Genomic DNA, 57,671 nt, shown 5'->3' on the forward strand with positions numbered 1-57,671 from the left:
TTTATTGTAGCCAGTACGTAATTCATGAGGAAAACTCAAACCGTAGGTGTGTATAACACCAAATACAGCAATAGGTTGCAATCAAAGTTAATCTGAAAAAATAATAATCGAAAGGTTTAAAATTGCGAGGAGCTAAAACGAGAAAACCCACCTCTATGAGGTGGGTTTTGGAATTTGGTCGGCGAGAGAGGATTCGAACCTCCGACCCACTGGTCCCAAACCAGTTGCGCTACCAAGCTGCGCTACTCGCCGAAAACGGTGTGAATAATACTGCCAAGAATGGGGGTCGTCAACCCATTTTTATCGAATCTCGTTCATTTGCTGATAAAACCGCCAAAAATGTAAGGTTTCTTTGTTTTTTTACCAAACTCACTACAAAAATAAGCGCTAAATACAATTTAGCGCTTATTTATCAAACAGATTAACTTTTATAAAAAGACACTCAGTTGCACATTAAATGTGCAATTTGGCCTTATTGTAGTAACGAAATATCTGCCACCTTTAAAAATAGCTCACGTAACTGGCTTAAAAGTGTTAAACGGTTCACTCGAACAGCTTGATCTTCATCCATTACCATGACATTTTCAAAGAATTCATCAACGACATCACGTAAAGAAGCGAGCTCAGCAAGTGCATCTTGGTAGTTTCTTTCTGCAAACATTGGTGCCAGCTTATCTTGCAGAACAACAACGTGTGTCGCCAGTTTCACTTCTTCTGGCGTTTTCAGCACAGATGCTAAAACAGTATCAGATAATTTCTCATCTGATTTACTCAGAATATTTGAAACTCGCTTATTTGCCGCCGCAAGGGCCTGTGCTTCTTCCAATGTACGGAAATGCGTAACTGCTTTCACGCGTGCATCAAAGTCAGCAGGCTGCGTTGGACGACGCGCTAATACCGCTTGAATGGTATCAATGCTATAACCTAGCTCTTGATACCAAGAACGGAAACGGCCAAGCATAAATTCAACCACATCATTGACTACATCTTTGTTGGTTAATTTATCACCGTATAAACGTGCAGCCTCTTCAGTCATTTCCACTAAATCAAGCTGGTAACCTTTTTCAACGATAATACGCAGAACACCTAATGCAGCACGACGCAAAGCAAATGGGTCTTTATCCCCTTTAGGGTGCTGGCCGATTCCGAAGATACCCGCTAATGTGTCCATCTTCTCTGCAAGTGCTAATGCAGCAGAAACATCAGTAGAAGGCAGCTCATCACCAGCAAAACGTGGTTGATACTGCTCTTTAATTGCTAATGCAACGTCTTCTGATTCACCATCATGGCGTGCATAATGCATTCCCATGACACCTTGTGTATCAGTAAATTCGAAGACCATGTTGGTCATTAAATCACATTTCGCTAATAACCCTGCACGAGTTGCATGGTTAACATCCGCACCAATTTTACCTGCAATCCAACCCGCTAAAGCTTCTAAACGATCCGTTTTATCACGCAATGTCCCTAATTGTTTTTGGAACAAGACTGTTTCTAGGCGTGGTAAATTATCTTCTAAACGTTGCTTACGGTCAGTTTTAAAGAAAAACTCCGCATCGGCTAGACGAGGACGAACGACTTTTTCGTTACCAGAAATAATCTGCTGTGGATCGGAAGATTCAATATTCGCCACGAAAATGAAATTTGGCATTAAATTGCCAGCGTTATCATAAACAGGGAAATATTTTTGGTCGCCTTTCATAGTATAAACCAGCGCCTCTGAAGGAACTTCTAAGAATTTCTCTTCAAATTTAGCAGTTAATACCACTGGCCATTCAACCAATGAAGCAACTTCTTCTAATAAGCTTTCGGTTAAGTCTGCTTTTCCACCCAACGCTTGGGCCGCTTTTTCTGCGTCGGCTTTGATAACCGCTTTACGCTCTTCGTAATCCGCCATGACTTTACCGCGTTCGCGTAAAATAGCCGGATATTGCTCAGCATTATCAATCGTAAACTCAGGTTCGCCCATAAAGCGGTGACCACGAATCGTTCTCGCGCTCTTAATGCCTAAAATTTCACCGTCAATAACATCGCTACCCAGTAGCAGTGTAACAGTATGAACAGGACGCACAAATTGTGTGTCTTTATCTGCCCAACGCATCAATTTAGGGATAGGCAGTTTCGCTAATGAACGGCTGACCATATCCACCAGCAATTCGCTGACAGCTTGGCCTTTCATTTGCGCACGATACAGTAACCATTCGCCTTTATCTGTCGTCAAACGCTCTGCTTGATCAACAGTAATACCACAACCACGCGCCCAGCCTTCCGCCGCTTTAGTCGGCTGTCCGTCTGCACCAAATGCTTGGGCAATAGCAGGGCCACGTTTTTCAACTTCACGATCAGGTTGTGATGCCGCTAAATCGGCGATTTTAAGCGCTAAACGACGCGGAGCAGCAAACCAAGTTACTGCGCCGTGAGCAATGTCAGCTCCATCAAGCTCTGCGGTAAAGTTTACAGCGAATGATTCAGCTAATGAACGAAGAGCCTTCGGCGGTAACTCTTCGGTACCGATTTCCACAAGGAAAGTCTGTTGAGTCATGACAGCCTCTTAGTTCTTATGACACATAGGGAATCCAAGCGCTTCACGTGAAGCATAATACGCTTCTGCGACCCCTTTAGTGAGGGTACGAATTCGTAAAATATAGCGTTGGCGTTCAGTAACAGAAATGGCTTTACGCGCATCCAGTAAGTTGAAAGTATGAGCGGCTTTTAAGATGCGTTCATAAGCAGGCAATGGAAGAGGAGTTTCCAATGCTAACAAATGTTGTGCTTCTTTCTCATATTCTTCGAAGCATTTGAAGAGAAAATCAACATTTGCATATTCGAAGTTATAGGTGGATTGCTCAACTTCATTTTGGTGATAAATATCACCGTAAGTGGTTTTGCCTAACGGGCCATCACACCACACAAGGTCGTACACACTGTCGACACCTTGGATGTACATTGCCAAACGTTCTAAACCATAAGTGATTTCACCCGTTACAGGTTTACATTCAAGCCCACCAACTTGTTGGAAGTAGGTAAACTGAGTGACTTCCATCCCGTTTAACCACACTTCCCAACCCAGTCCCCAAGCACCTAGTGTTGGGTTTTCCCAGTTATCTTCAACAAAGCGGATATCATGAATAGTTGGGTCTACCCCTAGCTCTTTCAACGAGCCGAGGTACAGTTCTTGGATGTTGTCTGGTGATGGTTTGATGATCACCTGAAACTGATAATAATGTTGCAGACGGTTTGGGTTCTCACCATAGCGACCATCAGTTGGCCTACGAGAGGGTTGAACATAAGCCGCAGCAATAGGCTCAGGGCCTAATGCACGCAAACACGTCATTGGATGGGAGGTTCCTGCGCCGACTTCCATGTCCAGTGGTTGAACAATGGTACAGCCTTGACGCGCCCAATAATCCTGTAATGTCAGGATAAGACCTTGGAAGGTTTTGGTATCAAACTTTTGCATGTTAGATCCGCACGCGATACGTTAAATTTAATGAAAGTACGCCAGTATACCCTTTGACCGACAGATATACAGCATTGAATATGTCTGTATTTATTCTAAAAATAAAAAAATATCCTTTCATCCCTTTTAAACTGGTTATTTATACAGTATAAGTATTGTGTTTTTGAGGCAAGTTGATTGTGATTGGAAAAAGGATGAAAAATGGATACATCACCAACACGTTGTCATTGGGTCAATCAAGATCCTGAATATATTGCCTACCATGATGATGAATGGGGCAAACCAAACCATGATAATCAGCATTTATTTGAAATGCTTTGTTTAGAAGGGCAGCAAGCAGGGTTATCTTGGTACACAATTTTAAAAAAACGCAAAAACTATCGGGAATTGTTCCACCAATTTGATCCCCAACGTATTGCATTGATGAATGAAGACGATGTTGAGCGATTAATGCAAGACCCACGAATTATTCGTAACCGCTTAAAGATCAATGCGATAATTGCAAATGCAAACGCTTATTTAGCAATGCAAAAAAATGGAGAAGACTTCTCAACTTTTTTATGGGAATTTGTCGACGGACAGCCAATAATCAACCGCTGGGAAAGCTCGTCCCAAGTCCCCGCAGAAACAGAACTTTCCAAAAAACTCTCCAAAGCACTCAAAAAACGGGGATTTAAATTTGTTGGCTCAATCACCTGTTATGCCTTCATGCAAGCCACTGGCATGATAAATGACCACTTAATTAGCTGTTACCAATTTAAATGATTCAGAATTTATAGATGGACCACCCTGTTGGGAAAGAAAAATAAACTATCAAAACATCAACATCAAAAACTATATGTCTATTTATTTCTTTATTTGCAACATTTTAAATTGAAATTAAATAAAAATAAGCGGTTGAACTCTAGGATTGGGCAGAGTATGTTTTAAATTCCATTAACAACCTAATAGACATATGTGAATTAATGCAATGATATTTTCTAAATTTGGTAATAAGTTCGCTCAAAATTCAGGGATTTCATTATTAATGAAAGACTTGAATGAGGGCATCAGAACCCCTGGCTCCATCATGCTTGGTGGTGGTAATCCCGCCCATATCCCTGAGATGGATAAATACTTCCAAGAATTATTAACTGAAATGTGTGCAAATGGCCAATTGACGGACACTTTATGCAACTATGATGGTCCTCAAGGCAAAGATGCCATGTTGAAAGCGCTTGCAGCAACGCTAAAAGCAAAACTAGGCTGGAACATCAGTGCGAAAAATATCGCGCTAGCAAATGGCAGCCAAAGTGCTTTTTTCTACCTATTTAACCTGCTAGCCGGTCGCTTTGAAGATGGTATCACTCGTAAAGTCCTCTTTCCTCTTGCCCCAGAGTATGTCGGGTATGCGGACTCAGGCCTTGATGACGACCTGTTTGTTGCGAACAAACCACAAATTGAATATTTACCTAATGGCCAATTTAAATATCGTGTTGACTTTAATACTTTAGAAGTCACTGATGATATTGGTGTTATTTGTGTATCTCGCCCTACAAATCCAACAGGGAACGTGATCACAGATGAAGAAGTTGAGCACTTAGATCAATTAGCAAAACAACACAACATCCCATTGCTGATAGATAATGCTTATGGTGTACCTTTTCCAGGTATTATTTTTAGTGAAGCGACACCATTTTGGAATGAAAATGTCATTCTTTGTATGAGCTTATCTAAGCTTGGTTTACCAGGTACTCGCTGCGGTATCATAATTGCCAATGAAGAAATCATTGAAGCCGTTAGTAATATGAACGGTATTATTAGCCTCGCCCCTGGTGGTGTAGGCCCTGCATTAGCACTGGAAATGCTGAAAAGGGATGATTTAATCTCATTATCTAAGAATGTTATTGGCCCTTTCTACCAGCAACGTGTTGAAGAAGCTATTAAGATCATTCGCCGTTATATACCCGAAGATAAATGCCTCATTCACAAACCAGAAGGCGCTATTTTCTTATGGCTGTGGTTTAAAGACTTACCAATTAATAGCTTAGAGTTATACCAACGTTTGAAAAAGCGTGGTGTCCTGATGGTACCTGGGCACTATTTCTTCCCTGGTATTGAACAAGACTGGCCACATGCACACCAATGCATGCGAATGAATTACGTTCCTGAGCCAGAAAAAATAGAGCAAGGGATCAAAATATTAGCGGAAGAGTTAGAAAAAGCATATCAGGAAGTGACTTGCTAGACGAGATAGAAATCTTGTTTTAACTGCGTCTGACTCGCTAATTTTAAGAAAAAAAAGCCCTTTCAAATTGAGAGGGCGAAAAATTAGCGAGAACTCCGTAATTGAAATCAAATAACTTTTTCAATACGAATATCATTCAAATCTATTAGAACACCTTTTTTGTTTGGTTATAGCTTGAACAAAAGCACTTTTAGCTGCTATATGTTCGGATACCTCATTTCACTGTCGTGCTCCCTACCTTACATCAGATTAACTATCCAATTGAAATATTAAATATTTTTAACCTTTCAATTGAAAAAACTCCGCATATCATCGTAAACATTAAAGAGTCCAAAATAGAATCGCAATTAATTGTGGAGAAATAATCCGCAAAAACATCGCTAATGGATATACCGTGGCGTAAGACAGCGCAGGTGCACCACTCGTTGGGTGAATGTTATTAGCAAATGCAAGCGCCGGAGGATCAGTCATTGAGCCCGCTAATACACCACATAAGCTCAAATAGTTCATTTTACCAAACACTCTGGCAACAATACCGGTAATAAATAAGGGAACAAACGTAATGAGTAACCCATAACCAATCCAGGTTAATCCATCGCCTCTGATCAGCGTTTCAATAAAATCACCACCTGAATTTAGCCCAACAACAGCAAGGAACATCACAATGCCAAGCTCTCTTAATGCAAGATTAGCACTTGGAGGCATAAACCAATACAGGCGTCCAATAGTACCAATTCGACCTAGAATCAGTGCAACAACTAGCGGTCCACCAGCGAGCCCCAATTTTAATGCGGCGGGGAAACCAGGCACAAAAACAGGAATTGAACCAAGAACCACACCAAGTCCTATACCTAGAAAGACAGGTAACATTTGCACCTGCTGTAATTTTTGTTTGGCATTTCCTAGCAACGCTGTGACAGCTTCAATGGACTCTGGCCGCCCAACAATATTTAAAATGTCGCCGAATTGCAGTACTGAATTATTATTCGCAACTAAATCAATCCCTGTTCGGTTTAATCGTGTGACAACAACATCATATTTTTGTTTTAAGTTCAGGTCTTTAAGCCTTTTACTCAATACAGCATCATTAGTAATCACCACGCGAACAGAATGCAAAATGGAACTTGATGTAGATAAAGAGGCATCAACTTCCTCCCCTAATATTAAGCGTACTTTGTTTAGGTCATCTTTTTGCCCAACAACATGCAGTAAATCACCTAAATGAATTTCTGTTGTTGGCTGGGGAACAACCAGCATATCGCCACGTTTTAGCCTTGAACACACAATCGCTTCACTACCGAGCAATGGAATATCTTGCATCATTAAGCCATCAAGGTTGGCATTACGGATCGCAATATTCATGGTTTGCAATGTATCGCGCTGTTGGATATTGGTACTATTAAAGGCGGAGTCTTCTTTATCGATTGAAATTCTGAAAATAATCCGCACTAGCCACATCACCAATAATATTCCACAGATCCCCATGGGATAGGCCATTGCATAACCCATTCCCATTTGGCCTACAAGGTTTGGGTCTGATCCTAAATCTGTCAGAATTTGCTGGCCAGCCCCAAGAGATGGGGTGTTTGTCACTGCCCCTGAAAAAATACCCAGAATAATGGGGAGTGGAATATTGGCAACTTTGTAAATAATGGCTGTAACTATTGCGCCTAAAGCCACAATCATTAATGCAAAACCATTAAGCTTCAAACCTGAAACACGTAATGAAGAGAAAAAACCAGGGCCAACTTGAATACCAATAGTATAAACGAACAAGATTAAACCGAATTCTTGAATAAAGTGCAGCATGTCCTTATTAAGTTGTAGGCCATAGCTTTGGGCGAAGTGCCCGACAATGATCCCGCCAAAAAGGACACCACCAATTCCCAATCCAACATTACGGATTTTCCAGTTTCCTATCCATAACCCTAGAGCGGCAGCCAACGCCAACAAACTTACAGTAAGAGCTAGTTCACTCATAGACCGCATCCTTTTGACGACAAGTTACCCAGAAACCAAGCCTATATCGGCGATAAAACATACTACTGAATCGATTATGCCAAATAGAAAAAGAGTAAGATGTGTCATAGAGCACACTTTAGAATGAATTAAAATCTCTATGTCTTTGAATTTTCAGATTGATAACAAATATCAAAATAATCATTCTTTCTTTTTCTAAGTTCTTCACAATTCATAAAATAAATACAAAAAAGAAACAATCTTCATCAATAAGATATAATTAAATATTAATTAAGAAAATGTATGCCATTTAATTAAATAATAATACAACACTGCGATTGTGAATTTTTTGTTTTTCGATATGATGAATGAAAATCAGGAATAATCAGCAAAATATAGGTTAACCACCATATGCCGAGTTTACATGCAGCACGATTAATTGCTCTTATCACACCGCTGTTTTTAAGCGGCTGCTCAAGTATTATGACTCATGCAGGTCCCTCTGATGGTTACTACCCAGGCTCTAAAAATAGCATTAAAATGATGAACGATGATGAAACTGGCTGGGTAGTTAGGCCTCTACTTGCGATTGACCTCCCATTTTCTATTGTTATGGATACACTTCTAATCCCTTTAGACTATGCAAGATCAGGCGATGATGGAAAAGAGGACTCCCCTAAGAAGCGATTAGAAGGTCTGAATAATAAAGAAAATAAAGAATAATACTCATTCAGGTTGGAAATCTATCTTAATCCCTAATTAAAAATGGGATATATAGTGCGTTATTTTCTATTTATTAGTGACACCAATTTTTCTTGTTATATTTTCGAAAATGCAATATTTAACGACACTTATCTGAAATATTTTCGTGTTGAATATCCAACTTAAAAAATTACCTTATTAAAATATAAAATAATTAGAGCATAATTCAGAATAAAATAAAGTCATTTATGAATAAAAGAGCTTACTACTTCTCTTTTATTCATAATTATAGTGACCTACTGATATTATTCTAACAATGTAAACCCGTTTCTACGATATAAAGTTGTCTAAAACCTTCTATGTCTCGCATGAATGCGATAAGTTTATCATTCGGAGAAAAAACGACCGCATCAGCGCTAGGCGCTTGTTCAGTACGCTCAGTTAATCTAATTAACGTTTGTGTCGCAACATGGCAAATGGTCACACTGTTGTCGTACACGAAGCAAATATGCTCACCTTTACTATCCCAATTAAATGCAGATTGTATTGAAGAATCACCATGAGTGATTTGATTTAGCTCCCCCGTTACACTATTAACTAACCATAACTGCACGTTGCCAAAATCATCATGCATCAAACAAGCTATTGATTTACCATCTGGTGAAGTACGAAGCCAATGCCTCGGCTGTTTTGCTAAACCTGGATACTTACGCTGATGCGTATAAGTAAGCCGCTTTTGATGTACACCTTTTGGTGGTGCAGGCAGACTCAACTCCGTCCCCTGAAGTGGTTTTTCACCTGCAACCATACAACATTGAGGCTGTGAAGGTAAATCCACAATGAAAATTTCAGGAATGACCTCACCATCCTGAGTATGTGTATCCCCAATAAAAACAAGTGCCCTTTCTTGCCATTGACCATCTTGTTTTTGGTAACCTCGTTGCCCAACCCAACCTTCTTCATAGGCACGGCTAATTTCATCACTATCAGGCTTAGGTTCTGCAATCGTCTGGCTCACAACACAACAAAAGTAGTCCCCATTATACTCACGTTTATGTTTTTTCGGCTCAACATTAACAGCCCCTGCGGGTACAGCAATAGCCACATTCCGTTGATCCAACGTCACATCTAACTCATGCATCACATGGTCGTTATACGTAAAACTTAACCATTTACCATCAGGACTATACACATGGACATGAGTCCCCCCTCTCAGTGCACCTGCAATATAAGGCGGTGAAATACACATCGCATCTATAGGACAAGCCACATTCAGTTGAATGTCATGGACATATACACCACGGCGATGATGAAAGTCATAATACCATTGCTCATCAGGGTATTCTGGGCCATGAATGAATGCATATTGAGGGGGGTGTTGTGAACTTACTGTCACGACACCAACATGCGCCCCATAGTTAGCTCGATAAATTTCGACTTCTTCCAATGTATTTACATGAATTTTTTCTATCGATAAACCCGTAAATGAACTGCCATTTGGTCGAATGTCATAAGCTATCCACAAGCTATCAGGTGTCCATACATTAATGTTCGTAAGTTGGTGGCTCCGATTATCGTTTGTTAAACGTGTTTCTTTATAAGGCAATTTACTATTCAATCTGTTATCCTTTCACATCATTTAATATAGCTATCGGATTACTTTAACTAATCTAATTTGCATGGTACTAGAAAATCTCAGTCGAGAAATTTCAAAAGTAATATTACCCTTTAGCAATAACTTTAATATTGAATAAAACCATTATGTTATTAAGTGTGCTTTATATTATAGGTATCACCGCTGAAGCAATGACAGGCGCTCTGGCAGCTGGTAGACGTAAAATGGATGTCTTCGGTGTCATTATTATTGCCTCTGCAACCGCTATAGGCGGTGGTTCTGTGCGTGATATCTTACTTGGACACTACCCATTAGGCTGGGTCGCACACCCAGAATATATCCTAACTGTTGCTGGCGCAGCTGTTGTCACCATTTGGATAGCGCCAATGATGAAACACTTGCGCCGCCTATTTCTTATTTTGGATGCCATTGGGCTAATCGTTTTCTCTATTCTTGGTGCTCAAATTGCGCTCGATATGAATTATAGCCCTATTATTGCCGCAATTGCTGCCGTTATCACTGGTGTATTTGGTGGCGTTCTCAGGGATATGCTGTGTAATACCATTCCTTTGGTTTTCCAAAAAGAAGTCTATGCTGGGGTCTCTTTCGCAGCCGCATGGATTTATATCGGTTTGTTACAAACCCCACTCCCCCAAGATATCGTCGTTATTATTACCCTTGTTGTCGGGTTAAGTGCACGCTTAATCGCAATTCGCTACCGACTTGGATTACCGATATTTAACTACGAAAACCAAGATTAACCTCTATTCTATTGAGCCATTAATTTATTCAGTTAATGGCTCATTTGCTTTAAATTTCTGTATGGCTTGTAACGCAGATTGAACTTCAGGCTCAGCTAACCATTTTTCTAACTTTTCCTTTTGCTTTTGGGTTAGCTTTAAGCGTTCAATTTCAGAACTGTTATAAAGGCCTTCTAGCGCTATAATTTGCTCAATTTTCATTTTCGGTAAGGGGATACCTAAACCTTTTAGCCATAATGGGATTGATTGAAATTTAACTGATTGAAACTGTTCGATTGAAGAGGTATTTTTTTTGTTTTTCGGTAGCCCGTTTTGCCAATCTTGTCGTAGCCATGTCGTTAACTCAGTTAGCTGATGATTTTCAACCCAGTCACGCCATGTGGCCTCATTCACCCCTTTAATTTTTAAGCTTTTACCTAACCAAATTAAACGAGCAACAAACTGTTGTAAGCAAGCATTTGTATATGCTAAGCAACTAAGTGAATTAAAACTATCAAAAGTAGAAAGATCTGGATATGTACGCTTTTCAAGCCGCCAAATAACGTCTTCTATTTTAGGTGTTCCAAGACCCGAAAGAGTAACCAAGACTTTATCTCCTTCAAGTAAATCTTTTTTTCTCCAAGATGCCAATGAGCCAATACTGACTCTAGAGATAGTTTTTCCTTCAAGATTGATGGGGTTAATCGTCGCAACAACGCTCACTCGTCCTGTTCGGCCAACTTTGAATTGTAAATACTTGACCACTGAAGCCACTCTACGCAGTGGATATTTCCAAGCAACCGCCCAACTATTTTGATTTGGTTTCCACGCAAACGCATCTGGAAATGGATAACTTTTTAGTACGATACCATCCGTGGCAAAAGGAAGTTCATTTTGATAATAGTGCTCACGCCATTGCTTTACTTGTGTTTTATTTTCAATTTTGTGACTATATTTTTTTGCTAAGGGAAACCCTAATTGAGCAAGATCCTGAAGCTGTTTCATTGGTTCTGATTCACCGTTTGGCCAAGCCCAAATAAATATTCCGATATCAGGCTCAAGAACTTTTGGCTGTGCCTTACGCATTAACCAACCCGCTATTTTATTTCGGGCGTTTACTCCCCCACTTTTTGCTTGGATGTGCTGGTTCAACCGCCAGAAAAGTTCACCTTGTAAAATGACACTTTTATGTATATCAATCTGCTTTGGAATTGCAGGTATAAAGTCAGCTTTATCGCGCCATTCTAAGCCTTCAACGCCATTACCACGGCTGACCATAGAAACAAGATGACCATTTTGATAGACAAGGGTTACTGCCACGCCATCCACTTTCGGTTGTAACCAGATTTCACGGCGAGAATCAACCCATTTATATACCTCAGATTCGGCTAGCTTTTTCAATCCTGTATGGGGAATAGGATGTTTAATAAGTTGTACTTTTTTAGGTAGCACAACTTCGGGAAGTTCTTCAGAAAGTTGCTGGCAACGGCGTAAAGATTGCCATTGATGAAGTAATTGGTCATAAGCTTCATCACTAATTTGGCTATGACCAGATAACCGATAGACCTGATTCCATTCCTGTAACTGAGCGCCTAACCGATGGCTTTCTCGCTCAATCTCACTCATGTTCCCTAATTCGCAATGCTCATTTAATTCAACATGACTGTAACCAAAGGCTAAACTACCAATTCCCCAAAAACCAACCATCAACATACCAATAATAAACGCTAAGTTACTCCTAAATTTATCCATAAAACATGCCATAACAATTCCTTTTAAATAATTAACTTCCCCTATACTCAATACGCTTTATCTTTTTAAGCATGAAAGTATTTGTCTTAACGCTCACGCTAAAATGTGTTTTTTTGCGAAAAGCTTCGCAAGACAGATGTGATTTTCAAGAATACTCAATTCATTTCTGGAAGCTGCTCGCAGATTACTCATAGATCAATTTTCTATTCTCTACTATTTATGTTTTATTGATATCGCTGCATGTTGATGGAAGTGTGTGTATACTATGTGGGGTTTATCTCCGTCTTTTATGTTTAACCCTCGACTATTCAAGAAATCATCATGATACAAGGTACGTTATATATTGTTTCTGCGCCTAGTGGTGCGGGTAAATCAAGCCTTATTCAGGCTCTATTGAAAACACAACCGTTGTATGACACGCAAGTTTCTGTTTCTCATACAACTCGAGCTGCACGCCCTGGTGAAGTTCATGGTGAGCACTATTTCTTTGTATCAGAAACTGATTTCTTACAAATGGTCGAAAATGGTGACTTTTTAGAGCACGCTTGTGTCTTTGGAAATTACTATGGAACGTCTAAACCTATTATTGAAGACGTTTTAAAAAGTGGAGTGGATGTTTTTCTTGATATAGATTGGCAGGGAGCGCAACAAATTAGGGCTAGAATGCCAGAAGCGCGCAGTATTTTTATTCTCCCACCATCCAAAGACGAACTTTATCGCAGGCTACGTGGCCGTGGCCAGGATAGTGATGAAGTCATTGAAAAACGAATGTCACAAGCAGTAGGTGAAATCGAACACTTCAACGAGTATGATTACCTTATCGTTAATGATGATTTCAATACCGCATTAGGCGATTTACAATCCATTATCCGCACTGAACGCTTAAAATTAGGGCGCCAAGTTCAGAGACATGATGCTTTAATCAGCAAATTACTAGCAGACTGAGAATAGTTTCAGTATCATATCAGGTCATTTTTTTATTTCTTTTGGAGTAGCACACTTATGGCACGCGTAACTGTTCAAGACGCAGTAGAGAAAATTGGTAACCGCTTTGACCTCGTATTGGTCGCAGCACGCAGAGCTCGCCAGTTACAAACTGGTGGAAAAGACCCTTTAGTTCCTGAAGAAAACGATAAATACACAGTTATCGCGCTACGTGAAGTAGAAGAAGGTTTAATTAACGGTCATATTTTGGATGTGCGTGAACGCCAAGAACAGCAAGAGCAAGAAGCGGCTGAAATGCAGGCAGTTTCGGCAATCGCTGAAGGTCGTCGCTAATTACTAAGGTGGGTCTGCCTTGTATCTGTTTGAAAGCCTTAATTTAGTTATTCAAAAATACCTCCCTAAGGAGCAAATTGAATTACTAAAACAAGCCTATGTTGTCGCACGGGATGCCCATGAAGGACAGACCCGTTCAAGTGGTGAGCCTTATATTACTCACCCTGTTGCTGTTGCTTGTATTCTTGCCCAAATGCGTCTGGATCATGAAACACTTATGGCTGCGCTACTTCATGATGTGATTGAGGATACTCCAGCAACATTTCAGGACATAGAAGAATTGTTTGGAACAACCGTCGCAGGTCTTGTTGAAGGTGTTTCCAAACTTGATAAGCTAAACTTTCGCGACAAAAAAGAAGCTCAAGCAGAAAACTTCCGCAAAATGATTATGGCGATGGTCAAAGACATTCGCGTCATTTTGATTAAACTGGCAGACCGCACTCACAACATGCGCACATTAGGCTCATTAAGGCCTGATAAACGTCGCCGTATTGCTCGTGAGACCCTAGAGATTTATAGCCCGCTAGCACATCGGCTGGGTATACACCATATAAAAACAGAGCTCGAAGAGCTTGGTTTTGAAGCACTCTATCCTAACCGTTACAGAGTTATCAAAGAAGTCGTTAAAGCGGCTCGTGGTAACCGAAAAGAGATGATCCAAAAAATTCTCTCTGAAATTGACGGTCGACTCACTGAAGCTGGTGTTCCTTGTCGTGTCAGTGGTCGAGAAAAACACTTATATTCTATCTACCGTAAGATGCACCAAAAAGAGCAACGTTTCCATTCCATCATGGATATCTATGCTTTTAGGGTCATCGTCAAAGATGTAGATACCTGCTACCGTGTTTTAGGTCAGATGCATAGCTTATACAAACCACGTCCAGGGCGTATTAAAGACTATATTGCTATCCCTAAAGCTAACGGCTATCAATCCCTGCACACCTCTTTAATTGGGCCACATGGCGTGCCAGTTGAAGTCCAAATTCGCACCGAGGATATGGACCAAATGGCAGAGATGGGCGTTGCTGCTCACTGGGCCTATAAAGAGCAAGGTGAACAAGGCACTACAGCGCAAGTCAGAGCACAGCGTTGGATGCAGAGCCTGCTTGAATTACAGCAAAGTGCAGGTAGCTCATTTGAATTTATCGAAAGCGTGAAATCAGACTTATTCCCTGATGAAATCTACGTTTTCACCCCCGAAGGTCGTATTGTTGAGTTACCAACAGGCGCAACCCCTGTTGATTTTGCTTATGCGGTGCATACAGATATTGGACACGCTTGTGTTGGTGCTCGTGTTGACCGACAACCATACCCGTTATCCCAGTCATTGAGTAGTGGTCAAACCGTTGAAATCATAACAGCGCCAGGTGCACGTCCAAATGCCGCTTGGCTTAATTTTGTTGTCAGCTCAAAAGCTCGCGCCAAAATTCGCCAGTTACTGAAAAATTTAAAACGCGAAGACTCAATTAATCTTGGTCGACGGTTACTTAATCATGCTTTAGGGGCAGGAAATAAACTCGCCGATATTCCTCAAAATCATATCGATGCTGAACTGGCCCGCATGAAGCTCAATTCTATTGATGATTTGCTTGCCGAAATAGGCTTAGGCAACGCAATGAGTGTTGTTGTCGCGCGTAACTTACAAAATAATCCACAGGGCACACTAGAAGATCAAGCTGTCATTGAAAGCCGTAATAAACTGTCTATCAAAGGTGCTGACGGTGTTTTAATCACCTTTGCAAAATGTTGCCGCCCAATTCCTGGTGACCCTATCGTGGCACATATTAGCCCTGGAAAAGGCCTAGTTATTCACCATGAATCTTGCCGTAATATCCGTGGCTACCAAAAAGAGCCCGATAAATTTATGGCCGTTGAATGGGATAACGAAACTGATACCGATTTCATCGCTGAAATCAAAGTAGACATGATTAACCATCAAGGTGCGCTTGCAAACCTCACGGCTGCAATTAATGATGCCAACTCAAGCATTCAGAGTATGAATACTGAGGAGAAAGATGGTCGTGTATACTGTGCCTTTATCCGCCTGACCACTAAAAACCGTGTTCAGCTGGCAAATGTTATGCGTAAGATACGTATCATGCCAGATGTTCTACGAGTAAGCCGAAACCGTAACTAACGAATATGAATGAACGCCGCTATCGCCGCATTTGCCAAATGATGGCGATGCGGCAGCCAGACCTCACGATTTGCCTTGAAGAAATTCATAAACCCCATAATGTTTCTGCGATAGTCCGCAGCGCTGATGCTGTGGGTATTCACCAAATTCATGCTATTTGGCCAGACCAACAGGTTAAATTATCCGTCTCTTCCGCCGCAGGTAGTAACAGTTGGGTAAAGGTTATCTCTCATCAATCAACTGAAGATGCTATTTCACAAATAAAATCGCAAAATATGCAGGTATTAGTAACAAACTTATCTGAGCACGCTGTTGATTTTCGCGAAATTGATTATACCCGCCCAACTTGTATTATGGTGGGACAAGAGAAAAAAGGTATTTCAAAGCAAGCGCTCGCACTGGCAGATAAGCACATCATTATTCCAATGGCGGGTATGGTGCAATCATTGAATGTTTCTGTCGCCTCTGCCTTAATACTCTATGAAGCGCAAAGGCAGCGGCAATTAGCCGGCATGTATGACCGCCAACACAGCACGCTGTCAGCGCAAGAGCAGCAAGAGTGGCTATTTGAAGGGGGTTATCCTGTACTTGCTGAAGTGGCTAAACGCAAAGGCTTGCCGCGTCCATATATCAATGAACAAGGGCAAATTGAAGCCACTGATGATTGGTGGGTGCAAATGCAACTAACCGAAAAAATGAAAAGACAACAATTTGGTTAAGGAAAAGGAAAGAACATGAATAGTGGGCTACTTGATACCATTTCACTGACTTCGCTGCATGGAATTGGTGCAAGCCAGTCAGAAAAAATGCGTAAAATCGGTTTGAACACCGTTCAAGACCTACTTCTTCATTTTCCACTTCGCTACGAAGACCATACCCGTTTGTACCAAATCAAAGACCTTTTACCTGGAACAACGGCGACTATCACAGGTGAAGTAATCCAAACAAAAGTGGTTTTTGGTCGAAAGCGAATGATGACCAGCCTCATTACTGATGGAACAGGCAACTTAACACTGCGCTTTTTTAATTTCTCTGCTGCGATGAAAAACAACTTAGCAGAAGGCCGACAAGTTACCGCCTATGGCGAAATTCGCAGAGGTAATACAGGCCCTGAGATTATTCACCCTGAATATAAAGTTTCTCAAGATACAGGCAGTATTACGCTGCAGGAAAATCTAACGCCTGTTTATCCCACTACAGAAGGGGTTCGCCAAGCCACATTACGCAAAGTCATGGATCAAGCTCTGGTCATGCTTGATAACAATAAAATTAAAGAGTTACTTCCTGAAGAACTGAGCCGTGGCATGATAAGCCTGCCAGATGCAATACGATTACTGCATAACCCGCCCCCCAATGTTGCACTCAGTGAATTAGAAAAAGGTCACCATCCTGCACAAAAACGTTTGATACTTGAAGAATTGTTAGCTCACCACTTAAGTATGTTAGCAATTCGAGCTGGTAACGAACGTTTGTATGCACAACGGTTAACCTCTAATGGCAAGCTAAAGGCACAACTGCTCGCACAGTTACCTTTTTCACCAACCAATGCACAAAACCGTGTTGTGGGTGAAATTGAAGCTGATCTCGCGAAAGACTCACCAATGATGCGTTTAATTCAAGGAGATGTGGGTTCAGGAAAAACCCTTGTTGCTGCATTAGCCGCTGTATGTGCTATCGAAAATGGTAAGCAAGTTGCCTTAATGGCACCGACTGAAATTTTAGCTGAACAACACGCAAATACTTTCAAACAATGGCTCGAACCATTGGGCATCAAGGTCGGTTGGCTTGCTGGTAAACAAAAAGGGAAAGCGAGGGAACAACAACAGGAAGCTATTGCAAGCGGTGAAGTTTCAATGGTAGTTGGAACGCATGCTATTTTCCAAGAGCAAGTAAAGTTTAATCGCTTAGGTTTAGTGATCATTGATGAGCAGCATCGTTTTGGCGTTCACCAGCGCCTCGCTCTGCGTGAAAAAGGAGAGCAGCAAGGGTTTCACCCTCATCAACTTATTATGACCGCTACACCAATTCCACGCACGCTAGCGATGACCGCCTATGCGGACTTAGATACTTCCGTTATTGATGAACTCCCTCCTGGAAGAACACCTGTGACTACCGTCGCCATCCCTGATACACGACGTAGTGATATTATCGAACGTGTACGCCAAGCTTGTATTGACGAAGGTCGCCAAGCCTATTGGGTATGTACACTCATCGAAGATTCTGAGCTATTAGAAGCCCAAGCAGCTGAAGTGACAAGTGAAGAACTGGCACTAGCCCTCCCTGAACTCAAAGTGGGCCTCGTTCACGGACGAATGAAGCCAGCTGAAAAACAAAGCATTATGGCTGCATTCAAAAATAATGAAATTCAGCTACTTGTCGCGACAACTGTAATTGAGGTTGGTGTTGATGTCCCCAATGCCAGTTTAATGATTATTGATAATCCTGAGCGTTTAGGCCTTGCTCAACTGCATCAATTAAGAGGCCGTGTAGGTCGTGGGGCGATTGCTTCTCACTGTGTACTTTTATATAAAACGCCGCTCACCCATATCGCCAAGCAACGCCTACAAGTCTTACGTGATAGTAACGACGGTTTCGTCATCGCCCAAAAAGACTTAGAAATTCGCGGGCCAGGAGAATTATTAGGCACGAGGCAAACAGGCAATGCTGAATTTAAAGTGGCTGACTTACTCCGTGATCAATATATGTTGCCAGAAGTGCAGCGCATTGCTCGCCATATTCAACAACAATACCCTGAAAATGCACAACAAATTATTGAACGCTGGCTACCTGAGCGCGAGCAATATGGGCATGCATAATCCACGTTCTAAATACACTTCTTTAAACGAAAATTGCCGTGAACTTCTTCACGGCAATACCTGTTTTACTATCGATGATTAGAATATTAATTATCCCGCAATAGTCGGGAAAACGGGTAACATCAGATACAATTTAATGACTATAGCATTCACAATATCAATAAAGAATGCACCAACCATTGGTACAACTAAGAATGCTAAGTGAGATGGTCCTAATCTATCTGTAACCGCTTGCATGTTTGCAATCGCTGTTGGTGTTGCACCAAGGCCAAAACCGCAGTGACCTGCCGCTAAAATAGCCGCATCGTAGTTTTTGCCCATCACTCGGAAGGTAACAAAAATCGCATATCCCGCCATTACGCACGCTTGTACTGCAAGAATGACAATCATTGGAATTGCTAATGATGCCAATTCCCATAATTTTAAGCTCATTAATGCCATAGCTAAGAATAATGACAGACTAACGTTGCCTAAAACAGAAACCGCTCGGTCAAACACCCGGTAAAAGCCCAGTATGGATAAGCCATTACTGAGGATCACACCGACAAAAAGAACACACACAAATTTCGGTAAAGCAAACACCGTTTCCGCTAATAAACCCGAAAGGTAGCTACCGACCAATAAGCAGATAGCGATTAAGGCAATGGTTTCAATCAGCACCATTGAACTTATCATACGGCCTGACTGTGGTTTTTCAAACGCTGTTGGAACGTCTTTATCGTCTTCTAGTGTACCTGGCGTCGGAATATTTCGCGTTAGGAATCGTGCAACAGGGCCTCCTATTAATCCCCCTAAGACCAACCCAAATGTTGCACATGCCATTGCAACTTCGGTTGCACTTTTAAAACCATAGCTTTCAGAGAATATTTTCCCCCATGCCGCGCCAGTACCATGACCGCCAGAAAGTGTGATTGAACCAGCAAGTAGCCCCATTAATGGGTCTAGTCCCAGTAGTTTTGCAAGGGCAATCCCCACAGTATTCTGGACAAGCAATAAACCGACAACCACAAAAATAAAGATAAACAACGCTTTACCACCTGCTTTTAAACTCGCTAGGTTGGCATTTAGACCAATGGTGGCGAAGAATGCCAACATCATCGGTTCTTGCAGTGATAAGTCGAAAGACAAGCTCCAATCAAACATTTGCTTCAGCAAAAGTAGACTAAAAGCGACTAACAATCCGCCTGCAACAGGCTCTGGAATCGTGTATTTTTCTAAAAAAGGAACGGTTTTAACGAGTTTCCGTCCAAGCAGTAATACTAATGTAGCTGCTACCAAAGTCCCGTAGACATCGAGATGATACATTTACGTACCTCGTCTGTTGTTAAAATTATTAAATATTAGTAAGACGTTAATTTCTTCCTTAAAACGCCAAAAACAGGTGAACAGATTAGAAAAAAAAACTGTTATAAATACAAGTCAAAAGATATAAAAATGTGACGAACTTAGTTTAACTATTTACAATATTTATTTTGCGCAAACGATTGCTTTTTAATTTAGTCGCTTTACAATGCGTTTTTTGTTGGTGGGAAATGAAGGCAATGAATACAGCAACGTCTGAAAAACAAAATACGGAATCAACGATAAACACCCAAAGTGAGCTCATCTATAAATTAGAAGATAGGCCACCGCTTCCCCAAGCCCTATTCGCGGCTGGGCAGCACCTTCTCGCGATGTTTGTTGCTGTTATCACCCCCGCAATGCTGATCTGCCAAGCCCTCGGGTTACCTGCACATGATACCCAACGTATTATTAGCATGTCTCTATTTGCTTCTGGTATTGCCTCTTTAATTCAGATTAGAGCATGGGGGCCTATTGGTTCAGGGTTATTATCTATCCAAGGAACCAGTTTCAACTTTGTTGCACCTTTAATTATGGGAGGTGTTGCACTCAAGCAAGGTGGGGCAGATATTCCATCCATGATGGCGGCACTATTTGGTACGTTATTAGTTGCTGCGCTCACTGAAGTTATTTTGTCTCGCTTCTTACATTTAGCGCGTCGCGTCATTACGCCATTGGTCTCTGGTGTTGTTGTAATGATTATTGGACTATCACTGATCCAAGTCGGTCTCACCTCTATTGGGGGCGGTTATGGGGCAATTAGCGATAATACCTTTGGCTCCCCTGATTATTTAATTTTGGCAGGCATTGTTCTCGCAGTCATTATTCTGCTCAACCGCCAAAAAAATCCCTATCTACGAGTCGCCTCTTTAGTCATAGCAATGGCAGTAGGCTACCTTGCTGCTTGGTGGATGGATATGCTACCAAATGCGCAGCCAACTGAGCCAAATCAGTCTATTATCACTGTACCTGAACCTTTCTATTATGGTTTATCATTTGATTGGAACTTATTGATCCCCCTGATCTTAATCTTTATGGTAACCTCTTTGGAAACCATTGGTGATATCACCGCAACCTCTGACGTTTCTGAACAACCCGTTCGAGGCCCACTTTACATGAAACGCATTAAGGGTGGCGTATTAGCAAACGGCTTAAATTCAATGGTTTCCGCCGTATTTAATACCTTCCCAAATTCCTGTTTTGGTCAGAACAACGGGGTTATTCAATTAACTGGTGTTGCTAGCCGCTATGTGGGTTATATCGTCGCATTGATGCTTGTTTTACTGGGGTTGTTCCCTGCTGTTGCGGGTTTTGTACAGCAAATCCCTGAACCCGTTCTTGGCGGTGCAACCATTGTGATGTTTGGGACGATTGCGGCATCTGGTGTGCGTATTGTTTCCCGCGAACCACTTAATCGCCGAGCGATTATGATTATCGCGCTGTCACTCGCTGTTGGAATGGGAGTTTCACAGCAGCCGTTAATTCTGCAATTTGCCCCAGACTGGCTGAAAACCTTGTTTTCTTCTGGTATTGCCGCAGGCGGATTAACAGCAATTGTACTGAATTTAGTTTTCCCACTCGAAAAATAATCGTTCATCTAAACCGCTAGAGTTGAATATTCTGGCGGTTCTTCTGTATGCTATCCTTAAATTATCGCGATATTAAACGCATTCCCCCACAAATTTGAGGAGCAGCTAGCTGTGAAATGGTTAATTAAATTTGTTACCTATGCATTCTTGCTACTGCTGCTATTGTTTATCGCCGCCTACATTGGGTTACAAACGCGCTGGGGAGCATCCTATTCGAGTCAATTCCTTAGCAAATTTACTGACTACGATATTCATGTAGGGATTATGGGACATGAATTTTCCAACCCTGGCGAATTCATCTTCCAAGATGTACAATTAACATCACAAAACAAAGACTTGTCCCTAGATGCACGTCAAATCGTGGTTGATGTAAATTGGCGCAATATTTTCAGTGGTACAGCGATCCGTCGCTTCATCATCACACAAGGTGAGCTTTCTACAACCCTATCCCCTGAATCAACACCACTGCCTATTTCGGCGGCTATTCTGCAATTTGAAAATAGTCAGCTAACCCTTAAACAAGGTGATGACACCATTTTCGCTACAGGGTTTACTGGGGGGATCACGCCGTGGAGGCCGACAGTGAATCATCCGTTTGGCTATGGCGATTTTCGTTTCACCTCCAGCCAATTAAAAATCAATGAATTACCATTTAAAAATGTGGCACTGACTGGAAAGTTGCAAGAGCAAGTCACTGAAATCAATAAAGCGAGTGCATACCTAAATAACGGTTATATTGCAGGTGAAGGTAAAGTATTTACTGATGGTGCAATTACGATTGATTCATTAGCAATGAATAAGGTTGGCTGGGAAAACAGTATTGATTTCGATACATTATTTGATGCAATTAGTAGTGATAGAACCATTCAAATCAAAAATCTTGAATTAACTAACATTGATATTCAAGGAAAAGACTGGGCGCTTTCAGGGCTGAGTACAGAAATCGATCAGCTCAGTTTGGTCAGAGGTAGCTGGACAAGCCCTAAAAGTAAAATTAGCTTTAATGTTGACCAATTAGTCATGAAAGATCAACAGCTAAGTACACTAATCGGTGACTTGAATATTGATGGAGACAAACTAAACATCAACAAGTTATCAGGCTACTATAACAAAGGCGTATTTAATTTAAGTGGTGCTTGGCAACGTAATGATCAAGTTCTTACCATTAATGAAGGTAAGCTAGGCGGCATTTTATATACCCTACCAGAAACTTGGCTCGCTTTTTTTGCTGAACCCGCACCCTCTTGGTTATCAGGCCTATCCATCAAAAAATTCACTGTCTCCCAATCGTTGCTGATGAATATCCAGCCAGAATTCCCGTTCGAATTCACAGCGTTAAGCGCCAACATTGAAGATGTTGACCTCATTAAGCTAAAACAGTGGGGAGTTTGGAGCGGTAAGGCGACATTCAATGCCGATAGCGGCACAATTAACCAAGTTTTAGTCCGTCGTCCGTTCTTAGAAGTACGTCAGAGTGGGAAATCCTCCGCAGCAGCGAGTTTAACAGTCAGCACGGAAAGAGGTATCAGCAAGATTGGTGTATTAGTGAAACAAGAACCGAAAAAAGTGCCATTTTTGTTACGAGCTTCAGGGACTAACATTGATTTAATCGATTTAAATCAATGGGGATGGTCAGGTTTCCCAGCACAAGTTATCGGTGACTTTGATGCAACACTACAGGGAGATTTCCTCGCACCTTCAGTTGCTAAAAGCGTAAATGGCGAGCTGATGGCAATGCCTCTTCAAGGTAAGCGCTTATATCGTACGGTCGTAAAAGGGGTTGTGAGCTCTTCGGTGGAAACACAAGAAGAAATACCCAATAGGGAAACAACACCTGCGCCACAAGGTGCAACACAACAAGACACCCAAGTTCCTGCGTTAACGGCGCAATAACAGATCGAGTAGGAGACGGGATCCCCCCGTCGTCCTCTCACACCACCGTACGTACGGTTCCGTATACGGCGGTTCCTGTCTGTATCGAACGTTTTCAATACATGAGTCTGTTTCATGCATCGTGTCGCCAGTTAACGTTTAGAACACCGCAAACACCGTCTAGGTTTCCGACCCTTCTTGTTTATTTGTCGGCACAATGATTATTCATTGCCTTGTGTTCCGATAACTCGAGAGCACACGTGACTTGCCGCTCGTGACAGGTTCAGCCCTTTATGCTATCGGTTAACTAGCACTACTACGGCGTCTGCTGACTTCTGCCATTGCATCCCAAGACCTCTCGGTGTTAGTAGCATTAAGGCACAATGGCATATCTCCCGAGGTAATTCGCGCGACCTTCCTGCCTATGTCTGTCGGCTCTACGTCACAGCGTTCCGTATAAGTATTGGGCGTTGACGATATATGCCGCCTTACCCCGCTGTGCCGCCTAAACCGCTTCCTGTTCGTCAGACTGGCATTTTGCTTTCAGCTTCCTTCAGATTTCACCTCGCGATGAACACCCTTGCCGTTCAGCTAACACCTCCCCTTATCGGGCGTGTAGAGGACTTTCACCTCCAAGTCACCTGTTAACCGCCACAGTCAACAGACAACGCCAATCAAGGCGCACATAAGCAAAAGGCAGGTCGATTGACCTGCCTCTTCGCATTATTCAACTGGCAATAATATATTCTACTTTGTTTTTTCGACAGGTAGCACCATATAAACCCCGCTGAAAACTGCACCAACTTGGTTATTTGGGTCACTTACTTCCACTTTCAGTTTAACTCGCGCTTTGCTGCCTCGCGCTAAGCGGTCAAGGTCACCACTCATATTCGCTAAATCCGCAATTGCCGTTGGCCTACCACTCACTGGCTTGCCGTAGCGGATGTTGGCATCCACTAACACAATATCACCACCAAGTTGATGCTCTTGCATTAGCAGCCAAATAAGCCCCCAACCGGTTAATGTCGCGAGTGAAAATTGGCTACCTGCAAAAATAGTTTCATGGGGGTTTTGGTTGCCCGCTTCTGGCATTGTCGTAATAAAACGGGTCCCTGTATATTGTTCGATGCGAACACCCATTTTTTCACTTAACGGAATGTATTTATGCCATGCTTGCTGTAATTCACCACACCAATCAGGACGATGTAAGATTTGGTCTAGGGTTTCAATTGGCTTGATCATTAAATAATGACGCACAGGTGTTTTAAGCTGCCCTGCAACTTGCCCCCTATTTTCAAACCCCATCTTATTAAAGAAAGGAACGGCTTCTTCACGCACACTGGAAACAATACGTTTTACACCTTCTTGCCGTGCAACTGACTCCAGAGCCATAATAATCAACTTCCCCAGCCCTTTACCTTGCATGACGGGATTAACAGCGAGGAAGCGAATTGCACCTTCGTTATCGGCATTAATATATAGACGGCCAATCGCCAAAATACGGTTTTTATCATCCACCACCATTTGATGGTGAGCCGTTAAATCATAACCGTCTTTTTCAGAACCGAGGGGTTGATTGAAGGGTTTTCGCAACATTTCCCAACGAAAGTGGTAGTAAGTTGCAAATTCAATTTCATCTTTCGGTGTACGTAAATGGTACATCGTTTCCCCCTTTAAAAATGGAATCACACTTGCAGCCAAAAGGTCACAGGGCCGTCATTAGTTAAGCTCACTTGCATATCAGCAGCAAATTGCCCAGTTTCAGTCGTGACGCCATGCTGACGGCTTTGTTCCACAAAATACTGGTACAGTTTATCGGCTTTTTCAGGCTCTGCCCCCCCAGAAAAACTAGGTCTCATGCCTTTTTTGGTGTCTGCCGCTAACGTAAATTGTGAGACAACCAATAAGCTGCCTCCCGCTTGCTGAACATTCAGGTTCATTTTCCCTTGTTCATCACTAAAAATACGGTAGCCCAGCACCTTTTCACATAAGCGTTTTGCTTTTTGCTCGTCATCGTCTTTTTCAACGCCAAGCAGAACCAACAAACCTGAGTTTATTTGCCCAACCGTTTGTTCATCAACAACCACACTCGCATGAGTGACTCTCTGGATTAATGCAATCATGATTACTCTGCACAAAAAGATGGAGCAACGTTAGCCGTTGCTCCATCTTCAATATCAAATATTATTCAACTTCAGCACTAAAATCGTAAGTACGGAAATATTCAGGAACGGTATCTTTATCCACAACATGAATACTATGGATACCAAGAGCTTGCGCGGCTTTAACATTTTCCTCTACATCATCGAAGAAAACGGCATCTGCTGCTTCAAATTCTTCGGATTGCAGAACGTATTTGAAGATTTCAGGATCAGGCTTACGCATACCTAAATCTTGGGATAAATAGAGAAAATCGGAGGAAGCTGCAATCTCTGGGTAGTGTTCTGGCCAGTAGTCCAAATGTAGACGGTTAGTATTCGATAAGACGACAACACGGTGCCCTTGTTCACGCAGGCGCTCCATAATGTCAATCACTTCTGGTCTTAACGAAATAAAAATAGCGTGCCAGCCTTCAGCAAAGTCTTCAAAGCTCAGAGTGATCCCCATTTCTTCACAAAGTAGCTCTGCAAACTCTATATCTGAAATTTTTCCACACTCATGTAATTGAAAGATATTGCCAAAAGTAAACCGTGATTTGATTTCTTCACTTGGTGTGCCGCTCAGTTCAGACCATTTATCAAACACACGATTAAAGTCGATATCAATAATCACATTACCCATATCGAAGATATACAGCATAAATTTTCCTCTTTGTTATTCACTAAATTTACTTTAATCATTATTCGTCCAACTGAACAGCCCTAATTGGTGATAATTCACGTTATTTTGTCAATTCATCGGTTGAGCACTAAACCAGAAAATTGCTGCCGACCTAACCCTTTTTACTGCAGATACAATAACAGGGCTATTAATCACTTTTACGCTGGCTCTTTACTACGACAATAAATACGGAATAACCGAGCTAAATGTTCCCCTGCTGGCGTTAATGTTGCGTCCCGGCGCTGCACGAGAGCAAACGTGGCATAAGGTAGTTTTTCGATTAAATCCAATGCGATATACCGTTGTTCAAAGAGAGGCTCATCTATCGTGTCTATCGACACAATGGTTAAAAAATCACTTTGTGCGACTAAACTTAAACAACCAATTAAGGTTTCACAGGTCACACTGAAATCCATGGGGCGCTCCATCATGGAGAACACATCGGCGAGTTGCTTGTAATATGTGCCCTTTGGGGTTGGCATCGTCCAATCGCAGTCCACTAACTCAGTAAGCGATTTCGCATGCCGTAAGGGGTGATCTTTACGCATAATCACTTTGTATTCTTTTTGCATCAACCGCTCAAAAGTAAACTCCGCATCCAAGCTTCCTGGGTAATAAGTGTTAATCGTGAAGTCCAGTTCCCCTTGCCTCAATTGAGTTAGCATGGTTAATAATTGCCCTTCCATAATGCGCAATTTGATATTGGGATAATCGCGGTGAAATTGAGTGACGACTTTTGGCATTAATGAACGAGCAATACTACCTGCAACACCAATGTTCACCGTTCCACCAATCAATCCAATACGTTGTGAAATCTCTTCTTGCCCGACCCGTAATTCTTCAAGAATTAAGCTTGCACGGCGTAAAAAACCCTCCCCACATTCCGTTAAATAAATCCCTTGGTTACTGCGAATAAACAATTTAGCCCCCAAGCTACTCTCTAATTCACGAATAGATTTCGTCAATGCAGGCTGAGAAAGCTGTAGAAAACGGCTGGCGGCTCGAATACTGCCATGCCGGCTAATTTCGACGAACGCCCTGAGCTGATTTAATTTTATGGGTGGTGCCATATCAATACCCCGATAACTTTTAGTTATATAGCCAAAGATAATTGTATCTTTTTTACTCTAATTTGATTGTGTACAGTCAGAAAATAGAGAAACAAAAAATTAACATTTAGCAAATTAAATAATTTTTTATAAATTAAAATAACCAAAGCAAATTAATATACTACTTTTTAAAATTAAACGAATTTTAATTTTAAAACCCATACACATCCCTATTTCAATATCCCTGTACTGATTTTTCTTGTGATAACTAAAAGAGATACAAAATGAATACTGACTTAGATAGCACCATCCAGCAGATGGCACAACAATTACAAGCATGGCGGCGTGATTTTCATCAGTATGCAGAATCAGGTTGGTTTGAATTTCGTACAGCAACGCTTGTTACCGAAGAACTGCATCAACTTGGTTACCAACTGCAACTGGGCAAAGAAGTCGTTAAAGCGGATGCTCGAATGGGCCTTCCTACCGAAGAAAAATTGGCAGAACAAGAAAAAAGAGCGATTGAACAAGGCGCTTTAACTCAATGGCTACCTCACTTTTCAGGGGGGTTCACTGGTATCGTTGCCACACTCGATACTGGCCGTCCAGGCCCAACACTTGCTTTTCGTGTCGATATGGATGCCCTTGATTTAAATGAAGAACATTCGTGCCAACACCGTCCACATAATGAAGGTTTTGCTTCCTGTAATCCGCACATGATGCACGCGTGCGGCCACGATGGGCACACCGCCATCGGCCTTGGGCTTGCTCGTATTCTCAAGCAATATGAAGCGAAGCTGTCTGGTCGCATCAAGGTTATCTTTCAACCAGCGGAAGAAGGCACCCGAGGTGCCAAATCCATGATGGAAGCAGGTGTGGTTGATGATGTCGATTTCTTTGTGGCTATCCATATCGGTACAGGTGTGCCAAAAGGCGAAGTCGTCTGCGGCAGTAAAAACTTTTTAGCTACCACAAAGTTTGATGTGACCTATCAAGGTGTTGCGGCACATTCAGGTGCAAAACCTGAAGATGGCAAAAATGCATTAATTGCCGCAGCCCATGCAACCCTAGGCCTATATGGTATCCCGCGTCACAGTGAAGGAAGCTCACGCATTAATGTTGGTGTATTGCAAGCAGGTATTGGCCGCAATGTCATTCCCGATAGCGCACTGCTCAAAGTTGAAACGCGCGGGGAAACCAATGAAATCAACAAGTTTGTCTACGAAAAAGCAATGCACATTATTGAAGGCGCCGCCAAAATGCAAGATGTCGCCTTTGATATCAAACTGATGGGAGCCGCACAAAGTAGCCACCCAAGCAATCAGTGGGTTGATTTTATTTGCGATTTAACAAAAAAACAGCTTCCTGAATTAACCTCTATCGTTAAAAACCGCTACCAAGCCGCAGGTTCGGAGGATGCAACCTATTTTATGGAACGCGTAAAAGAGCGTGGAGGCCAAGCCACTTACATGATTTTTGGTACAGATCTCAGTGCAGGTCACCACAATGAGCGCTTTGATTTTGATGAAAATGTGATGATAACAGCAGTAAAAACGCTGTCGACAATTGCCCTGCACCTCCCTGAATTCGGAGCGAAAAATGGATAAACAATTCACATCATTTATTGGTGATTATATTGAAAATCATCGCGCCCAGTTTACCGCGCTAAGCGACAATATTTGGGATCACCCTGAAACCCGCTTTGAAGAAACCTATTCTGCTAATTTACTGGCTGACGCATTAGAGCAAGAAGGCTTCCACGTTGAAAGAGGGGTTGGTGATATTGAAACGGCGTTTATCGCCAGCTATGGTGAGGGGTCACCTGTCATTGCATTATTGGGCGAATATGACGCTCTCGCAGGGTTAAGCCAACATTCTGCTTGCAGCGAGCCAAATCCCTTAGTAGAAAATGGTAATGGTCACGGGTGTGGGCATAACTTACTAGGCACCGCCGCGTTATCTGCCGCTTTTGCTGTCAAAGCCTGGCTGCATGACAATAATTTATCTGGTACTGTGCGGTTTTATGGCTGCCCTGGGGAAGAAGGCGGATCAGGTAAAACATTCATGGTCAGAGAGGGCTTATTCGATGATATTGATGCTGCCATTACATGGCACCCAGAATCATTTAGTGGTGTCTTTAATGTGCAATCCCTTGCTAACATTCAAACAGCTTTTCGCTTTAAAGGTATTGCTTCTCACGCAGCAAACTCCCCACACCTAGGCAGAAGTGCACTTGATGCCGTCACCTTGATGAATGTTGGCGTGCAATTTTTACGCGAGCACATTATTCAAGACGCTCGGATACACTATGCCGTCACCAACACGGGGGGCGCATCCCCAAATGTCGTGCAACCTGATGCAGAAGCCCTCTACCTTGTCCGCGCCCCGCAACTTGATGAAGCACAAGATATTTACCAGCGTGTGATTAATATTGCACAAGGAGCTGCCCTGATGACAGGGACGCAACTAGAAGTCCGTTTTGATAAAGCATGCTCAAACTATGTGCCTAATCGGACGCTAGAACACGCCATGTTTAACCACATTACTGAATTTGGCATCCCTGAATATACCGATAAAGAACGTCAATTCGCTGAGCAAATTCACAATACATTGACAAAAGATGATTTACGCAATGCCAAGCTAAATGCTGCCCGCAGTGGAGGAGAAGAAGGCGAACGTTGGTGTGAAAGGCAGGGCAATAAAGTACTCACGAATGAAGTACTGCCTTACGTTGAGTCCAAAGAGTTGATGTACGGCTCAACCGATGTTGGTGATGTCAGCTGGGTTGCCCCTACCGTTCAATGTTTTAGCCCATGCTTTGCCTTTGGTACCGCACTGCATACTTGGCAATTAGTAGCACAAGGGCGCACCTCTATTGCCCATAAAGGGATGCTGCTCGCAGGGAAAATCATGGCCTCTAGCGCCATTGAGTTGTTCTTGAAGCCCGATTTATTAGCACAAGCAAAAGCTGAATTTACGCAGAAAAGGCAAGTTACCCCTTATCAGTGCCCTATTCCCAAAGATATTAAGCCTTCAAAATTAAAATAAGTAGTTCCTTAATACTGGCGGGGTTTACCCGCCCATAAGTCATAACAATAACAATGAAGATAGACACAAGGAAACCCTATGAGCGACTCAACAACTGTGCACAAAAGCCCCGGGGCAATTTTTCGCTGGATAGAACGAGTGGGAAACAAAATCCCAAACCCATTCATTTTGTTCGTTTATTTAATTGCCGTGCTGATGATTGCGACGGCTGTATTATCTTGGTTTGATTTATCTGTTAAAAACCCCGCCAATGATGAGATGGTCAGCGTTAAAAATTTATTAAGCGTGGAAGGGTTACAGTGGATTTTACCTAATATCGTTAAGAATTTTAGCAGCTTTGCCCCCCTAGGCGCCATTCTCGCATTAGTCATTGGGGCGGGTTTAGCTGAGAAAGTAGGCTTACTTCAAGCTTTAATGTACAAAATGGCATCGGGTATTAATAAGCGCTATGCCAGTTATATGGTACTGTTTATCGCCTTTTTCAGCCATATTTCTTCAGATGCGGCGTTAGTTGTCATGCCACCACTAGGTGCCTTGATCTTTATCGCGGTAGGTCGCCATCCTGTCGCTGGCCTATTAGCTGCAATTGCTGGGGTCGCTTCGGGTTTTACCGCAAACTTATTGATTGTCACCACCGATGTATTGTTATCGGGAATCAGTACAGAAGCAGCAATGATGATTGACCCAAATCTACATGTCAGCGTTATCGATAACTGGTACTTTATGGCCACATCGGTGATTGTGTTAACCATCGCAGGTGCACTACTGACAGACAAATTTATTGAACCCCGTCTCCCCGTGTGGGAAGGCACGTCACATGACCGACTCGAAGAATTGACGCCAATTCAAAACCGTGGTTTATTGATGAGTGGCTTGTCTGCACTAATCTTTATCGGTTTAGTTGCGCTCATGGTTGCCCCAGAAGGCGCACCACTGCGTGATCCAGTAACTGATACAGTGATCCCCTCGCCGTTTATCAAGGGTATCGTTCCTGTCATTATTATTTTCTTTTTCGTCGTTTCCATTACCTATGGTGTATCAACCAAACAAATCAAAAAGCCGAATGATATCCCAGACTTATTAGTTGACCCAATGAAAAGCATGGCAGGTTTCATTGTGATGGTTTTCCCACTTTCTCAGTTCGTTGCATTCTTTAACTGGAGCAATATGGGGAAATTCATGGCGATTGGTTTAACTGACTTGCTAGAAAACTTAGGGATGACGGGTGTGCCCGCGTTTATTGGGTTAATGTTTTTATCTGCGTTTCTGTGTATGTTTATCGCCAGTGGTTCTGCTATTTGGTCAATACTGGCACCGATATTTGTGCCGATGTTTGTGTTACTTGGCTTTCACCCTGCTTTCGCACAGATTGTGTTTCGTATCGCTGACTCCGCTGTGTTACCCCTTGCGCCGATGTCACCGTTCCTTCCGCTCTTTTTAGGCTTTTTACAACGCTACTATAAAAATGCGCAGCTAGGGACCTACTATACCTTAATATTGCCGTATCCAATTGTATTCTTTATTGTTTGGATGTTATTGCTAGTAGGCTGGTACTTTGCAGGCTTACCTATCGGGCCCGGAGTTTACCCACAACTTACCCCATAAAAAAAGGCGCCTAAATGGCGCCTTTTTACTACTTATTTTAACTAAAAATTAGTCTTCTTTAGAACGGTTTGCACGACGGCGATCGTTCTCAGTCAGATGACGTTTACGCAGACGAATAGACTGCGGAGTCACTTCAACTAATTCGTCATCATCAATAAACTCAAGCGCTTGTTCCAAAGTCATTTTAATTGGTGGTGACAGAGTTGTTGCTTCATCGGTACCTGACGCACGCATGTTAGTCAGTTTTTTACCAGTTAAGCAGTTAACTGTTAAGTCATTAGAACGTGAGTGAATACCAATGATTTGGCCTTCATACACTTCAGCACCGTGACCTAAGAATAATTTACCGCGATCTTGCAGGCTGTACAGCGCGTAAGCAACCGCTTTACCTTGACCGTTAGAGATCAGCACGCCGTTTTGACGGCCACCGATTTCGCCTGGGCGAACATCATCGTAATGGCTGAATGTTGAGTACAGTAAGCCAGTACCTGAAGTCATTGTCATGAACTCGGTACGGAAGCCAATCAGGCCACGGCTTGGGATGATGTAGTCAAGACGCACACGGCCTTTACCATCTGGCATCATGTCACGCAGGTCGCCTTTACGCTCACCTAACGCTTTCATGACATCACCTTGGTTTTGTTCTTCAACGTCTAAAGTGACTTGTTCGAATGGTTCTTGTTTACGACCATCGATTTCGCGAATGATAACTTTTGGACGAGATACCGCTAACTCGAAGCCTTCACGACGCATGTTTTCGATCAGAACAGATAAATGCAGCTCACCACGACCAGATACACGGAATGCATCAGGGTCTTGAGTTTCTTCAACACGCAGTGCAACGTTGTGAACCAGTTCTTTATTCAGGCGGTCAAGGATCTGACGTGAAGTCACGAATTTACCTTCTTTACCGCAGAAAGGTGAGGTGTTAACACAGTAGAACATGCTAACTGTTGGCTCATCAACCGCTAACGCAGGCAGTGCTTCAACGCTACCCACTTGGCAGATAGTGTCAGAGATATTCAGTTCGCCTAAACCTGTCAGCGCAACGATATCGCCCGCTTCAGCTTGTTGTGAATCGATACGCTCTAAACCTAAGTGAGTCAGAACTTTACCAATTTTACCGTTGCGAGTGTTACCTTCGCTGTCGATAACAGTCACTTGTTGGTTAGGTTTAACCACACCACGTTTGATACGACCAATACCGATAACACCTAAGTAGCTGTTGTAATCCAACTGCGAAACTTGCATTTGGAAAGGACCATCGACATCGACTGCAGGTGGCGCAACATGCTCTACGATAGCTTCGTACAGCGGAGTCATGTCTTCAGCCATGTTTTCGTGCTCAAGACCAGCAATACCGTTTAATGCAGATGCGTAAACGATAGGGAAATCGAGTTGCTCATCCGTTGCACCTAAGTTCACGAATAAGTCGAATACTTGGTCAACAACCCAATCAGGACGTGCGCCTGGGCGGTCAACTTTATTGATAACAACAATAGGACGTAAACCGTGGTCGAACGCTTTTTGCGTTACAAAGCGAGTTTGTGGCATTGGGCCATCCATCGCATCAACAACCAGCAGCACACAGTCAACCATAGACATAACGCGCTCAACCTCACCACCGAAATCGGCGTGACCTGGTGTGTCTACGATATTGATATGATAACCATTCCATTGGATAGCGGTATTTTTAGCAAGGATAGTAATACCACGCTCTTTCTCCAAGTCATTGGAGTCCATAACACGCTCATCAACCGTTTCACGTTCACCGAACGTGCCTGATTGTTGCAATAATTTACCCACCAGTGTGGTCTTGCCATGGTCAACGTGAGCGATGATGGCGATGTTTCTTAAGTTTTGAATTGACAAGGATTTTTACCGTTTAATTGACAGGAAAGGAATATGCTTTTTGCGGTATTCTAATTACCCAAACATACTTTCTACGTTAATTTGCTGTTATTTTACACGTTTTTCCGCACAAGTGGAATAAATGTGAAACCCATCACTGTATAAAAAGTTTTTAACGAAAAAACATTCAGTTGCGTAACAGTACCAGATTCCCTCATAAAATAATGAGCATCATCTCTGCGAAACCACGAAGTGACAGAATAATACGCTAAAAACTTAATATTAGCAGCCCAAAAAAAGAACAAAAAATAGACTTTCTTTCTTAATCGCTATTTTTAATGTCTTTTTGTGTTATTTAGATATATCTAAATTGACTAATTAGATATATCTAAATATAGTAAAGCCATAAAATGAATTCGATATATCTAAAGTTACAAACTAAGGAGTAACTATATGCTAATTAAATCTTGTCGTCATGTATATTATGCGCGCCATGACGAAAATCAGCGCGGCCACCACGATGGCTGTTGCCATGGCGAAGGTCGTCACGGGCACGGTGAACGCCGCCATAGGCATGGTGAATGTTGCCACGGTGAAGGCCGTCATGGGCACGGACACGGCGAACGTTGCCACGGTGAAGGCCGTCATGGTCACGGACACGGCGAACGTTGCCACGGTGAAGGCCGTCATGGGCACGGACACGGCGAATGTTGCCACGGTGAAGGCCGTCATGGTCACAGTGATGAGCGCCAAAGAGGCCGCGGAAGAGGCAAAGGCCTGCGCCGTTTATTCGACCACGGTGATCTTCATATCATGGTGCTTTCATTAGTGGCGAAAAAACCGAGCTACGGTTATGAAATTATCAAAGATATTCAAGAAGCTTCGAACGGTCTTTATGTGCCAAGCCCAGGTGTTATTTATCCAACATTAACACTGTTAGAAGAACAAGGCTTTTTAGAGTCTCAAATTGTTGAGCGCAATCGCAAAAGTTTTACTATTACGCCAGAAGGCGCTGCGCACTTAGCACAGAATAAAGAAACAGAAGCGGTTATTGCTCGTAAGCTGGCGAAAGCACGTGATATGCAACAAGGCAGCAATTTAGCAGAAGACATTGAAATGGCAGTCAGCCGCTTTAAAGCCCTACTGCGCCACAAAATGGTTCTGAAACAATTGAATGAAGAACAAACGCGTCAAATAGCTTCCATTATCAATGATGCCGTAAAACAGATTGAAGAAGTGAATACCTTATTAACGAACAGTGATGATGAATAACACCTCCTCACTCATTAAATAATGTTTGCCAATTCAGCTTTGGGCTTATTATTAAGCACAAAGCTGGCTTTTTTCTCTACCCTTTTCTTTTTGCACCAAAATAGTGCATGCCATCATCAAAAATGCACCAACCAAGTGCAAACTGTGACTATTTTTAACTCAATCGATTGACATTCTCTCGTAACAATCCGTATTTACTCTTCTTTTAAAAGTTGGCACGATTTTCGCTTATAGTATTTATAGTGAGCGAGCAACGTGCATTAATGTGATTAATCACCGCCGCCATGCCAGACAAACCAACAAACGCAAAATATGATGCGGTTTGTTGATTAGACCCGACCAGGAGAGCCGAGAATGTCCGCTGAACATGTTTTATCGTTAATTAAAGAGCACAATGTAAGATTTATTGATCTGCGTTTTACCGACACAAAAGGTAAAGAGCAACATATCACTATCCCTGCTCACCAAGTTGACGAAGACTTCTTTGAAGAAGGCCAGATGTTCGACGGTTCATCAATTGGTGGCTGGAAAGGCATCAACGAATCTGACATGGTACTGATGCCAGATGCATCTACTGCAATGTTAGACCCATTCTTTGCTGATGTGACCTTAATTATCCGTTGCGATATTTTAGAGCCGGGTACCATGCAAGGTTACGACAGAGACCCACGCTCCATTTCTAAACGTGCGGAAGATTTCCTGCGTTCAAGCGGTATCGCTGACATCGTGTTATTTGGTCCAGAACCTGAATTCTTCGTTTTTGACGATATTCGTTTCGGCAACAACATGCACGGCAGCTACTACCATATCGATGATATCGAAGCGGCATGGAACACTGGCACAAAATACGAAGGCGGCAATAAAGGCCACCGTCCAGCCGTTAAAGGTGGTTACTTCCCAGTACCACCTGTAGACTCATCACAAGACCTGCGTTCTGCAATGTGTACCACAATGGAAGAGATGGGCTTAGTTGTTGAAGCTCACCACCATGAAGTGGCAACTGCAGGCCAAAACGAAGTCGCCACCCGCTTTAATACGATGACCAAAAAAGCGGATGAAACCCAGATTTATAAATATGTTGTGCACAATGTTGCCCATGCATACGGCAAAACAGCTACCTTTATGCCTAAGCCATTAGTCGGTGATAACGGTTCAGGTATGCACTGCCACATGTCTTTATCAAAAGACGGCGTGAACCTGTTTGCGGGTGACAAATACGGCGGTTTATCTGAAATGGCGCTGTACTACATCGGCGGTATCATTAAACATGCTCGTGCGCTGAACGCATTTACAAACCCAACAACAAACTCATACAAACGTTTAGTTCCAGGCTTTGAAGCTCCTGTAATGCTAGCTTACTCTGCACGTAACCGTTCTGCATCTATCCGTATTCCTGTGGTTGCAAGTACCAAAGCACGTCGTATTGAAGTGCGTTTCCCAGACCCAGCAGCTAACCCATACTTAGCGTTTGCAGCGCAGTTAATGGCGGGTCTTGATGGCATTATCAATAAGATCCACCCAGGTGATGCAATGGATAAAAATCTGTATGACTTACCACCAGAAGAAGCAAAAGAAATCCCAACTGTTTCAGGTTCTTTAGATGAAGCACTAGCGGAACTGGATAAAGATCGCGAGTTCTTAACTCGTGGTGGTGTATTCACAAATGACGCTATCGATGCGTACATTGAATTAACCCGTGCTGACATTCAACGTGTCCGTATGGCACCACACCCGCTCGAATTTGAAATGTACTACAGTGTGTAACACGCCGTTCCACTGATAGTCTTTGTTGCCGTGAAGCACTTGCCCCATCTTTTGATGGGGCCTTTTCTCTCTAAAACTGCACCAAAGAAACAAAAATCAAATATCGGTTGTTTGGTCTATCAGGTATAATGCACCAAAATAGTGCAGGAGTGACATGACATGAAAACCGAACATTTGCCAGCACCCGAACAAATCCTCGACTCCCTTATTAATAGCGTGCTTATTTTGGATTACGATTTGGTTATCCATTACGCCAATCATGCCGCATTGCAAATCCTAACCCAAAGTCAGCGCAAACTCTATGGGACTCCCCTTCCACTCTTATTTAGCTATTGCTCACTCAATGATGAATTAATGCTCAATAGTTTAAAAGAAGGCCACAGTTTTACTGAAAATGAGGTCACGTTGGTGTTTAATAACCATTCCCACGTAATGTCATTCAGCGCACAACCTTTTTCAGAACAATTTATTTTAGTTGAGCTGTCACAACTCGATAGCCAGCGACGCCTTAGCCAAGAATTGGCGCAAAATGCACAGCAACTTGCCGCGCGTGAACTGATCCGCGGTCTGGCTCACGAAATAAAAAACCCACTGGGTGGGTTGCGGGGGGCAGCGCAGTTGTTATCTAAGGCGCTGCCCTCCCCACAATTAAATGAATATACTCAAGTCATTATCGAACAAGCCGACCGCTTAAGAGCCTTGGTCGATAGATTGCTTGGGCCACAGTATCCAGGACCAAAAACTCAGCAAAGTATTCACCATATTATGGAAAACGTGGTGCGCTTAGTTTCCCTCGAAAAACCTGCTAATGTCACATTAACTCGCGACTATGATCCAAGTTTGCCCGATTTAGACTATTACCCCGATCAAATCGAACAAGTTTTACTGAACGTCACCCGCAACGCTCTACAAGCCGTCGCTGATACGGGCGGTCATATCACACTACGCACGCGCACTGCATTTCAAGTCATGCTACAAGGTGAGCGTTATCGGTTAGCTGCGAGGATTGATATCGAAGACAACGGCCCTGGCATTCCATTGGCCATCCAAGATACGCTTTTCTACCCAATGGTGAGTGGCCGACCTGATGGGACAGGGCTTGGGCTGTCAATTGCGCGAAGTTTAGTGGATCAACATGCAGGGAAAATCGAGTTTACCAGTTGGCCAGGGCACACTGAGTTTTCTATTTATCTACCCATCAAAAAATAGGGGATAACCATGTCGCAGGGAAAAATTTGGGTCGTGGATGACGACAGTTCCATTCGCTGGGTTTTAGAGCGAGCACTCAACAGTGCAGAATTTGTCTGCACCTGCTTTGACAGTGCTGATGCGGTACTTGCTGCATTGGAAAACGCACTCCCTGATGTTTTGTTATCCGATATTCGCATGCCTGGAACCAATGGTATTGAGCTACTCAATACCATTAAACAATCACACCCCCTTTTGCCGATCATCATTATGACAGCTCACTCAGACCTCGATGCTGCCGTTAATGCCTATCAATCTGGTGCCTTTGATTACCTGCCTAAACCGTTTGATATCGATGAAACTGTGGCATTGGTTGAACGTGCGTTAAATCATAGCCGTGAACAGAACCACACGGGGCGTGAAACAAAACAAAAAGCGCCGATTGTTTCATCCACCATGATCGGTGAAGCGCCTGCAATGCAGGAGGTATACCGCATTATCGGCCGCTTATCGCGCTCATCAATTAGCGTACTGATTAACGGTGAGTCAGGGACAGGGAAAGAGCTTGTTGCCCACGCGTTGCACCAACATAGTCCACGAGTTAGTGAGCCATTTATTGCCCTGAATATGGCCGCTATTCCAAAAGATCTCATCGAGTCGGAGCTTTTTGGTCATGAAAAAGGCGCATTCACAGGAGCAACCCAAGTTCGTCAAGGGCGTTTTGAACAAGCCAACCGCGGTTCATTATTTTTAGATGAAATTGGGGATATGCCCCTTGATGTACAAACACGGTTATTACGTGTTCTTGCTGAAGGGCAATTTTACCGTATTGGTGGCTATACTCCTGTGAAAGTGGATGTGCGAATTATTGCCGCCACCCACCAAGATCTTGAAAAACGGGTTAAAGAAGGTTTATTCCGTGAAGATTTATTTCACCGGTTAAATGTTATTCGAGTACAACTTCCTCCTTTGCGAGAACGAACGGAAGATATTCCACGCCTTGCACACTATTTTTTACAAAATACCGCAAAAGAGTTAGGTGTAGAAAGTAAAGTACTGCACCCTAACAGTGAAAAAATTCTGCAGCGCTATTATTGGTCAGGAAATGTTCGCCAATTGGAAAATGTCTGTCGCTGGCTGACCGTTATGGCGGCAAGCCAAGAAATTTTACCGCAAGATTTGCCAGATGATTTACTGGAAGAGCACTCAATACAAAACACTGAAACCAATAAACCAAAGGCCAATGAACCTGCAAAGGCTCCTTTACCTGTGCATCAATTCACCTCAGATGCACAATGGTTTGAATTATTGGAAAAGTGGGCTGACCATGCGTTATCCGCCGGAAAAGATGATTTATTAGCACAAACAGTGCCACTATTAGAACGCACTCTACTTAACTGCGCACTGAAACACACCGATGGACATAAACAGGAAGCTGCTCGCTTATTAGGCTGGGGGCGCAATACCCTAACCCGTAAATTAAAAGAATTAGGCATTGAATAAACCACAATAAAATTAAATAACTTCATTTAATTTTGGCAATTATTCAAAAAGGAGTAGAGGAGAACTCTACTCCTTTATATTAATTATAAAATAGTTTTATTAACGTTTCATATTAAAACAAATAAGCACTCTCTATTTTAGACAAACTAACCCCTATCCCACTCCTTATAATGACCATTAAAATACGACATTCTATTTAATGCAGTACATTAATGATTCTTTTTTAAGAAAATCACATATCTTATTTAGCCCAGTGAAATTATTAAACACCCTATGAACACATTATTTTATTACGACCTAAAAAATCAAAAAAACGACAGGAAAAATGCCAATTGTGAAAGGCAGTATTTAAACCCACTCAGTAACACAAAATTTTCACTTTATGATTAAAACCTAAAAAATAACGACTAAAATAAACATCTTCTATATCGTAAATTTTTTATTCTATAAATGTAAGCATTTTTAGCAATAACGAAGATGTTTTTTATAAAAACAATGAAATTCGAGTATACTATTTTGAGCAACCTTTTCAGATATTACGATATCAATCATTGTTTTTCGTTATTTCGCTCTCTTTTCAAACAAAAATAAAATTTGACTTAAGATTAAAACCCCAAAAATCACATTATGCGAGAGGAATAAAATTTAAAAATCACGCTAAAATTATTACTAGGTTTTTATTTTTATTTAACTTTAGTGATTCATGAATAAAAAATGAAAATTCTTTTATTTTAAAACATAAGCCCATTCTCTAACACATAATGTGTTTTCTATTTTAAAACAACCAAAAATAAAATTAAATTATTATTTAATGCTATTTTTTAGTTGACTTGTTTATTTGAAAAAATAACCACAAAATACTCTCCAATTGAGTAAGCGAATATTTAGCTCGCTCTCAATACCATCAAATAAAATATCTTCCTTGGAGAGTCATAAATGAAAAAGAATATCATCGCAACGTTAATTGCGACGTCGTCTATTTTTGCTATTAATAATGCATTCGCTGCTGACGGGACTATCGATTTCACGGGTGAAATTACCGACCAAGCCTGTGAATTAGCCGCAGGCTCTGATGCGTTAAAAGTAAATTTAGGGAAAGTTTCTAAAACCGCATTACCTAGCGCTGGAAGTACTGCCGCTGCCACTAAATTCACCATTAAATTAATTAACTGCCCAGCCACCGTCACCACGGCATCCGTAAAATTCGATGCTGACTCGTATTTAGGAGATGACACGGTTATCAAGCTAAAAGAAGAAGCGGGTGTGGCTACAGGTGTAGGGATCCAAATTACTGATGATATAAATACCGTTGTTCCGCTGTTTACGGCATCTAAAAACTACCCATTACAGCAAAATGTGGAAAATAACTTAGATTTTAGAGCGCGTTATATTGCGAAGTCTGACACGGTAACAACGGGTCCAGCTAACGGCACCGCAACGTTCACAATCAATTATAACTAATTGGACTTTAAGGTTTAAACGGACTTAAACCTTATTCCTGTATTACTAGGTGATAATATGAAACGCTTAATTTGTTTTTTTATATCTTTATTCTTATTTATGCAAACCGCTAACGCTGGTGTAATTATTGGCGGCACCCGCGTGATTTATAATGAAGGGAATAAAGATGTCAGTATCAGTGTCGAAAACCCCGATAAAATCCCTTACTTAATTCAATCGTGGATTGATGGCATCGACGAAAAAAAACAATCGGATTTTACTATTACACCACCATTATTCCGATTAAATGCCGATAAAACCAATGCACTGCGTATCTTTTTAACGGCGAACACCTTACCCAAAGATAAAGAATCGTTATTTTGGCTCAATATTAAAACCATTCCTGCCACCGAGCGCACGGAAAATTCGTTGCAAATTGCCTTTAAAACACAAATGAAATTGATTTACCGCCCTTCAGCGATTAAAGACGTGAACTTTGAAGAACAACAAAAAAAACTGACATGGTCGAAATCGGGTAATCAATTAACCGTAAAAAACCCGACACCCTATTTTATGAATTTCCAAAGCATTACCTTTAATGGCAAAAAAGTGAGTGATGTCTCCTATGCAGCCCCCTTTTCTAGCGCCACCTTTGACGTCAATGACAACGCAGCCCACGGCACCGTGAAATGGGAAGTGATTAATGATTATGGCTCTGCCGCTGAGGCGTCTGAAGCAAAAATATAGCCCAATATCTTTGTAGGTTGTGAACATGAAAATAAATAAAATATGCCTTAGCCTATTCATTTATTTAGGCTATACGGCACCTTTATACGCCGAAAACCCGACCAACAATAATACGGCTGAGGGAAAAACGTATTTTGACCCTGACTTTTTAGAATTGCCAAATAAAGAAGCGGTGGACTTAAGCCAATTTGAAAATAACCAACAATTAGCTGGCAGCTATTATGTCGATATTTATGTGAATACCAATTTAATTGGCGCGAAAAGTTTAAAGTTTGATAAAAATAGTGATAATAAATTAGCACCATGTTTAACACTCGATGATTTAAAAAGTTTTGATATTAAAATTGCGGATTACCCTGAATTAAATAATAGCCAAAATAACTGTGTCAATTTGTCCGCTATTCCTGATGCCAAAAGTGACTTTGATTTTGATTCTCAACGTTTATATTTGAGCATTCCACAAATCGCACTGGCGAAAAACCCGCGGGGTTACGTGGACTTAGCGGATATCGATAATGGCATCACCGCCCTGCTGCTCAATTACAGCTACAGTGGGTCGAAAAATACTGACCGTAAAGGCGGCGAAGATACCACGTCAAACTACGTGAACCTGCGCCCAGGGATTAATATCGGGGCATGGCGCCTGCGTAACTACACCACATGGTCAAATAGCAGCGGGCAATCCAATAAATGGGATACCATTTACACCTATGCATCCCGTGGTATCAACAGCCTAAAAAGCCAGTTAATACTGGGAGATAGCACATCGCCATCTCAAGTGTTTGATAGCGTGCCGTTTCGTGGGGCGCAACTCGCTACCGATGACGATATGTACCCCGAAAGCTTACGCGGTTATGCCCCTGTGGTACGTGGAATAGCACGCAGCAATGCACAAATCACCATTCGCCAAAATGGCTATACCATTTACCAAACGGACGTGGCCGCAGGCCCGTTTGAGATCAGCGATCTGTACCCGACAGGGAGCAGCGGTGACTTACATGTGACGATAAAAGAGTCGAATGGCAGCGAACAAGTACAAATTGTGCCGTTTGCATCACTCCCTGTATTACAACGCGAAGGGTATTTAGCCTATAGCGCCACCGCGGGTGAATATCGCTCTTACGATAGCAACGTAGATAAAACCAAATTTGGCCAGTTTACCTTGATTTATGGCTTACCCCATGGCGTGACCGCCTACGGTGGTAGCCAGTTAAGTGAAGATTATCAATCTTATTCAGTGGGTGCGGGGCAAAACTTAGGTCGATTTGGGGCGGTATCTATTGACGTCACCCAGTCCTACGCTAAGTTGCGTAGCGACATCAAAGAGCGCGGGCAATCCTACCGTTTTCGCTATAACAAAAACCTGAATGATATTGGCACCAATATTGCCTTAGCGGGTTATCGTTATTCCACAGAAGGATTTTACAGCTTATCGGAAGTGTTCGATACCTTCCGTGATACCAACTATGTGCCTGAAATTGAACGCCGCCGTAATCGCGGGGAAATTACTTTGAGCCAAAATCTTGGGGACACTTACGGTTCAATTTCAGCGGGTTACGTCAACGAAGATTATTGGAACAGCGACCGAAAAACCCAGTCTGCTACGCTGGGTTATAACAATAGCTGGCAAGGGATCAGCTATGGGCTGAATTATACCTATAACAAGAACACCAGCAGCTATTCATACACTACGGGAACGAAAAACCAGAGTGATGAAGACCACTTATTCACGTTCTCGGTCAATATTCCGTTTAGCTTGTTTGATGACACGGCGTACATCAACTTTGTTAGCAACCATAGCAGCCGTGACTCCAGCACAGGTAGCATGGGGGTGTCTGCATCCCAGCTTAATAACCGTTTAAATTGGAGTATGCAACAAGGCTTTACCAATCAAGAAACGGGAACAACAGGTAACTTAAATGCCTCCTATAAAGGGCAATATGGTGAAGTGTCTGGTGGTTCGGGTTACAGCAAAGACAACTATAACCTCTATTACGGGGTGAACGGCAGCTTAGTCGCACACTCAAACGGGCTAGTGTTAGGGCAACAGTTGGGTGAGACCGCCGCCCTTGTGGAAATCCCGAATGCAGGGGATGTACCGATTATGAATCAAGCTGGCGTGGTAACCAATAACCAAGGTTATGCGTTAGTGCCGTACATGACGGCTTACCGTAAAAATACCGTGGATATCGATACTTCCGCGTTACCCGACAATACCGAAATGGAGTTAACCAGCCAAACCGTCGCACCAAGCCGTGGCGCCTTAGTGAAAGCCAGCTTTGCGGCAAACGTTGGTTACCGTGCGATTATGGCGCTGACCTTTGCTGACGGTAAACCAGTACCATTTGGGGCACAGGCCATCTTTAACGATAACAACCAATTAAATAGCCTTGTCGGTAATGACGGTGAAGTGTATTTATCCGGCTTAGCAGAAAGTGGGCAGTTTATTATTCAATATAACGAGAAACAACAATGCCAAGTAAATTATAACTTAGCAGGTATTTCGGATTATATGGGCTTATATAAAACTACTGCGGTTTGCCGATAATAAGGAAATAGAAAATGAGAAAATTAATCTATCAATCAATATTCGCGGCTAGTTGTGTATATTTATATTCAGGGTATGCGAATGCGGCTTGTACGCAAAATCCTAATTTCAGAAATATACAGGCTAATATTCCATCTGCTACCTATAACCTTCAATATGATGATACCGCAGCGAGAGATCTTGGTTCGTTTAATGTACGTTACTTATCCGCTTCATCAACAAAGACTTATGGTGAAAATACCAGTTGTGGTAATTCCTATTTACAAGGAAATTTTATCAATAGTTGGACGCCTAATAATTATATCGCACCTTCAAATATACCCGGAATTGGCATTACAGTTGCAACAGGGGGTATTGGTGGAAATTTTAATCGCCGGTTTGGGCCCCAAGGCTCAGGGCAGTTAGGTTGGATTGTCTATGATACTGTTTGGCATATTACAATCAAAAAAACTGGGCAAGTGACTAGCTCGGGTGTGATTCGCTCAGGAAGCGTTGCACAGCTAACCCAAACTAATAGTGGAGTATCAGGTACATGGTATTTAACAACTCTAAACATGCCTGCTAATGCTATTCGTATAAACGTATTAAGCTGCTCATTAAAAAGCCCCGTACCAACGATTAATTTAGGTGATTGGTATGATACTCAATTCCCTTCAGTTGGTAGTACCAGTACAGAAGTCGATATCCCCATTACATTAACCTGTATGGCTGGCACCAATATTAAAGCAACCGTCACAGCAACCAGTGGCACTGTTAATGCAGCACAAGGCCAATTAGCCTTGTCAGGGGGAGCCGATAAAGCTACTGGGGTTGCGATACAAATTATTGATGCTAATAAAAACTATATCCCTTTAAACAGTAAACGAACCATAAAAGATAATGTCGCCGCAGGCGATTATATTTTCGGTTGGAAAGCGCGCTATATTAAAACTGCCGATAAAATTACCCCAGGCCCTGCAAATGGCACTGCCACTATTAATATTCGCTATGAGTAGGAATAATTGTATGAAAAAAATATTACTCGCTATTTTGTCGATAAATTTATTCGCTGTGCATTTATCCTCTTTTGCAGGTACAAATATTACTGTTAATTTCACCGGTAATATTAAAGCCGCCACCTGTAATATTTCTGGCGGTAATAATATCGATATTGATTTGAAACGTTTGCCAATTGATATTTTTAATGGCGCACAAACAGGTTCTACTTGGAATACGTTTAATATTAACTTAAATAACTGCTCGTCATTTGTGAACCAAATCAAATTGACCTTTACAGGTACCGCTGAAACAGGGGATACCACCAATAGCTTATATAAAAACTTAGGCACCGCAAAAAATGTCGCCGTGCAATTACAAAGTGATGACGGAGCTACTCCCCTAGGTAATTTAAAAGTCTTACAGGTGCCATTGAATGGACAGTCAGATATTGCCATTCCATTACGTACCCGTGCTTACAGTGCCGTGGGTAATGTGGTACCAGGGTCTATTTCTGCCAATATTACCGCCACCATTACCTATTTATAAGAAAAGGAATGAAATAATGAAAAAATTTGCACTTTCATTATTGCTGGTATCTGGCTCACTGTTTGCCGCCGACCAGCAAATTAATATCAATGTTCATGGCTATGTTACGGCTATGCCGTGTGAATTAGATACCACAAACTATGTGATTGACCTGAAAAAAATCAATATTTGGAATATTAAAGATACTCAAAAATCCCCTTGGGTGGATTTTTCAGTAAAATTGAAAAATTGCCCAGTGGCGACTCAAGAAGCCATTATGACCTTATCTGGTACACCTGATACCATCACTCCCGACTATTTTATTAATAACGGTACGGCAAAAAATGTCGCCTTAAATTTAGCGGATGGCACCAGCAAAACCACCCTTAAAAATGGTGCAAAAATCACTATTCCCGTGAACAGCCAAACACGCAGTGTGGAGTTTCCATTTTCTGCTCGCGTAGCCGGTTATGGCAGTGGTATGGAGCCAGGTTCATTTCGTAGCCATCTAGAATTCAATTTTGTTTATCATTAATAAATAGTGTCTTGTTCTATTTCTAATTAGAGGTGGTTAAATGCCTGAGTATTATCCAGTATCTAGAATTATTGGAAATAAAATAACTTATTATCGAAAAATGAAGGGCATGTCCCTTCATGAACTTGCAATTATCGTTGGTGTTAGCGAACAACAACAATCTCGATATGAGCGGGGGATCAATAGAATTAATTTAGACAGGTTAAATGAGTATGCTAATATATTTGGCGTTGAGCTAGCACATTTTTTTATTTTAAATGAAAAAGAGAATCAAGAAATTTTAAATAAGTTAAAATTAATCATAAAGGAAAATGAGTGAAGGTTTATCATTTATTTATTATTGGATTTTTATCATCCATTTCTGCTTATACAAATGCAGCTTGCTATCAAAACCCAAATTTTAATAATTTACAACGTACATTACAAAATCAAACTATCACACTACAATATGATGATATGCGAACCAATGTTGTGCTTGCAACAATCAATACCTCAATGTTTAGTGGGTGGCGTAGTTCGCACTCGGGGACAAATAGTGATTGTGGTGCATGGCAAGTTGGGCGTTTTTTAAACGGCTGGAGTTCAACCAATAATATTGCCCCAACTAATATCCCTGGGATTGGTGTTCGCGTGGGAATTAACAGCAGCAATATCTGGTTTCCCTTCCGAATTGCCTATACGGATCAGTCATGGGGATTTGAAAACCTAGGATGGAAAACTGAAATCGTGAAAACAGGTCGAGTTACTACAAGTAATTATATCCGAGGGGGTCAGCTCGCCCAATTTTCACAAGAAAATACCAAGACAAATTCAACGTTTATTTTATCCACGCTCTATATGCCCACAAATGGTATCAGAATAAATGTTGTAAAGTGTACAGCAACTTCAGCTAACTATTCCGTACAGCTTGGAGATTGGTTTGATACTCAGTTTAAGAATATCGGTGATACCAGTGAGATGGTTAATATCCCCGTGATATTAACCTGTGATAAGGGCACCAATATTAAAGCTACTGTCACCAGCAGTGCTGGGTATGTCGATGAGACAACAGGGAAAATAAAACTAACGGGGGCAAATTCTGCGACAGGTATCGCAATCCAGTTACTGGACAAAAACAATACACCCATTAAGCTAAAGGTCAAAACCAGCCTACAAAATAATATCCAAACCAATGAATACCTGTTTAATTGGAAAGCTCGTTACATTAAAACAGCCAATAACATCACAGCTGGCGCAGCAAATAGTACTGTCATAATAAATATTTCATATGAATAACAACAAATAATATTAACAATTTATATATTGTACATCAGTTTAGATATAATAGATTAGAAACAGTTCATTTAAATATCTTCATAATAAGAAGCTCATGTTTCAATATGAAATAAATTCAGTATTTATAATTTAACTTTCTTTAAAATTTTTTATTTTAATGATCAATATCTATTTTTATATTAATTACACTCTGCTAGAGTAGTCATTCAATATAAAAAACTAATTTTAATTTAAAATTCTTTTTTATGTCAAAGTAGTCATTTTTAAATAGTTGTTCCGATATAAAAGGAGTTTACTATGCAGAAAAATTATCCTGCATCAAAATTAGTCGGTCGTAAAATAACTTATTATCGGAAAATGAAAGGAATTCCATTATCGAAAATTGCTAATGATTTTGGAATTAGTGAGCAACAGCAATCAAGGTACGAACGAGGGATAAACCGTATTAATTTAGACCGTTTAGCCCAATATGTTAATTACTTTGAAGTTAACTTTTATGATTTATTATCGGATAAAGATATAAAAGAGTTAGCTAAATTAAAATAAATAACAACATTCGAAGTAATATTAATAAACATTCATTAAGGAATATTATGAACAAAAAAGTATCCATATCTGTTGGTGTGAAAATTAGGTCATTAAGAGAAAGCTACGGAATGAGTGGCAAGGAACTCAGTGCCTTGTTAGGAATTAGCCAACAACATCAATCTCGCTATGAAAATGGAGAGGTAAATATCCATGTTGATACGTTATTCCAACTTTGCCAAATATTCGATATCGACCCCGCCTATTTTTTCACCGACTATAATCCATTAAATCATGCAAATAACTTTATTCATGACAAAAAAAGTTTATATGAGGCCGAAACGCTTGTGTTTTAAAGCATGGCCCTCAGATAAACTGCAAATTAACGTTACCTAAGCCAGTCACATTGTTGTGCTGGCTTAACTTAATTGTGCCTCTTCTAATATCCACTGCTGAAAAATCATCATTGCCGATGTCATCGGCTTCGACTTTAAACGACTTAGCCAGTATCCCCCTAATGTCACACCAATATCGAAAGGCTGAACGAGTGCTCCAGCGCTAATTTCGTGCTCAAACATACAGCTTGGCACTAATGCAACACTATCCGTTAATATTGCGGCCTCAACCATTAAGCGAGAGGAGTCAAACACAGGCCCTTTCACTCGCCATGGCTCGACTTGTGCAGCAAGAAACCACTTTTCCCACTCATCTTTACGATAAGAGCGCAGTAAATTGTGATCTTTTAAATCCAGTGGTGATATTAAATTAGCAGCGACTTTTTCTGTGCATAACACTGTATGGGAAGTCGAAAATAAAGGTGTATTTTCCACTAATGGCCATAAGCCCTCCCCAAAGCGGATGGCGAAATCAACCCCTTCCGCCGCTAAATTGACCACGTTATTGTGGGTCATAATACGTAAATCAATATAGGGGTATAAATCAGAAAATTTGCTTAAACGCGGTAATAGCCAACCTACTGCAAAGGTTCCCACGACTGAGATACTTAACACTTCATGATAATGACCATCTTCAAATTGCAACAATAACGATTCGATTTGATCAAAAGAACGACTCAACACAGGTAACAGAGCCAAGCCTTCATCTGTTAATGCTAACCCTCTTGATAACCGAATGAATAATTCCAAACCTAGCTGTTCTTCCAGCAACCGAACTTGCTGGCTTACTGCAGCCTGAGTGACATTCAATTCAAGCCCCGCTCGCGTAAAACTTAAATGCCGGGCAGATGCCTCAAATGCACGAAGTGCATTAAGTGGGAGGCGATGACGGTAATTTCCTGACATAAGATTTTCTTTTGGCTCATCGAATTTTATATCGTTTTAAAAAATAGCTTAAAACACGCATACTCTTGCTCAACGGCTACTTTAACCGAATAAATGCTATATTACGGCACTTATTTGTCGTACTGAAGTACTTTTCAAAATCAGCTATCAATAACTTAAACTTTTATTTAATTGGACAACTCTATGAGAAATCTTTTTCGTCAGGGGCGGATTTTTGTCGCTCTTAGTTTGGCTTTTACGACCCTTTCAGCCAACGCGTTAAGCCAACAGGATGTTGATAACATCATTAAACCGTTGATGAAAAAGCAAGGTATTCCAGGGATGTCTGTCGCCATTTCCATGGAAGGCAAACGCTATATTTACCACTATGGCGTGCAATCCAAACAAACCCAAGAGCCTGTCAATAACAATACGCTGTTTGAAATTGGATCGCTGTCTAAAACTTTCACAGCAACTTTGGCTGCCTATGCACAAGTGCAGGGAAAATTAGATTTTTCACAAACAGTGAGTCATTATCTGCCTGAATTAAAAGGTTCTGCCTTTGACCACATTAGCGTTATGAATCTTGCAACCCATACATCGGGCTTACCTTTGTTTGTACCTGAAACAATAACAAATTCAATGGAATTAACGCGTTATTACCAAAACTGGATCCCTGAAAAAGCGATTGGTCAGTTTCGTTCATACTCTAATTTAGGGGTGGGATTATTAGGTATTGTGGCAGCAAAACAGTTAAAAATACCTTTTGAACAAGCCATGGAAAAATTGATGCTGCCTTCCCTTGGCCTCAAGCATACTTATATTCATGTGCCTAAGAATCAACAAAAAAATTATGCGCAGGGCTACAATAAAAAAGACCAACCTGTACGAGTCACTCCGCAAATTCTAGATGCTGAGGCTTATGGTTTAAAATCGAATGCGAAAGATTTAATTCGTTTTCTTGAAATTAATATGCAAACGGTAAAAGTCGCAAAATCGTGGCAAGAAGCCGTTGAAGATACCCACACGGGGTTATATCTAACCGATTCATTTGTGCAAGATATGATGTGGGAAAGTTACCCGTGGCCAGTCTCTTTATCACAATTACAACAAGGTAACCGTGATGAAATGGCATTACAGCCACAAAAAGTCGAAGCAATTAAACCCGCAATGCCACCAGAAACCCGTGCATTTTATAATAAAACAGGGTCAACCAATGGCTTTGCCACTTATGCCGTGTTTCTTCCAGAAGAACAAGTCGCCGTGGTGATCCTTGCCAATAAATGGTATCCGATCCCCGACCGCATTAATGCCGCTTATCAGCTAATTGAAAAAATTGATAACTAGAATTGATATCACAATGTAATACTCAAAATAGTTCGTGCTAGAGCAAGGCGGCAAAATTCGGATATCTCGGGGAGCATACAAAAGTATGTGACCCGAGATAGCCGAATAAAGCCAACGCCGCTATTGCGCGAAATATGACAAATATTCAATACTCAAAATAGTTCGTTCTATCGCTAGGCGGCAAGGGAAGCTAAGCCCTAGGAGCATACATAAAGTATGTGACTAGGGTTAGCGAACGCAGCCAACAACGCGACAGGGCGAAATATGAAGAGTATTTAGATGACACGGGAAAACTGCCGTTGCCTCATCTGCCCCCGCAAATACACATCAAAACACATGCAAACATTGCGGATCAGCAAGCGCCCTTGCGGTGTCACCTTAATACCTGTTTCGGTTATTTCCACCAGCCCATCTTCTGCCATTGGCTTTAGCAATTCCAAATCTTCTTTAAAATAAGATTTAAAATCAATCGGGTACAGAGCTTCTATTTGTGCAAAATCTAGTTGGAAGTTACAAATTAACGTTTTAATCACATCACGGCGCAAGCAATCATCATCAGTTAGGACTAAACCTCGCCACAGGGCATGTCCCTGCTCTTCAACTTGTGCATAATAAGTTTTTAAGTCTTTCTGATTCTGCGCGTAGTTATCCCCTAACATACTGATCGCCGAAACGCCTAACCCTAAGAGATCGCAATCACCTTGGGTAGTATAGCCTTGGAAGTTACGGTGCAATATCCCCTCACGCTGCGCTACAGCAAGTTCATCTTCAGGGCGGGCAAAGTGATCCATCCCAATAAACTGATAGCCGCCTTTGGTTAACGTCGCAATCGTGTCTTGTAGAATATCGAGTTTTTGTTCTGCACTTGGTAAATCCGCATCCTTAATTTTGCGCTGCGCGGCAAATAAATTTGGCAAGTGAGCATAATTAAACACGCTTAAACGGTCGGGTGATAACTCAGCGACTTTTTTCAGTGTAAAAGCAAAGCTTTCTGGCGTCTGTTTTGGTAAACCATAAATTAGGTCAATACTGGTTGATGTAAAGCCTGTCTCTTTAGCGCGTTTAATCAAGGCAAAGATGAAGTCTTCGTCTTGTTCTCGATTTACCAACACCTGAACTTCTTTATTGAAGTCTTGTACCCCCATGCTTAGGCGATTAAATCCTTCATGGCGTAGGTGATCAATCATATCAAGCTCGATTTCACGCGGGTCAACTTCAATGGACATTTCCACATCATCTGCAAAATGAAAATGTTTTTTCAATAAACCGACCAAATGACTAACTTGGGCTTTATCAAGATAAGTTGGTGTACCTCCGCCCCAATGCATTTGTGTGACAGTGCGGTTTTTTAGTAAAGATGCACGTTGAATAATTTCTTTTTCAATAACTTTTAAATATTCATCCGCCTTATGCTTTTGGCGTGTCACTAATTTATTGCAACCACAGAAGTAACACAGCTTATGGCAAAAAGGAATATGGACATAGAGCGATAACGGACGGTCTGGAAAACGCGTTGTCGCACTAATAAACGCTTTTTCATCATAGTCTTGATTAAATTCCAAAGCGGTGGGATACGACGTATAACGTGGCCCTGAATAATTGTATTTTTGAATGAGAGAAAGATCCCAAACAATATTTTGCTCTGACATAACATTCCTCAATTGACCAAAAGCTCAAACCATGACAACGGGTTGCACCTTATTTAATTTGTTATTCGGTGGTATAAAAATTTTATAGCATACATAACGTTATAGATTCTGAATATTTCAAGTTGCAGCTAGGCGGCAAGTGAATGAGTCGCTAGGAGTATACATAAGTATGAGACTCGTGCGAATGAACGTAGCCAACAACGCTGCAGCTTTAAATATGACGAGTATTATAAAGATGTTAGAAAAAAGAGACTTGATGCAACATCAAAGAAAAGTGTGTTTGTAGAAAAAATAGACGCATCCCCCGCTAGTGCGAGGGATGATTAAACGAAGTTATTTGCTTTTTAAGATGCGCATGATGTCATCGAGTTTATCTTCGTCTTCTTCCTCTTCTTCTTCGTCAGCATATTCAATGCCTAAAATACTCATTAGTTCATCAATACGGTCTAAACAAGTATTGATGTATTTTTGCTCTTCAGCGCTAACCGTTTCGCCATCTTCTAGGCGCGCAAGTAAGCTATCTAAGCGATCATCGCTTTCTAACAGTTCTAACTCTTTTTCAGGCGTCAGTTTTTCTTTAACGACTGGCTGTTTTTTCTCAACAACAGGTTTGGTAATGTGTTTTTCATCCACAATTAAAGGGACTGGTTTTTTGCTGCCTAAACGCGGGTCAGCAGAGGCGTTTTGCCCACCATTTTGCTTGTTGGATGCTTGTTCTTCATAACGGCTGCCAGCTTTATGACCACGATGTTTTTTCTCGCGTTTACGTTCACGGCCTTCCGCGTTCAATTCTTCTTTGGTTTTACGGTATTTTTTCTTTGGCTTAGCTGTCGGTTTTTTTGGTGCATTCATGGTCTGATACCTTGATAAAGTCAGTTTCTGCTGCGAAATCTAGCAGGATCCCATAAAGGGGGAAAGCACTAGTTTGCAATTTCAGCGGATTTTTTATTCCACCCTGCCTTCGCAATAGTACTTTATAGATTATACCTTAAATAATTTGTGTTGCATGTAGAGGGATTCGAATAGAAGAAAGAGAAATGATGAGTTCATTAAATAATGTTAAAAAATTTGTGCCACTAAACAAATTAGACTGAATAATATTCTAAATAATTCAAGTTGTGGCTAGGCGTCAATCGAGGTTATCTCGGGTCACATACATAAGTATGTGATCCGAGTAACCGAGAGAAGACAACAATACCACAGCTTGAAGTATGACGAGTATTAGGCGTCGACTAGCACCATTTTAAGCAAGAACAACGCCGCCACTAAAATCACACACAGACCCAAGTCACGCCAGCGCCCTGTCCCAATTTTCATCGCACAGTATGCGATAAACCCTAGCGCGATCCCTTCTGTGATCGAGAAGCTAAACGGCATCATAACTGCGGTAATAAACGCAGGTACTGATTCAGTTAAGTCATCCCATTTCACGCGAGTCAGACTTGAAGTCATCAACACACCCACGTAAATCAATGCACCTGCAGTTGCATAAGCAGGAACCATACCCGCAAGTGGAGAGATAAACATGGTTAATAGGAATAAGATACCCACAACAACTGCCGTTAACCCCGTACGCCCACCAACTGATACCCCTGAAGAACTTTCAATATACGCAGTGACTGATGAGGTTCCCATCGCCGAACCCGCTACAGAGCTTAAGCTATCAACATATAGGGCTTGCTTCATACGAGGGAAAGTCCCACGTTCATTGGTGATCCCCGCTTTGTCAGTCACACCAATCATGGTGCCCGATGAGTCAAACAAGTTGACTAACATGAAAGCAAAAATCACGCCAGATAACGCTAAATCTAATGAGCCAGCGAAGTCCACTTGCCCAACGACGCTGGTAACACTTGGTGGAATAGAGAAAATGCCCGTGTATTTTACATCGCCCAGCGCCAGACCAATTAAGGTGGTCACCGCAATCGACACTAACACCGCCGCATGAATATTACGCGCCGCTAAGATGGCGATAATAAAGAAGCCCAACGCCCCTAACCATACGTTATGATGTGTTAAGTTACCGATAGATACCAAAGTGTCTGGGTTTGCCACGATAATACCCGAGTTTTTCAGCCCCATCATCGCAATAAACAGACCGATACCGCTGGTGATCCCCACACGTAGACTCAAGGGAATATTGGCAATAATCCAATAACGAATGCGGAATAATGTCAGGATAAACAAGCCAACTGCGCCCCAGAAAACAGCACCCATTGCGACTTGCCATGAATACCCCATCGCGCCAACTACCACAAACGCAAAAAAGGCATTCAGCCCCATCGCTGGTGCGACCGCAATCGGTAAATTAGCCAATAAGCCCATCAAAATACTGCCTATAGCGGCAATCAAGCAGGTGGTAACAAACACGGCTTTAATATCCATGCCTGCAATTGATAAAATTTGTGGGTTAACAAAGACGATATACACCATCGTCAGGAAGGTCGTGAAGCCAGCAACAACTTCAGTTCGTGCAGTTGTGCCGTGTTCTTGTAATTTAAAAACACGCTGAAACAAGCCCTGCGGTTGTGCCGAGCTAGAAGATTGATTACTCATTAGATATCGCGCCCAAAAAAAGTTTTTTTCGCCCTATACTACAATTAAAAATTGCAAAAGAAAACGATTGCGTAAAAATCAACAGGAAAAATGTCCTAACTAACTGATACAACGCGATGAATCAAGAAAAAGAATAAAAATAGAATTTGGAGAATGGCGGTATAAAAACCGCCATTAAAATTTAGGATAGCGCCAGTAATTTTTGTCTACGCCAAAACAATAAACTGCGTTTTACCACAGACTTATGCGGGTCGTTTTGTACACTGAGTTTTTTCGCCACCACATTGGCAATAATTTCTACCGTAAAACACATCACAAAATAGATAAATGCCACGAATAAGAAAACTTCTAACGGGTAAACCATTTCGCGGTTATTCACTTGAGTTGCTAAGAAAGATAACTCAGCCACACCAACGACATAGGCTAATGAGGTATCTTTAATCAGCGCCACCCATTGGTTGATAAATGACGGCACCATCATTCGCAATGCTTGAGGTAAAACGATATTCCACAATACCTGCCAACGGTTAAAACCAAGGGACAACCCTGCCTGCCATTGCCCTGCACCTATCGCTAAGATCCCTGCTTTCACAGCATGTGCTAAATAAGCAGAAGTGATTAAGGCGAGTGCACAAACCACCGTGGTGATCCCAGGAATTTCCGTACCTAACAAAATGGGCAACAAGAAGTAAGTCCAAAATATTAACATGATGACTGGAATTGCACGGAAAAAGCCTAAAACTGCCGCGAATAAATTAACCCAAAAACCACGTAACATTGCCAAAGCAATACCACCTAGTGTCCCTAAGACAATCGATGCCGCCCCTGCTAGCAGGCTAATCACGAGTGTCAACGCTGCCCCTTCTAACGGTCCATCAGGGAAAGTACCAAACAGTAAATATTGCCAATTTTGCTCGATCACTGAAAAGTCCATATTATACCCCCTGAGCCAAGTTTCGTTGCAAGCGCCATTGTCCCCAACCTTCCATCAGGGCAATAATGGCGATATACAACACGGTGGCCACACCAAATGCGGTGAAGGTTTGTAACGTTTGGCTATCGACTTGACGAGACACATAAGAGAGCTCCGCGACGCCAATTGCCATGGTTAATGAGGAATTTTTCACGACATTCATATATTGCCCCAACAACGGCGGCATTGCGATTTTGACTGCTTGAGGCAAGACCACTAATTTCATTGCTTGCCATGAAGTGAGCCCCAGTGCGAACGCGGCATATTTTTGCCCTTGGCGTACCCCACGGATCCCTGCACGAATTTCTTCCGCAATAAAAGGGACGGTATATAACGTTAACCCAATAAAACCTGCTAAAAACTCAAAGGACGGCCAACCCACGGTAAGCCCAAATATGTTGATTTCATGGGGAGTATTTAGCCATTCCATTGCGGCTGAAGGCAGTATTTCCCCCGAGGCAAAATACCAAAAAAATAACTGCACCAACAAAGGCGTGTTTCTAAAAATAGAAATATAGATACTGACTGCCCAACGCAAAAGAGCAATCTGGCTATCCTTTGCTGATGCAACTAAAAACCCTAAAAAGGTGGCGGCAATAATGGTGCAAATCGAAATCCAGACTGTTAAAACAAAGCCATAACCGAACCATTCAAGGTACTGAGGCGCTAGAAGATGTGCAGACCAAAAATCACCACTGACAAATTTCTCAAACATAGTTCACGACCTATTTCTTTCACACCCTGTGACGAAAAACCTCACCCCGTATAACCAAGAACCCCGCACACAGTGCAGGGTTTCAAATCACTCAGTACTTGCTATTGTCGATTACGACTGTGGTTGTTGCTCACTCAATGGGGCAAATTTGAAGTCACCGCGTGGTTGTGCCGCTTTCGTGTCTGGACCAAACCAACGGTTATAAATGACTTCAGCTTTACCGTCTTTTTCCAATTTCAGCAGCGTTTCATTCACGTTTTCCACTAAGCGCGTTTCGCCTTTGCTAGCTGCCAGAGCTTGATACTCTTTGGTTAAGCTAAAGGGGGAAATTTCAAAGTCCGCTTTGACTTTCTCAGGTAAGTTACCTAGTAATCCCACTAGTTTTGCATCATCCTGCGTGATAGCTTGCACGTTACCATTACGCAGCGCTGCGAATGCTTGCGGAGTATCATCATAAGAAATCACTTTAGTATCAGGGAAACGTTCACGCAGCGTCACTTCCTGCACAGTTCCTTTATCTGCACCAATACGCAGTGGTTTGATATCATCAGGGGTTTTTAATACACCTTTACGGGCAATAAATTTTTGGCCCGTGGCGAAATCAGGGATTGAGAAATCAACCTGTTTTGCACGCTCATCGGTAATCGTAAAGTTCGCACCAATCAAGTCTACTTTACCCGATGTCAGCAGTGGAATGCGGTTTGCAGGGTTCGTTGGACGCAGTTCAAGTTTTACACCTAAACCATCTGCAATTTCTTGTGCGATATCAACGTCATAACCCGCTAATTTTTTTGTTTGTGGGTCAATAAAACCAAACGGTGGGTTACTATCAAATACGGAAATACGGATCACACCCGCTTGTTTAATATCATCTAATTTATCTGCGCTAGCGACATTCGCTGTCAGCGCCAAACCTGTAAGTAAAACAGTCGTCAGAATACGAGCTTTCATTGAATACCCCTAGTGGTAAATTTATGTAAATCGACCATC

General features: G+C 41.8%; 47 protein-coding genes and 1 tRNA gene. 29 read left to right on the top strand and 19 right to left on the bottom strand.

The window, feature by feature from the left end; all coding sequences use genetic code 11:
- Positions 1-175: 175 nt before the first annotated feature.
- From PSF27_RS08395 to glyQ, 3 genes are all read right to left on the bottom strand, one after another.
- Positions 176-252, bottom strand: a tRNA-Pro gene (locus tag PSF27_RS08395).
- 220 nt (positions 253-472) lie between these two features.
- Positions 473-2,542 (bottom strand): glycine--tRNA ligase subunit beta, encoded by a 2,070-nt coding sequence (gene glyS, locus PSF27_RS08400; protein WP_206084851.1) that lies wholly within the window; start codon positions 2,540-2,542, stop codon positions 473-475.
- Between the two features lie 9 nt (positions 2,543-2,551).
- Positions 2,552-3,460 (bottom strand): glycine--tRNA ligase subunit alpha, encoded by a 909-nt coding sequence (gene glyQ / locus PSF27_RS08405; protein WP_206084853.1) that lies wholly within the window; start codon positions 3,458-3,460, stop codon positions 2,552-2,554.
- Positions 3,461-3,661: 201 nt separating this feature from the next.
- Here glyQ and PSF27_RS08410 point away from each other — a divergent pair, with 201 nt between their 5' ends.
- Both PSF27_RS08410 and PSF27_RS08415 read left to right on the top strand, forming a co-directional pair.
- Entirely contained in the window at positions 3,662-4,225 is a 564-nt protein-coding gene (locus PSF27_RS08410) for a DNA-3-methyladenine glycosylase I (protein ID WP_272681266.1), read from the top strand.
- Between the two features lie 205 nt (positions 4,226-4,430).
- A complete protein-coding gene (locus tag PSF27_RS08415) occupies positions 4,431-5,687 on the top strand; it encodes a valine--pyruvate transaminase (protein WP_206084856.1) in 1,257 nt (418 codons plus the stop codon).
- Positions 5,688-6,008: 321 nt separating this feature from the next.
- On the opposite strand, the gene PSF27_RS08420 is transcribed toward PSF27_RS08415, so the two are convergent.
- Positions 6,009-7,667, bottom strand: a complete 1,659-nt coding sequence (locus tag PSF27_RS08420) for a putative transporter (RefSeq protein WP_206084859.1) — start codon at positions 7,665-7,667, stop codon at positions 6,009-6,011.
- A gap of 390 nt (positions 7,668-8,057) precedes the next feature.
- Here PSF27_RS08420 and PSF27_RS08425 point away from each other — a divergent pair, with 390 nt between their 5' ends.
- Positions 8,058-8,369, top strand: coding sequence for a YceK/YidQ family lipoprotein (locus PSF27_RS08425; RefSeq protein WP_206084861.1), 312 nt, complete (start codon positions 8,058-8,060; stop codon positions 8,367-8,369).
- A 289-nt stretch (positions 8,370-8,658) separates the two neighbouring features.
- Here PSF27_RS08425 and PSF27_RS08430 read toward each other — a convergent pair whose 3' ends face one another.
- Positions 8,659-9,966, bottom strand: a complete 1,308-nt coding sequence (locus PSF27_RS08430) for a DUF3748 domain-containing protein (RefSeq protein ID WP_241016857.1) — start codon at positions 9,964-9,966, stop codon at positions 8,659-8,661.
- Between the two features lie 143 nt (positions 9,967-10,109).
- Here PSF27_RS08430 and PSF27_RS08435 point away from each other — a divergent pair, with 143 nt between their 5' ends.
- The gene (locus PSF27_RS08435; RefSeq protein WP_206085224.1) at positions 10,110-10,724 is read left to right on the top strand and encodes a trimeric intracellular cation channel family protein; all 615 of its coding nucleotides are present in this window, start codon (positions 10,110-10,112) and stop codon (positions 10,722-10,724) included.
- Between the two features lie 24 nt (positions 10,725-10,748).
- On the opposite strand, the gene ligB is transcribed toward PSF27_RS08435, so the two are convergent.
- Positions 10,749-12,455 (bottom strand): NAD-dependent DNA ligase LigB, encoded by a 1,707-nt coding sequence (gene ligB / locus PSF27_RS08440; protein WP_272681267.1) that lies wholly within the window; start codon positions 12,453-12,455, stop codon positions 10,749-10,751.
- A gap of 321 nt (positions 12,456-12,776) precedes the next feature.
- Here ligB and gmk point away from each other — a divergent pair, with 321 nt between their 5' ends.
- Genes gmk through recG form a run of 5 tightly spaced genes read left to right on the top strand, consistent with a single transcriptional unit; the run spans position 12,777 to position 18,686 of the window.
- Complete coding sequence (gene gmk, locus PSF27_RS08445; protein WP_206084863.1) at positions 12,777-13,400, top strand: guanylate kinase; 624 nt, start codon at positions 12,777-12,779, stop codon at positions 13,398-13,400.
- Between the two features lie 57 nt (positions 13,401-13,457).
- Positions 13,458-13,733, top strand: a complete 276-nt coding sequence (gene rpoZ, locus PSF27_RS08450) for a DNA-directed RNA polymerase subunit omega (protein ID WP_004262665.1) — start codon at positions 13,458-13,460, stop codon at positions 13,731-13,733.
- Between the two features lie 19 nt (positions 13,734-13,752).
- Complete coding sequence (spoT, locus tag PSF27_RS08455; RefSeq protein ID WP_206084865.1) at positions 13,753-15,870, top strand: bifunctional GTP diphosphokinase/guanosine-3',5'-bis pyrophosphate 3'-pyrophosphohydrolase; 2,118 nt, start codon at positions 13,753-13,755, stop codon at positions 15,868-15,870.
- Positions 15,871-15,875: 5 nt separating this feature from the next.
- Entirely contained in the window at positions 15,876-16,589 is a 714-nt protein-coding gene (trmH, locus tag PSF27_RS08460) for a tRNA (guanosine(18)-2'-O)-methyltransferase TrmH (RefSeq protein ID WP_206084867.1), read from the top strand.
- Positions 16,590-16,604: 15 nt separating this feature from the next.
- Positions 16,605-18,686 (top strand): ATP-dependent DNA helicase RecG, encoded by a 2,082-nt coding sequence (gene recG / locus PSF27_RS08465; RefSeq protein WP_206084874.1) that lies wholly within the window; start codon positions 16,605-16,607, stop codon positions 18,684-18,686.
- A 90-nt stretch (positions 18,687-18,776) separates the two neighbouring features.
- On the opposite strand, the gene gltS is transcribed toward recG, so the two are convergent.
- Positions 18,777-19,991 carry a sodium/glutamate symporter gene (gene gltS, locus PSF27_RS08470; protein WP_206084875.1) on the bottom strand — a complete coding sequence of 405 codons (1,215 nt, stop codon included), beginning with the start codon at positions 19,989-19,991 and terminating at the stop codon, positions 18,777-18,779.
- Positions 19,992-20,227: 236 nt separating this feature from the next.
- Between gltS and PSF27_RS08475 the strand changes: the two genes are divergently transcribed.
- Complete coding sequence (locus tag PSF27_RS08475; RefSeq protein WP_206084876.1) at positions 20,228-21,616, top strand: uracil-xanthine permease family protein; 1,389 nt, start codon at positions 20,228-20,230, stop codon at positions 21,614-21,616.
- Positions 21,617-21,727: 111 nt separating this feature from the next.
- Entirely contained in the window at positions 21,728-23,509 is a 1,782-nt protein-coding gene (locus PSF27_RS08480) for an AsmA family protein (RefSeq protein ID WP_272681268.1), read from the top strand.
- A 726-nt stretch (positions 23,510-24,235) separates the two neighbouring features.
- Here PSF27_RS08480 and fabY read toward each other — a convergent pair.
- From fabY to PSF27_RS08500, 4 genes are all read right to left on the bottom strand, one after another.
- A complete protein-coding gene (fabY, locus tag PSF27_RS08485) occupies positions 24,236-25,150 on the bottom strand; it encodes a fatty acid biosynthesis protein FabY (RefSeq protein WP_272681269.1) in 915 nt (304 codons plus the stop codon).
- Between the two features lie 23 nt (positions 25,151-25,173).
- Positions 25,174-25,611, bottom strand: coding sequence for a D-aminoacyl-tRNA deacylase (dtd, locus tag PSF27_RS08490; protein ID WP_206084907.1), 438 nt, complete (start codon positions 25,609-25,611; stop codon positions 25,174-25,176).
- A 61-nt stretch (positions 25,612-25,672) separates the two neighbouring features.
- Positions 25,673-26,287 (bottom strand): glucose-1-phosphatase, encoded by a 615-nt coding sequence (gene yihX, locus PSF27_RS08495; RefSeq protein WP_206084909.1) that lies wholly within the window; start codon positions 26,285-26,287, stop codon positions 25,673-25,675.
- Between the two features lie 179 nt (positions 26,288-26,466).
- The gene (locus PSF27_RS08500; protein WP_206084911.1) at positions 26,467-27,378 is read right to left on the bottom strand and encodes a LysR family transcriptional regulator; all 912 of its coding nucleotides are present in this window, start codon (positions 27,376-27,378) and stop codon (positions 26,467-26,469) included.
- Between the two features lie 263 nt (positions 27,379-27,641).
- Between PSF27_RS08500 and PSF27_RS08505 the strand changes: the two genes are divergently transcribed.
- The 3 genes from PSF27_RS08505 to abgT all read left to right on the top strand — a co-directional run bounded on the left by PSF27_RS08505 (position 27,642) and on the right by abgT (position 32,010).
- Complete coding sequence (locus PSF27_RS08505) at positions 27,642-28,964, top strand: M20 family metallo-hydrolase (RefSeq protein ID WP_272681270.1); 1,323 nt, start codon at positions 27,642-27,644, stop codon at positions 28,962-28,964.
- Positions 28,957-30,405 carry a M20 family metallopeptidase gene (locus PSF27_RS08510; protein WP_272681271.1) on the top strand — a complete coding sequence of 483 codons (1,449 nt, stop codon included), beginning with the start codon at positions 28,957-28,959 and terminating at the stop codon, positions 30,403-30,405. The genes PSF27_RS08505 and PSF27_RS08510 overlap by 8 nt, the downstream gene beginning before the upstream one ends.
- 78 nt (positions 30,406-30,483) lie before the next feature.
- Positions 30,484-32,010: a p-aminobenzoyl-glutamate transporter gene (abgT, locus tag PSF27_RS08515; protein WP_206084917.1), complete on the top strand. Its 1,527-nt coding sequence runs from the start codon at positions 30,484-30,486 to the stop codon at positions 32,008-32,010.
- Between the two features lie 48 nt (positions 32,011-32,058).
- Here the strand turns inward: abgT and typA are convergent, their stop codons facing one another.
- Positions 32,059-33,882: a ribosome-dependent GTPase TypA gene (gene typA, locus PSF27_RS08520; protein ID WP_206084923.1), complete on the bottom strand. Its 1,824-nt coding sequence runs from the start codon at positions 33,880-33,882 to the stop codon at positions 32,059-32,061.
- Positions 33,883-34,314: 432 nt separating this feature from the next.
- On the opposite strand from typA, the gene PSF27_RS08525 reads away from it, so the two are divergent.
- The 14 genes from PSF27_RS08525 to PSF27_RS08590 all read left to right on the top strand — a co-directional run bounded on the left by PSF27_RS08525 (position 34,315) and on the right by PSF27_RS08590 (position 48,517).
- Positions 34,315-35,133: a PadR family transcriptional regulator gene (locus tag PSF27_RS08525; RefSeq protein ID WP_272681272.1), complete on the top strand. Its 819-nt coding sequence runs from the start codon at positions 34,315-34,317 to the stop codon at positions 35,131-35,133.
- A gap of 354 nt (positions 35,134-35,487) precedes the next feature.
- Positions 35,488-36,897: a glutamate--ammonia ligase gene (glnA, locus tag PSF27_RS08530; RefSeq protein ID WP_206084925.1), complete on the top strand. Its 1,410-nt coding sequence runs from the start codon at positions 35,488-35,490 to the stop codon at positions 36,895-36,897.
- A 159-nt stretch (positions 36,898-37,056) separates the two neighbouring features.
- The gene (glnL, locus tag PSF27_RS08535; protein WP_206084927.1) at positions 37,057-38,106 is read left to right on the top strand and encodes a nitrogen regulation protein NR(II); all 1,050 of its coding nucleotides are present in this window, start codon (positions 37,057-37,059) and stop codon (positions 38,104-38,106) included.
- A 9-nt stretch (positions 38,107-38,115) separates the two neighbouring features.
- The gene (glnG, locus tag PSF27_RS08540; protein WP_206084929.1) at positions 38,116-39,588 is read left to right on the top strand and encodes a nitrogen regulation protein NR(I); all 1,473 of its coding nucleotides are present in this window, start codon (positions 38,116-38,118) and stop codon (positions 39,586-39,588) included.
- 936 nt (positions 39,589-40,524) lie between these two features.
- Positions 40,525-41,049: a fimbrial protein gene (locus tag PSF27_RS08545; RefSeq protein WP_206084931.1), complete on the top strand. Its 525-nt coding sequence runs from the start codon at positions 40,525-40,527 to the stop codon at positions 41,047-41,049.
- A gap of 57 nt (positions 41,050-41,106) precedes the next feature.
- The gene (locus tag PSF27_RS08550; RefSeq protein ID WP_206084933.1) at positions 41,107-41,775 is read left to right on the top strand and encodes a fimbrial biogenesis chaperone; all 669 of its coding nucleotides are present in this window, start codon (positions 41,107-41,109) and stop codon (positions 41,773-41,775) included.
- 25 nt (positions 41,776-41,800) lie between these two features.
- Positions 41,801-44,323, top strand: a complete 2,523-nt coding sequence (locus PSF27_RS08555; RefSeq protein ID WP_272681273.1) for a fimbria/pilus outer membrane usher protein — start codon at positions 41,801-41,803, stop codon at positions 44,321-44,323.
- Positions 44,324-44,337: 14 nt separating this feature from the next.
- Positions 44,338-45,318 carry a fimbrial protein gene (locus tag PSF27_RS08560; protein WP_272681274.1) on the top strand — a complete coding sequence of 327 codons (981 nt, stop codon included), beginning with the start codon at positions 44,338-44,340 and terminating at the stop codon, positions 45,316-45,318.
- A gap of 10 nt (positions 45,319-45,328) precedes the next feature.
- Positions 45,329-45,847: a fimbrial protein gene (locus tag PSF27_RS08565; RefSeq protein WP_206084943.1), complete on the top strand. Its 519-nt coding sequence runs from the start codon at positions 45,329-45,331 to the stop codon at positions 45,845-45,847.
- A 16-nt stretch (positions 45,848-45,863) separates the two neighbouring features.
- Complete coding sequence (locus PSF27_RS08570; RefSeq protein ID WP_206084945.1) at positions 45,864-46,361, top strand: fimbrial protein; 498 nt, start codon at positions 45,864-45,866, stop codon at positions 46,359-46,361.
- Positions 46,362-46,401: 40 nt separating this feature from the next.
- The gene (locus PSF27_RS08575; protein WP_206084947.1) at positions 46,402-46,680 is read left to right on the top strand and encodes a helix-turn-helix domain-containing protein; all 279 of its coding nucleotides are present in this window, start codon (positions 46,402-46,404) and stop codon (positions 46,678-46,680) included.
- Positions 46,677-47,636: a fimbrial protein gene (locus tag PSF27_RS08580; RefSeq protein ID WP_206084949.1), complete on the top strand. Its 960-nt coding sequence runs from the start codon at positions 46,677-46,679 to the stop codon at positions 47,634-47,636. The genes PSF27_RS08575 and PSF27_RS08580 overlap by 4 nt, the downstream gene beginning before the upstream one ends.
- 297 nt (positions 47,637-47,933) lie before the next feature.
- Positions 47,934-48,182 (top strand): helix-turn-helix domain-containing protein, encoded by a 249-nt coding sequence (locus tag PSF27_RS08585; RefSeq protein ID WP_272573854.1) that lies wholly within the window; start codon positions 47,934-47,936, stop codon positions 48,180-48,182.
- 47 nt (positions 48,183-48,229) lie between these two features.
- Positions 48,230-48,517, top strand: a complete 288-nt coding sequence (locus PSF27_RS08590) for a helix-turn-helix domain-containing protein (RefSeq protein WP_272538918.1) — start codon at positions 48,230-48,232, stop codon at positions 48,515-48,517.
- A gap of 63 nt (positions 48,518-48,580) precedes the next feature.
- Here the strand turns inward: PSF27_RS08590 and PSF27_RS08595 are convergent, their stop codons facing one another.
- Positions 48,581-49,462, bottom strand: coding sequence for a LysR substrate-binding domain-containing protein (locus PSF27_RS08595; protein ID WP_206084954.1), 882 nt, complete (start codon positions 49,460-49,462; stop codon positions 48,581-48,583).
- Between the two features lie 183 nt (positions 49,463-49,645).
- On the opposite strand from PSF27_RS08595, the gene ampC reads away from it, so the two are divergent.
- On the top strand, positions 49,646-50,788 hold the full coding sequence (ampC, locus tag PSF27_RS08600; protein ID WP_272681275.1) for a class C beta-lactamase: 1,143 nt from the start codon (positions 49,646-49,648) through the stop codon (positions 50,786-50,788).
- Positions 50,789-51,063: 275 nt separating this feature from the next.
- On the opposite strand, the gene hemN is transcribed toward ampC, so the two are convergent.
- From hemN to PSF27_RS08630, 6 genes are all read right to left on the bottom strand, one after another.
- Complete coding sequence (gene hemN, locus PSF27_RS08605; RefSeq protein WP_206084958.1) at positions 51,064-52,437, bottom strand: oxygen-independent coproporphyrinogen III oxidase; 1,374 nt, start codon at positions 52,435-52,437, stop codon at positions 51,064-51,066.
- Between the two features lie 333 nt (positions 52,438-52,770).
- On the bottom strand, positions 52,771-53,289 hold the full coding sequence (yihI, locus tag PSF27_RS08610; RefSeq protein WP_272681276.1) for a Der GTPase-activating protein YihI: 519 nt from the start codon (positions 53,287-53,289) through the stop codon (positions 52,771-52,773).
- A 369-nt stretch (positions 53,290-53,658) separates the two neighbouring features.
- Positions 53,659-54,993, bottom strand: a complete 1,335-nt coding sequence (locus PSF27_RS08615) for an NCS2 family permease (protein WP_272681277.1) — start codon at positions 54,991-54,993, stop codon at positions 53,659-53,661.
- A gap of 181 nt (positions 54,994-55,174) precedes the next feature.
- Entirely contained in the window at positions 55,175-55,927 is a 753-nt protein-coding gene (locus tag PSF27_RS08620; protein WP_272681278.1) for an amino acid ABC transporter permease, read from the bottom strand.
- Position 55,928: 1 nt separating this feature from the next.
- A complete protein-coding gene (locus tag PSF27_RS08625) occupies positions 55,929-56,681 on the bottom strand; it encodes an amino acid ABC transporter permease (protein ID WP_206084964.1) in 753 nt (250 codons plus the stop codon).
- 111 nt (positions 56,682-56,792) lie between these two features.
- Positions 56,793-57,632: an ABC transporter substrate-binding protein gene (locus PSF27_RS08630; RefSeq protein WP_206084966.1), complete on the bottom strand. Its 840-nt coding sequence runs from the start codon at positions 57,630-57,632 to the stop codon at positions 56,793-56,795.
- Between the last annotated feature and the right edge of the window lie 39 nt (positions 57,633-57,671).

This window comes from Providencia sp. PROV129 (assembly GCF_028482245.1).
In the GTDB taxonomy this organism is placed as follows: Bacteria; Pseudomonadota; Gammaproteobacteria; order Enterobacterales; family Enterobacteriaceae; genus Providencia; species Providencia vermicola.

Bases quoted from the DNA above. Each gene is read 5' to 3' on its own strand.
- glyS (WP_206084851.1), bottom strand. From the start codon at position 2,542: ATGACTCAACAGACTTTCCTTGTGGAAATCGGTACCGAAGAGTTACCG.
- glyQ (WP_206084853.1), bottom strand. From the start codon at position 3,460: ATGCAAAAGTTTGATACCAAAACCTTCCAAGGTCTTATCCTGACATTA.
- PSF27_RS08410 (WP_272681266.1), top strand. From the start codon at position 3,662: ATGGATACATCACCAACACGTTGTCATTGGGTCAATCAAGATCCTGAA.
- PSF27_RS08415 (WP_206084856.1), top strand. From the start codon at position 4,431: ATGATATTTTCTAAATTTGGTAATAAGTTCGCTCAAAATTCAGGGATT.
- PSF27_RS08420 (WP_206084859.1), bottom strand. From the start codon at position 7,667: ATGAGTGAACTAGCTCTTACTGTAAGTTTGTTGGCGTTGGCTGCCGCT.
- PSF27_RS08425 (WP_206084861.1), top strand. From the start codon at position 8,058: ATGCCGAGTTTACATGCAGCACGATTAATTGCTCTTATCACACCGCTG.
- PSF27_RS08435 (WP_206085224.1), top strand. From the start codon at position 10,110: ATGTTATTAAGTGTGCTTTATATTATAGGTATCACCGCTGAAGCAATG.
- ligB (WP_272681267.1), bottom strand. From the start codon at position 12,455: ATGGATAAATTTAGGAGTAACTTAGCGTTTATTATTGGTATGTTGATG.
- gmk (WP_206084863.1), top strand. From the start codon at position 12,777: ATGATACAAGGTACGTTATATATTGTTTCTGCGCCTAGTGGTGCGGGT.
- rpoZ (WP_004262665.1), top strand. From the start codon at position 13,458: ATGGCACGCGTAACTGTTCAAGACGCAGTAGAGAAAATTGGTAACCGC.
- trmH (WP_206084867.1), top strand. From the start codon at position 15,876: ATGAATGAACGCCGCTATCGCCGCATTTGCCAAATGATGGCGATGCGG.
- recG (WP_206084874.1), top strand. From the start codon at position 16,605: ATGAATAGTGGGCTACTTGATACCATTTCACTGACTTCGCTGCATGGA.
- gltS (WP_206084875.1), bottom strand. From the start codon at position 19,991: ATGTATCATCTCGATGTCTACGGGACTTTGGTAGCAGCTACATTAGTA.
- PSF27_RS08475 (WP_206084876.1), top strand. From the start codon at position 20,228: ATGAATACAGCAACGTCTGAAAAACAAAATACGGAATCAACGATAAAC.
- fabY (WP_272681269.1), bottom strand. From the start codon at position 25,150: ATGTACCATTTACGTACACCGAAAGATGAAATTGAATTTGCAACTTAC.
- dtd (WP_206084907.1), bottom strand. From the start codon at position 25,611: ATGATTGCATTAATCCAGAGAGTCACTCATGCGAGTGTGGTTGTTGAT.
- yihX (WP_206084909.1), bottom strand. From the start codon at position 26,287: ATGCTGTATATCTTCGATATGGGTAATGTGATTATTGATATCGACTTT.
- PSF27_RS08500 (WP_206084911.1), bottom strand. From the start codon at position 27,378: ATGGCACCACCCATAAAATTAAATCAGCTCAGGGCGTTCGTCGAAATT.
- PSF27_RS08505 (WP_272681270.1), top strand. From the start codon at position 27,642: ATGAATACTGACTTAGATAGCACCATCCAGCAGATGGCACAACAATTA.
- PSF27_RS08510 (WP_272681271.1), top strand. From the start codon at position 28,957: ATGGATAAACAATTCACATCATTTATTGGTGATTATATTGAAAATCAT.
- abgT (WP_206084917.1), top strand. From the start codon at position 30,484: ATGAGCGACTCAACAACTGTGCACAAAAGCCCCGGGGCAATTTTTCGC.
- PSF27_RS08525 (WP_272681272.1), top strand. From the start codon at position 34,315: ATGCTAATTAAATCTTGTCGTCATGTATATTATGCGCGCCATGACGAA.
- glnA (WP_206084925.1), top strand. From the start codon at position 35,488: ATGTCCGCTGAACATGTTTTATCGTTAATTAAAGAGCACAATGTAAGA.
- glnL (WP_206084927.1), top strand. From the start codon at position 37,057: ATGAAAACCGAACATTTGCCAGCACCCGAACAAATCCTCGACTCCCTT.
- glnG (WP_206084929.1), top strand. From the start codon at position 38,116: ATGTCGCAGGGAAAAATTTGGGTCGTGGATGACGACAGTTCCATTCGC.
- PSF27_RS08545 (WP_206084931.1), top strand. From the start codon at position 40,525: ATGAAAAAGAATATCATCGCAACGTTAATTGCGACGTCGTCTATTTTT.
- PSF27_RS08550 (WP_206084933.1), top strand. From the start codon at position 41,107: ATGAAACGCTTAATTTGTTTTTTTATATCTTTATTCTTATTTATGCAA.
- PSF27_RS08555 (WP_272681273.1), top strand. From the start codon at position 41,801: ATGAAAATAAATAAAATATGCCTTAGCCTATTCATTTATTTAGGCTAT.
- PSF27_RS08560 (WP_272681274.1), top strand. From the start codon at position 44,338: ATGAGAAAATTAATCTATCAATCAATATTCGCGGCTAGTTGTGTATAT.
- PSF27_RS08565 (WP_206084943.1), top strand. From the start codon at position 45,329: ATGAAAAAAATATTACTCGCTATTTTGTCGATAAATTTATTCGCTGTG.
- PSF27_RS08570 (WP_206084945.1), top strand. From the start codon at position 45,864: ATGAAAAAATTTGCACTTTCATTATTGCTGGTATCTGGCTCACTGTTT.
- PSF27_RS08575 (WP_206084947.1), top strand. From the start codon at position 46,402: ATGCCTGAGTATTATCCAGTATCTAGAATTATTGGAAATAAAATAACT.
- PSF27_RS08585 (WP_272573854.1), top strand. From the start codon at position 47,934: ATGCAGAAAAATTATCCTGCATCAAAATTAGTCGGTCGTAAAATAACT.
- PSF27_RS08590 (WP_272538918.1), top strand. From the start codon at position 48,230: ATGAACAAAAAAGTATCCATATCTGTTGGTGTGAAAATTAGGTCATTA.
- PSF27_RS08595 (WP_206084954.1), bottom strand. From the start codon at position 49,462: ATGTCAGGAAATTACCGTCATCGCCTCCCACTTAATGCACTTCGTGCA.
- ampC (WP_272681275.1), top strand. From the start codon at position 49,646: ATGAGAAATCTTTTTCGTCAGGGGCGGATTTTTGTCGCTCTTAGTTTG.
- hemN (WP_206084958.1), bottom strand. From the start codon at position 52,437: ATGTCAGAGCAAAATATTGTTTGGGATCTTTCTCTCATTCAAAAATAC.
- yihI (WP_272681276.1), bottom strand. From the start codon at position 53,289: ATGAATGCACCAAAAAAACCGACAGCTAAGCCAAAGAAAAAATACCGT.
- PSF27_RS08615 (WP_272681277.1), bottom strand. From the start codon at position 54,993: ATGAGTAATCAATCTTCTAGCTCGGCACAACCGCAGGGCTTGTTTCAG.
- PSF27_RS08620 (WP_272681278.1), bottom strand. From the start codon at position 55,927: ATGGACTTTTCAGTGATCGAGCAAAATTGGCAATATTTACTGTTTGGT.
- PSF27_RS08625 (WP_206084964.1), bottom strand. From the start codon at position 56,681: ATGTTTGAGAAATTTGTCAGTGGTGATTTTTGGTCTGCACATCTTCTA.
- PSF27_RS08630 (WP_206084966.1), bottom strand. From the start codon at position 57,632: ATGAAAGCTCGTATTCTGACGACTGTTTTACTTACAGGTTTGGCGCTG.